Annotated in this window: 20 protein-coding genes and 2 pseudogenes; 13 read left to right on the top strand and 9 right to left on the bottom strand. The window is 72.7% G+C overall.

Going from position 1 to position 48288, the window contains the following annotated elements; translation table 11 throughout:
• The 4 genes from OO70_RS57255 to mpaM all read left to right on the top strand — a co-directional run.
• Positions 1 to 4846, top strand: a 4846-nt coding sequence (locus OO70_RS57255; protein ID WP_158711663.1) for a type I polyketide synthase, incomplete at its 5' end; no start/stop codon positions are given.
• Positions 4843 to 8082, top strand: a complete 3240-nt coding sequence (locus OO70_RS51645; protein ID WP_051742464.1) for an acyltransferase domain-containing protein — start codon at positions 4843 to 4845, stop codon at positions 8080 to 8082. The genes OO70_RS57255 and OO70_RS51645, both read left to right, overlap by 4 nt.
• Entirely contained in the window at positions 8079 to 9551 is a 1473-nt protein-coding gene (locus OO70_RS49260; RefSeq protein ID WP_043687812.1) for an FAD-dependent monooxygenase, read from the top strand. Before OO70_RS51645 ends, OO70_RS49260 begins: the two co-directional genes overlap by 4 nt.
• 111 nt (positions 9552 to 9662) lie before the next feature.
• On the top strand, positions 9663 to 10517 hold the full coding sequence (mpaM, locus tag OO70_RS51640; RefSeq protein WP_051742460.1) for a daptide-type RiPP biosynthesis methyltransferase: 855 nt from the start codon (positions 9663 to 9665) through the stop codon (positions 10515 to 10517).
• A 21-nt stretch (positions 10518 to 10538) separates the two neighbouring features.
• Here the strand turns inward: mpaM and OO70_RS49250 are convergent, their stop codons facing one another.
• Positions 10539 to 11015 (bottom strand): nuclear transport factor 2 family protein, encoded by a 477-nt coding sequence (locus tag OO70_RS49250; protein ID WP_158711662.1) that lies wholly within the window; start codon positions 11013 to 11015, stop codon positions 10539 to 10541.
• A gap of 128 nt (positions 11016 to 11143) precedes the next feature.
• On the opposite strand from OO70_RS49250, the gene OO70_RS56505 reads away from it, so the two are divergent.
• Positions 11144 to 30181 (top strand): type I polyketide synthase, encoded by a 19038-nt coding sequence (locus tag OO70_RS56505; protein ID WP_051742457.1) that lies wholly within the window; start codon positions 11144 to 11146, stop codon positions 30179 to 30181.
• A 99-nt stretch (positions 30182 to 30280) separates the two neighbouring features.
• Here OO70_RS56505 and OO70_RS49240 read toward each other — a convergent pair whose 3' ends face one another.
• From OO70_RS49240 to OO70_RS49230, 3 genes are read right to left on the bottom strand one after another with little or no spacing between them, the layout of a single operon-like run.
• Complete coding sequence (locus OO70_RS49240) at positions 30281 to 31048, bottom strand: AfsR/SARP family transcriptional regulator (RefSeq protein WP_043687810.1); 768 nt, start codon at positions 31046 to 31048, stop codon at positions 30281 to 30283.
• A complete protein-coding gene (locus OO70_RS49235; RefSeq protein WP_043687808.1) occupies positions 31045 to 34122 on the bottom strand; it encodes a non-ribosomal peptide synthetase in 3078 nt (1025 codons plus the stop codon). Before OO70_RS49235 ends, OO70_RS49240 begins: the two co-directional genes overlap by 4 nt.
• A complete protein-coding gene (locus tag OO70_RS49230; RefSeq protein WP_043687806.1) occupies positions 34119 to 34937 on the bottom strand; it encodes a hypothetical protein in 819 nt (272 codons plus the stop codon). Before OO70_RS49230 ends, OO70_RS49235 begins: the two co-directional genes overlap by 4 nt.
• 201 nt (positions 34938 to 35138) lie before the next feature.
• Between OO70_RS49230 and OO70_RS49225 the strand changes: the two genes are divergently transcribed.
• From OO70_RS49225 to OO70_RS49200, 6 genes are all read left to right on the top strand, one after another.
• The gene (locus OO70_RS49225; RefSeq protein WP_043687803.1) at positions 35139 to 35444 is read left to right on the top strand and encodes a hypothetical protein; all 306 of its coding nucleotides are present in this window, start codon (positions 35139 to 35141) and stop codon (positions 35442 to 35444) included.
• Positions 35441 to 36220, top strand: a complete 780-nt coding sequence (locus tag OO70_RS49220; RefSeq protein ID WP_051742455.1) for an SDR family NAD(P)-dependent oxidoreductase — start codon at positions 35441 to 35443, stop codon at positions 36218 to 36220. Before OO70_RS49225 ends, OO70_RS49220 begins: the two co-directional genes overlap by 4 nt.
• 48 nt (positions 36221 to 36268) lie before the next feature.
• Complete coding sequence (locus OO70_RS51635) at positions 36269 to 36874, top strand: TetR/AcrR family transcriptional regulator (protein WP_051742453.1); 606 nt, start codon at positions 36269 to 36271, stop codon at positions 36872 to 36874.
• Positions 36875 to 36906: 32 nt separating this feature from the next.
• Positions 36907 to 38472: an MFS transporter gene (locus tag OO70_RS49210; RefSeq protein WP_043687798.1), complete on the top strand. Its 1566-nt coding sequence runs from the start codon at positions 36907 to 36909 to the stop codon at positions 38470 to 38472.
• A 172-nt stretch (positions 38473 to 38644) separates the two neighbouring features.
• Entirely contained in the window at positions 38645 to 39706 is a 1062-nt protein-coding gene (locus tag OO70_RS49205; RefSeq protein WP_324604921.1) for a MupA/Atu3671 family FMN-dependent luciferase-like monooxygenase, read from the top strand.
• Between the two features lie 71 nt (positions 39707 to 39777).
• Positions 39778 to 42408, top strand: a complete 2631-nt coding sequence (locus OO70_RS49200; protein ID WP_158711660.1) for a helix-turn-helix transcriptional regulator — start codon at positions 39778 to 39780, stop codon at positions 42406 to 42408.
• Position 42409: 1 nt separating this feature from the next.
• Here OO70_RS49200 and OO70_RS49195 read toward each other — a convergent pair whose 3' ends face one another.
• From OO70_RS49195 to OO70_RS49185, 4 genes and pseudogenes are all read right to left on the bottom strand, one after another.
• Entirely contained in the window at positions 42410 to 42913 is a 504-nt protein-coding gene (locus OO70_RS49195) for a flavin reductase family protein (RefSeq protein WP_051742452.1), read from the bottom strand.
• Positions 42880 to 43149, bottom strand: coding sequence for a hypothetical protein (locus OO70_RS49190; protein WP_043687793.1), 270 nt, complete (start codon positions 43147 to 43149; stop codon positions 42880 to 42882). Before OO70_RS49190 ends, OO70_RS49195 begins: the two co-directional genes overlap by 34 nt.
• Positions 43150 to 43374: 225 nt before the next feature.
• Positions 43375 to 43512 (bottom strand): annotated as a pseudogene (locus OO70_RS56490) (4'-phosphopantetheinyl transferase superfamily protein); the annotation flags it as partial.
• 94 nt (positions 43513 to 43606) lie between these two features.
• Positions 43607 to 44377 carry a thioesterase II family protein gene (locus OO70_RS49185; protein WP_043687792.1) on the bottom strand — a complete coding sequence of 257 codons (771 nt, stop codon included), beginning with the start codon at positions 44375 to 44377 and terminating at the stop codon, positions 43607 to 43609.
• A gap of 364 nt (positions 44378 to 44741) precedes the next feature.
• Here OO70_RS49185 and OO70_RS49180 point away from each other — a divergent pair, with 364 nt between their 5' ends.
• A complete protein-coding gene (locus OO70_RS49180) occupies positions 44742 to 47453 on the top strand; it encodes a helix-turn-helix transcriptional regulator (protein WP_078651901.1) in 2712 nt (903 codons plus the stop codon).
• Between the two features lie 80 nt (positions 47454 to 47533).
• Here the strand turns inward: OO70_RS49180 and OO70_RS56485 are convergent.
• Positions 47534 to 47767, bottom strand: a pseudogene (locus tag OO70_RS56485) (integrase core domain-containing protein); the annotation flags it as partial.
• Positions 47768 to 47825: 58 nt separating this feature from the next.
• Here OO70_RS56485 and OO70_RS53400 point away from each other — a divergent pair.
• On the top strand, positions 47826 to 48288 hold a 463-nt coding region (locus tag OO70_RS53400; protein ID WP_234337139.1), incomplete at its 3' end, for a hypothetical protein.

Genomic DNA, 48288 nt, shown 5'->3' with positions numbered 1-48288 from the left:
CGCAGGCGTCATCAAAAGCGTCTACGCCCTCCAGAACGCACTCCTGCCACGAAGCCTCCACATCGACAACCCCACCCCACACGTCGACTGGACAACCGGAAACCTCACCCTCCTCAACCACGCCCGACCCTGGCCCGACACCGGACAACCACGCCGCGCCGCGGTGTCGTCATTCGGCATCAGCGGCACCAACGCCCACCTCATCCTCGAACAAGCACCCGAATCCACCCCGGCGGCAGGCGGTGCGGACGTGCCGCCGTCGGTGGCCGTGCCGCTGTCGGCCAAGACCCCTGAGGCGCTGCGCGCCGCCGCGCTGCGGCTGTCCGACCGGCTGGCGAACGACCCCGGGCTCCGGCCGGACGATCTCGCGGCTCCGCTGTCGGCACGGACGGTCTTCGACCATCGCGCGGTCGCCGTCACCGGACCCGACGACCGGGCCGGGCTCGCCTCGGCGCTCGCCGCCCTCGCCTCGGGCGACCCGCACGGCGGCCTCGTCACCTCCGAAGGACCGCCCACGGCGGGCGGAACCGTGTTCGTCTTCCCCGGCCAGGGCTCCCAGTGGGCGGGCATGGGCACCTTGCTCGCCGCCGAGTCGTCCGCGTTCGCCGCCGCCCTCGACGACTGCGCGCAGGCCCTCGAATCGCACACCGGCTGGAACCTCCTGGATGTCCTGTCCCGGCCGGAGCTGCCCGCCGGAACCGACGTGGTGCAGCCCGCGCTGTTCGCGATGATGGTCTCTCTCGCCCGGCTCTGGCAGCACCACGGCGTCGAGCCCGACGCGGTCATCGGCCACAGCCAGGGCGAGATCGCCGCCGCCCACATCGCGGGCGCACTCAGCCTCGACGACGCCGCACGGATCGTCGCCACCCGCGCCAAGGCGCTCCTCGGTCTCGCCGACACCGGCCGGATGGTGTCGCTGCCCCTCGACGCGATCTCCGCGGAGGCGCTCATCGGCGACCTCGGCCTCACCGGTGAGCTGCACGTCGCGGCGTTGAACGGCCCCGCCCACACCGTCGTGGCAGGCGCGACGGCGGCCGCCGAGGCGATCGTCGCGCACGGCCGGGCCGCCGGGCTCAACGCCCGCATGGTCCCGGTGGACTACGCCTCGCACACGCCGCACATGCACACCCTGCGCGGCACCCTCCTGGCCGAGCTGGCCGGGATCTCGCCCCGCAAGGCCCCGATTCCGTTCCACTCCACGCTCACCGGTGCCGTCGTCGAGGACACCACCGTCCTGGACGCCGCCTACTGGTACGACAACCTCGCCAATCCCGTCCTGTTCCATCCGGTACTGGCCGCGCTGAGCCCGCGGCACACCGCATTCGTCGAGGCCAGCCCGCATCCGGTGCTCGTCCCGGCGATCGACGCCGTGCTGCACGCGTCAGGAGCACCCGGCGCGGCCCATCCGACGCTCCGCCGCGACGACGGCGGCCTCGGCAGGTTCCACGTCTCGCTCGCCGGCCGCCACGTGCGGGCCGCCGAGCCCGGCACCCTCTGGCGGCCGCCGGCGACGGGCAGGGCCGGGCATCCGCCGACCTACCCGTTCCAGCACAGCAGGTTCTGGCTGGGCTCGACCGGCGCGGGCAACGCGTCGGGGCTCGGCCTGGACGCGGCCGGCCACCCGCTGCTCGCCACCGTCATCCCGCTCCCGGACGGCCGCTGGCAGGCGACGTCCCGGCTGTCGGCCGACACCCTGCCGTGGCTCGCCGACCACGCCGTCCACGCGACCCCGCTGCTGCCCGGCACCGCGTTCCTCGACCTCGCGCTCCACGCCGGGCAGGCGTCAGGCTGCCCCACCGTCGCGGAGCTGACCCTCCAGGCGCCGCTCGTCCTCACCTCGGACACGCCCCGCGACCTGCATGTGGCGGTCTCCGCGCCCGACGACGACGGCCACCGGCAGATCACCTTCCACTCCCGGACCGGGGCCGACTCTCCGTGGGTCGAGCACGCGACGGGCCGCCTCTCCCCCGACGAGGCCGAGGGGCCGCAGAACGCGCCCGACGCCCCCGCCGGCGGCCCCGTCGCGATCGACGGGCTGTACGACCGGCTCGCCGAGCACGGCTACCACTACGGTCCCGCGTTCCGGAACGTCCGGGAACTCCACCGGGACGGCGCCGTCCTGGACGTCCGGGTCGCCCTCGACCGTGACTTGGCGGCGGGCGCGCACGGCATCCACCCGGCGCTGCTGGACGCGGCGCTCCACCCGCTCGCCCTGACCGGCGACGACGGGGCCGGCCTGGCGCTGCCGTTCTCGTGGCGGGACGTCCGGCTGACCGCGACCGGCGCGACCGAGCTGCGGGTCAGGCTGACCGAGATCGGGGAGAAGACCCTCCGTGTCGAGGCGTGGGACGTGTCCGGGACTCACGTTCTGACGGTCGGTGCGCTGACCCTGCGGACGGTGAGCGGCGAGGAGTTCCTGCGGTCCTTCGCGGCCGCCGCCGACCGCTCCCTTTTCGAGGTTGTCTGGAACCCGGTCGCGGTCGGCGAGGCGGGCGAGCCTCCCGTGCCGTTCGCCGACGCGTCGGCCCTCGAGACGCCGCCCGCCGCCGTCCTGCTCGACGTCTCCGGAGAGCCCGACGGCCCGGACGCGGTCCGCGGCCTGGCCGCGGAGGTCCTGGAGGCCGTACGCGAATGGGCCGCCGACGCGCGGTCCGCCGGATCGCGACTGATCGTCCGGACCACGAACGCCTTGCCCGTCCTCGGGACGGACGCCGTCCCCGAACTCGCGCCAGTGTGGGGTCTGGTACGCGCCGCCCAGTCGGAGAACCCCGGCCAGTTCGTGCTCGTCGACACCGACGGCCTTCCCGCGTCGGACGCGCTGCTCCCTGCGGCGATCGCGTCCGGGCAGCCGCAGCTGGCGCTGCGCGACGGCCGGGTCCTCGCCCCCGCGCTCGCCAAGGTCGCGCTCCCGGGCCCGGCCCCGTCGGCGCTGTCGGGGACGGGGACCGTTCTGGTCACCGGCGGCACCGGGACGCTCGGCGCGCTCGTCGCCGGGCATCTCGTCTCGGCGCACGGGGTGCGGCGGCTGCTGCTCGTCAGCCGCAGCGGCCCGGACGCCCCCGGCGCGGACGACCTGACGGCCCGTCTGGAAGCGCTCGGCGCGCAGGTGACGATCACCGCCTGCGACACCGCCGACCCCGACGCGCTCGCCGCACTCCTCGCCGCCGTCCCGGCCGAGCATCCGCTGACGGCCGTGGTCCACGCGGCGGGCGCGCTCCAGGACGTGCCGCTGCTCGGCCAGACCGCCGCCCATCTGGAGACCGTGTTCCGGCCGAAGGTCGACGCCGCCTGGAACCTGCACCGGCAGACCAGGGACCTGGACCTGGAGGCGTTCGTCCTGTTCTCGTCGGCGGCCGGCACCCTCGGCAACCCCGGGCAGGCCAACTACGCCGCCGCCAACACCTACCTCGACGCCCTCGCCCACCATCGGCACGCCCAAGGCCTCCCGGCCGTCTCGATCGCGTGGGGGCTCTGGGAGCAGACCAGCGGCATGACCGGGACCCTCAGCGACACCGACCTCGCCAGGCTCCGCCGATCCGGGCTCGTCCCACTCACCGACGACCACGGGCTCGCCCTGTTCGACGCCGCCCTCGGCCTCGACCGGGCGTCGCTGCTGGCCGCGACGCTCGACACGTCCGCCGCGGCGGCGCATCCGTCGCCGCTGATGCGCGGCCTCGCACCGCGGTCCCGCCCGGCGGCGGCCGGCGGGAGCGGCGCGCTGGCCGGACGGCTCGCCGAACTGGAGCCCGAGCAGCGGCTCAAGCACCTCCTGGGCGTCGTCCGGGCGCACTCTGCCGCCGTACTCGGGCACCAGGACCCGGACGGGATCGCCGACGACCGGCCGTTCAAGGACCTCGGCTTCGACTCCCTCACCGCCGTCGAACTCCGCAACCGGCTCGCCAACGCGACCGGGCTGCGGCTGCCGCCGACCCTGGTCTTCGACCATCCGAGTCCCCGGGCGGTCACCGAGCATCTGCTGGCCACGCTCACCGAGGCGCCGTCCAGGAGCGGCCCGGCCCGGCGGACGGCCGCCGCGGCCGACGAGCCGATCGCGATCGTCGGGATGGGCTGCCGCTACCCGGGCGACGTCAAGACCCCGCACGACCTGTGGAACCTCGTCGCGCGCGGCGTCGACGCCGTGTCCGCGTTCCCCGCCGACCGCGGCTGGCCCGCCGGGCTCTACCACCCCGACCCCGACCATCCCGGCACCACCTCGACCGACCGGGGCGGATTCCTGCACGACGCCGGGGACTTCGACCCGGCGTTCTTCGGGATCAGTCCGCGCGAGGCGCTCGCCATGGACCCGCAGCAACGGCTCCTCCTCGAAACCGCGTGGGAAACCCTGGAGAACGCGGGACTCGACCCGTCCGGGCTGCGGCTGCGGCAGATCGGCGTCTACGCGGGCGTCATCAGCGCCGACTACGGGCTGCGGATGCTGAACGATCTACCTGAGGAGTACGAGGGGTACCTGCTGACCTCCAACGGCGGCAGCGTCGCGTCCGGCCGGATCTCCTACACCTTCGGATTCGAAGGCCCGGCCGTCACCATCGACACCGCCTGCTCGTCCTCGCTCGTCGCGATGCATCTGGCGGCGCAGGCCCTGCGGTCCGGCGAGTGCGAACTGGCCCTCGCGGGCGGCGCGACCGTCATGGCGACGCCATCCCTGCTCGTCGAGTTCAGCCGCCAGCGCGGCCTCGCCCCGGACGGCCGATGCAAGGCCTTCTCCGCAACCGCCGACGCGCAGGCGTCATCAAAAGCGTCTACGCCCTCCAGAACGCACTCCTGCCACGAAGCCTCCACATCGACAACCCCACCCCACACGTCGACTGGACAACCGGGCATGTGACGCTGCTGACCGAGACCACGCCGTGGCCCGAGACGGGACGGCCGCGCCGCGCGGCGGTGTCGTCATTCGGCATCAGCGGCACCAACGCCCACCTCATCCTCGAACAAGCACCCGAGCCCACCCCGGCGGAGGTCCCGGACGAAGAGGCGCCGGCCGTCGCGGTCACGCTGTCGGCCAAGGACCCGGCCGCGCTCCGCGCCGCGGCGTCCCGGCTCCGCGACCACCTCGACGCGCAGCCCGCCGCCGTCCCGGCCGGACTCGCCGGGAGGCTCGCCGCCCGGACCCTGTTCGACCACCGGGCGGTGATCGTCACGGCGGGCGGAGACCGCGCCGGGCTCGGCGCGGCGCTCACCGCCCTCGCATCCGAACGGGAGCATCCCGCGCTGGTCACGGGATCGCCCACCGGACGCGGCGAGGGCGTGGTCTTCCTGCTCAGCGGCCAGGGCAGCCAGCATCCCGGCATGGGACGGGAACTGCACGCGGCGTCCCCCACGTTCGCCGAGGCCTTCGACACCGTGTGCGCCGCGTTCGACCCGCACCTCGAACGGCCGCTCAAGGACGTCATGTTCGACGGCGGCGACCTCGTCAACGACACCGCCTACGCCCAGCCGGCGATCTTCACGCTCCAGGTCGCGCTGCACGCCCTGCTCGGCCACCACGGCATCACGCCCGACCGGCTGCTCGGCCACTCGATCGGCGAGCTCACCGCCGCCCACCTGGCCGGAGTATGGACCCTCGACGACGCCGCCCGGCTCGTCGCGGCGCGCGGACGGCTGATGAGCGCGCTGCCGTCCGGGGGCGGGATGCTGAGCGTCCAGGCGTCCGAGGCCGAGCTGCGGCCGCTGGCGGACGCCGAGGACGGCGTCGCCGTCGCGGCGCTCAACGGGCCCGCATCGACAGTCCTGTCCGGCGAGCTCACGGCGCTCGACCGGATCGCCGAGCGGCTCGACGGGCTGCGGCTGCGGCACCGGCGGCTGGTCGTCAGCCACGCCTTCCACTCGCCGCTGATGGAGCCGATGCTCCACGAGTTCCGGGAGGTCGCCGCGGGCGTCACCGCGCGCCCGGCACGGATCCCGCTGATCTCGAACGTCACCGGGCTGCCCGCGACGGACGAGCAGCTCGCCGACCCCGCCTACTGGGCCGGTCAGATCCGCGGTGCCGTACGGTTCCACGACGGCCTCGCCCGGCTGCACGCCGAGCAGGCTCCCGCCTGCTATCTGGAGCTCGGCGCGCGTCCCGCGCTCGCGACCCTCGCCCGCCAGTCCCTGGACGGCGTCACCGCACGGTCCGTCCTCGACACGGCCCTCCCGGAACCGGCCGCGGTGCTGACCGCGCTCGCCCACGTGCACACCGCCACCCGGATCCCCGTCGGCTGGCGGGCCGGAACCGCGACGGCGTCCGCTCCGCCGCCCACCTACCCGTTCCAGCACCGCGCCTACTGGTACGAGCCGGTCGCGGCCCCCGCCCCCGCGGCGGAGTCCGAGACGGCCCTGTGGGAGGCGATCGACCGCCAGGACCTGAGCGCCCTGTCCACCACCCTGGACCTGGACCTGGACGACCCCGCCAAGCGGCTCCTCCTCGCCGAGCTCCTCCCGGCCCTCTCGGCCAGCAGGCGCAGCATCGGATGGTGGCACGAGCAGACCTGGCAGCGCGTCCCCGTCGCCGCCGACATGCCCCTTCCCGGCACCTGGCTCCTCCTCACCGACGACCCCTCCTCCACCCTCCCCACCGCCTTGATCCCCCTCCTCACCGAACGCGGCGCCCAGCCCCTCCACCTCGACCTCTCCACGACCGCCGACGGCGCGGTCGCCTCCGGCACGGGCTCCGGTCCGGTCGGCGGCGCGGGGAGCGGTCTCGATCGGCTCGCCCGGGTGCTGGGTGAGGCCGTGGAGGGGGCAGCGGTCGAAGGGGTGCTGTACCTCGCGGCGGACGTGGACCGGGAGGCGCTGCGGTGGACGGCCGAGCTGCCCGAGGCGCTGGCGCGAGCCGGGATCGACGCGCCGTTGTGGTTCGTCACGCGGGGAGCCGTCGGCGACGGGGCGGCCGCACCGGTCGGCGATGTCTCGCAGGGCCTGCTGTGGGGAGTCGTGGAGACGGCGGGGCGGAGCGGGTCGCCTCGGCGGCTGCGGGCCGTCGATCTGCCACTCGAACTGCCACTCGAAGCCTCTGGACGGGTAGGGCGGGCGTTCGCGGCCGCGTTGACCGGCGGGGACGAGCTCGTGGCCGTCCGGGACGGGGCGCTGCTGGTGCCGCGGCTGACCCGGGCGCCGGGCGGCGACCGCGGCTGGACGCCCGCCGGGACGGTCCTGGTCACCGGCGGCGGACTCGGGGTCGAGACGGCGAAATGGCTGGCGGGCGCGGGAGCATCCAGCGTCCTCCTGGCCGTCGGCCCGGCCGAGCCCGCACCCGACGGGCTGGACGGCGCGATCACCTCGGTCGTGTTCGACCCCGCCGATCCGGCGGCGATTCCCGCTCTCCTCGAACTCCTCCCGGACGGCGAGCCGCTCGCCGCGGTCTTCCACACCGCGGCGATGGCCGGCGGCGCGGCAGCCATGGACGCCGCCCGGCAGCTGCACGAATCCACCAAGGATCTGGAACTGTCCGCCTTCGTCCTCTTCGCTCCGCTGACGGTGTCGGCCGGAGCCCGCTCCGCCCGTCCCGAAGATCTGGCGGTCGGGGCCTTCCACGACGCCCTCGCACGCCGGCGCCGCGCCGCCGGGCTCCCGGCGACGTCGCTGCTGTGGGGGACGGTCGAAGGCGGCGGCGACGAGCAGCCCGGCCTGCGCCCGATGCGCGCGTCGGCCGCCCTGCGGGACCTGCCGCGGATCCTCGCCGGGCCGCCCTGCGTGGTCGTCGCCGACGTCACCGCGGCGTTCCCCGGCGCGGCCCCGCGCACGTCCAGGGACGATGCCCCTGCCGCCGCCGACCCCGGCGGCCTCCTGCTCCGGCTCGAAGGCCGCTCCCCCGCGGAGCGCGACCGGTTGCTGCTGGAGTTCGTGCTCGCGACGACCGCCGACGCCCTCGGCCACGAGGGCGGCCACGCCGTCGCGCCCGAGGCCGACTTCCTCGACCTCGGCATCACCTCGCTCGGCGCCCTCACCATGCGCGACCGGCTCGCCCGGGCGACCGGCCTGTCCCTGCCGCCCAGCGCGGTCTACGACCTGCCGACCCCGTCCGCGCTGGCCGAGTACCTCGGCGCGGAGCTGGACGGCACTAGCCAACGGAGCACATCTTGAACGAACCTGTCGTGATCGTCGGAGCCGGCCCTGGCGGCCTCATGCTCGCCTGCGAGCTGGCCCTCGCCGGAGTTCCCGTCACCGTGTTGGACCGCCGGACGGAGCGCTCGCACGAGTCGGGCGGCGCGCTGCTGCACGCCCGCTGCGTCGAGACGCTCAAGCAGCGCGGCATCGCCGACCGGTTCGGCGACGCGTCCACCCCGCGCTGGAACCGGACCCATTTCGGCCTGCTGTACATCGAGTTCGACGAGGAGCTGGGCGAGACCGAGTTCGACTGGCTCATCCCGCAGGTCCGCACCGAGGAGATCCTGGAGGAGCGGGCCCTCGAACTCGGCGTCCAGGTGCTGCACGGCCAGGAGGTGACCGGGGTCGAGCAGGACGCCGGCGGCGTCACCGTGACGGTGGCGGCACAGGACGGCGAGCGGACCGTCCGCGGCGCCTACCTGGTCGGCGCGGACGGCGTGCACAGCACCGTCGCCAGGCTCTGCGGATTCGACTACGAGGAGTTCGCGCCGGCCTACTACGGCGTGACGGCCGACGTCGGCGACTTCGCCGGCAACCGCGACAAGTTCGTCAACGGCCTGTACCCGGGCGGCCAGCTCGGCATACTGCCGCTCCAGCCGGGCCGCATCAGGATCATGACGGTCGAGTGGGAGGACCGTGACGTCCCGCCGGGCACCCCGGTGACCAGGGACGAGGTCCTCGGCAGCGTCCGCAGGCTGGTCGGCACGGCGCCCGACATCGAGGAACCGACCTGGATGGAGCGGAACGGCCACGCGACCCGGCTGGTCCGCTCCTACCGGGACGGCCGCGTACTGCTCGTCGGCGACGCCGCTCACTCGCACCCGCCGTCCTCCGGCAACGGCATGGTCACCACCCTGCACGACGCCGTGAACCTCGGCTGGAAGCTCGCCGCCGAGGTGCTGGGACGGGCACCGGAGGGCCTGCTCGACAGCTACGACGCCGAGCGCCGTCCGGTGGGCCGCCGGGCCTGCGTGCGGGCGGCGGCGCAGATCGCGATCCAGCATCCGCTGGAGAAGGTCGGGCCGCTGCGGGAGTTCCTGGCGGGGCTCGTCGAGATGAAGGCGGTGCAGCGGTACCTCGTCCAGTACGTCACCGAGGTGTCCTACGCCTTCGACCTGACCGGCGTGCCCGGCGAGCCGCACGAGCTGATCGGCCGGCGCTTCCCTGACGTGCGGACGACCCGTCCGGACGGTACCGAGCTCACGACCTACGAGCCGCTGGCGGGCGGCCGGGGCCTCGTCCTCAACCTGACGGGCAAGCCGGAGGCCCTGCCCGCCGTCCCCGAGCACCTCGCCGGCCTCGTCGAGGTGGTGACGGTCGAGCCGGTCGCCGATCTCGACGCGCGGGTCGTGGTCGTCCGCCCCGACGGCTTCATCGCCTGGGCCGACCGCGGCGAGGACGGCGACGCCGGGTTCGCCCGGACGCTCCGCACCTGGTTCGGCTGAGCCCGCTTAAGCGGGCTTTGAGGGGTCTTTTACGGGCTTTCGAGAGAATGGCCGTGGCAATTCCAGAATTGCCACGGCCAAATCCTGCCCATGCGAAAAAGGGGTACCCACATGTCCGACGGCCTCCGCATTCTCGGAACAGCCTCGCACGTCGCCAACCTTCTCGGCGGCGACTCCAGCGTCCACAGCCTGTACGGCCCCGAGGGATCGCCGGTCTACCACTTCCTCACCCGCTACGACGAGGCCGACGCCGAGGCGATGCTGGCGGTCGCCCAGGGCCGCAAGGGGACGCTGCTCGAGCTGGCGTGCGGCTCGGGACGGCTCACCTTCCCGTTCCTGGAGCAGGGGTTCGACGCAGTCGGCCTCGACATGTCGCCGTACATGCTGAGCCTGTTCGCCGAGCGCCTCGAAGAGGAGAAGGAGGACGGCTCCGACTACACCGGTCAAGTCGCCACCATCGAGGGCGACATGACGTCGTTCTCCCTCGACCGGACCTTCGACTTCATCACCCTCGGCGCGAACGCGATCAGCTACCTGGAGAAGGAACAGCGCGCTTCGCTGTTCGCCTCCGTGCGCGCCCACCTCGCCGAGGACGGCCGCTTCCTGATGACGCTCATCGAGTTCCCCGGCATCGAGGAACGCTCGGAGCCGTTCGAGACCCAGGCGATCGTCGCGACCGGCGCCGACGCCGACATCCCGATGTTGCTGACCCTGCTCGACTACGTGGACCCGGTGGAGATGGTCCGGTCCAGCAACTTCCTCGCCCACCGCGTCGAGGACGGCAGGGTCATAGACTCCAAGATCTTCACTGCGCTGTCCGGCGTGCTGCCGGCCGCCCCGCTCCGTGCGGAGATCGAGGAGGCCGGCCTGCGAGTGCTGAAGCAGCACGAGGTGGTCAGCCAGTTCCAGATCCAGGCGTCCTTCGCGATAACGCCGCAGATCTACCTGCTCGAAGTGGCCCTGTAGTCCGTGCCCTTCCCCGGGGCCTCAGGCCTCGGGGAAGGTCTGCCCGAGCTCGGCGAAGGACTCCCCGCCGTGCTCGCCCCACAGATGCGTGATGGCCTCCAGCGTGCAGTAGTCGCGGAACAGCACGATCTGGCCGTCGCGGATCCGGAGGACCTGGATGTAGGGCGCGTGGAAGTGCTCGCCGGTGACGGTGTCCTCGGTCGTGGACGTGAACTCCGCGATGACGACCTCGGGGTCGTCGGTCTCGTAGACGGTCTCGTCGAGATGGCCGAGCAGGCGCCGGGTCCCGCGGGTGGCGTTCTGCAGGGCCGCCGAGATGACGGCCCGGATCGTCTCCCTTCCTTCGAACCGGCGCGGCAGGCCGTTCGGCGAGAACGGCACCTCCAACACGCCGTCCTCGGCGAACAGGTCGGCCTGCCCGTCGGCATCGAGCCGGGAAATGCGTTCCTGCTTGAGCTTGAAGATCTCACGGGGCGTCAGGTCTCGGTCATGATTCATGGACACATCGAACAACAAGCCACTAAACACACCCTTTGAGCGCCCTAAAACGATCTTGCCGGTGCCTGGTCGGTTTGATATCGAGAAAGGCACCGGATATCACGTCGTCCGACTCTAGGGACCAAGAGATGAATGAGCCCATCGCCATTGTTGGAATTTCTTGCCGATTTCCCGGGGGTGACGGCCCCGAGCAATTCTGGCGGCTGCTGCGCGACGGCCGCTGCGCGATAGGGCAGGCTCCGGAGGGCCGCTGGGACGACGTCGAGCTCCCGATGCGCACGGGCGGGTTTCTCGACCGGATCGACGGCATGGATCTGGGCTTCTTCGGCATCTCGCCGCGCGAGGCCTCGGTCATGGACCCGCGGCAGCGGCTCATGCTGGAGCTCGGCTGGGAGGCCCTGGAGGACGCGCGGGTCCTCCCCGACGAGCTGCGCGGCTCCCGGACGGGCGTCTACGTCGGGGCCATCTGGGACGACTACGCCGCCCTGCTGCGTGATCTGGGCGGGCCGACCCCGCACTCGCTGACCGGCACCAACCGCGGGATCATCGCCAACCGGCTGTCGTACGTGCTCGGCCTGCACGGACCGAGCATGACCGTCGACACCGGGCAGAGCTCGTCGCTGGTCGCGGTCCGGCTGGCCTGCGAGAGCCTGCTGCGCGGCGAGTCGGAGTTCGCACTGGCGGGCGGCGTCAACCTGAACATCCTCGGCGAGGGGACGCTGGCCGCGCTCCGCTTCGGCGCCCTGTCCCCCGACGGCCGGAGCCGCGCGTTCGACGCGGACGCCAACGGCTACGTGCGCGGCGAGGGCGGCGCGGTGGTCGTGCTGAAGCCCCTCGCGCGGGCGATCGCGGACGGCGACCGGATCTACTGCACGGTCCTGGGCGGCGCGGTCAACAACGACGGCGCCACCGACGGGCTGACCACTCCGAGCGCCGAGGGCCAGGCACAGGTCCTGCACGACGCCTACCGGGACGCCGGGGTCGCGCCCGCCGACGTCCAGTACGTCGAGCTGCACGGCACCGGCACGAAGGCCGGCGACCCGATCGAGGCCGCCGCGCTCGGCGCCGTCCTCGGCCCGGACAGGGAGGGCCGGCTGCTCGTCGGCTCCGCCAAGACGAACATCGGCCACCTGGAGGGCGCCGCGGGCATCGCCGGCCTGGTCAAGACCGCCCTGAGCCTCCTGCACCGCGAAATCCCCGCGAGCCTCGGCTACGAGACCCCGAACCCCGCCATCCCGCTGGACGAACTGCGCCTGACCGTCCAGACCGAGCGGTCGGCGTGGCCCGGCGCGCACGGCGACGCCCTCGCCGGCGTGTCCTCCTTCGGCATGGGCGGCACCAACTGCCATCTCGTCCTCGGCGCACCCCCCGTACCCGCCCTGCCCGTGGAGCGGCCCGGCCCCGCGACCGTCCCCTGGCTGCTGTCAGGACGGACGCCCGCGGCCGTCCGCTCACAGGCCGCAAAGCTCGCCGCCTACCTGGACGAACAGCCCACCCCGACCGCCCGGACGCAGACCGAGGAACCCGCCGGCCTCCTGGATGAGCGGCCAAGGCCGTCCGTCGTCGCGGTCGCCGCCGCTCTGGCGACCACCCGCACCGCTTTCGAGCACCGGGCCGCGGTGCTCGGATCCGACCGCGACACCCTCACCGCGGGCCTCCGTGCCCTCGCCGTCTCTGACGAGGGGCTGACGGGACGGGTCGACGGCGGGGCGACGGCGTTCCTGTTCACCGGGCAGGGGGCGCAGCGCGTCGGCATGGGGCGTGAGCTGGCCGCGGCGTTTCCCGCGTTCGCCGAGGCACTGGACGCCGCCGCCGGTGAGCTCGACCGGCATCTGCCGCGCGGGCTGCGGGAGATCATGTGGGCGGAGCCGGGCGGAGCCGACGCGGCGCTGCTGGACCACACGCTGTACACGCAGGCCGCGCTGTTCGCCGTCGAGGTCGCGCTGTATCGGCTGGTGGAGTCGTTCGGGGTGCGTCCCGAGTACGTCGCGGGGCACTCGATCGGCGAGTTCGCCGCCGCGCACGTCGCGGGCGTGCTGAGCCTGGCGGATGCGGCGCGGCTGGTGGCGGCGCGCGGGGCGCTCATGGAGGAGCTGTCCGAGGGCGGCGCCATGATCGCGGTCCGTGCCTCGGCCGAGGAGGCCGCCGGGGTGCTGACGGGCGGGGTGGGGCTGGCAGCCGTCAACGGGCCGCGCTCGGTGGTGCTGTCGGGGCCCGAGGACGAGACCGTCCGGGCGGCGGCCGCGCTGGAGGAGCGCGGCCACCGGACCCGGCGGCTGCGGGTCGGCCGCGCCTTCCATTCGGCACTCATGGAGCCGATGCTGGAGCGGTTCGCCGAGGTCGCGGCGTCGGTGGAGTTCCGGCCGTCCCAGCTGCCGGTGGTGTCGATGCTCACCGGACGGCCCGTGGACGACGAGCTGCGGGACCCCGCGTACTGGGTGCGGCAGATCCGGGAGCCGGTGCGGTTCGCCGACTGCGTGTCCTGGCTGCGGGAGGCCGGGGCCCGGACGTTCCTCGAGCTCGGGCCCGGACGGGTGCTGACCGTCCTCGCCGAGGAGAACCTCGACGACGGCGCGTCGGTGTTCCTGCCCACGCTCCGCGACGGGGCGGAGGAGCACGCGTTCGTGACGGCACTCGCGGGCCTGCACGTCCACGGCGCCGAGATCGACTGGCGGTCCCTGCTCGGCTCCGAGACGACCGATCTTCCCACGTACGCCTTCCAGCGCAGGCAGGTCTGGCCCGACCAGGCGAACCTGCGGACGAACAGCCATGCACCGGTCGTATCGCAGGAAGCGTCCGAGGATGCCGGGGAGGAGCCGTCCGAGGACGGGCCGTACGGGCGGGACGCTCTGGGGGCGCTCAGCGGGGCCGAGGCCCGGCGGAGGCTCGCCGACCTGGTCAGGGTCTGCGTGGAGACGGCGCTCGGATACGGGCCTGAGGACGCCCTCGACACCGGGCTGACCTTCAAGGAGCTGGGGTTCGACTCCGCGACCGGGGTCGATCTGCGCGGCAGGCTCCAGGCGATGAGCGGCCTGCGGCTGCCCGCCACCATGATCTTCGACTGGCCGACTCCGGAGACCCTCGTCGACCATCTCGTCGAGGAGCTGCTCGCGGCGCCCAACGACGACGCCCCGACCCTGCCGGCGGCGCGCGCCGACGAGCCGATCGCGATCGTCGGGATCGGCTGTCGTTACCCGGGCGGCGTCCGGTCCGCCGACGACCTGTGGCGGCTCGTCGACGAGGGCCGGGACGCGATCACCGAGTTCCCCGGCAACCGCAGCTGGGACCTGCGATCCCTGCTCGGCGACGCCGCCGCGCCCGGTGGCTCCACCACCCGGCACGGCGGGTTCCTGCACGATGCTGCCGCCTTCGATGCGGCGTTCTTCGGGCTCAGCCCGCGCGAGGCCACCGCGATGGACCCGCAGCAGCGGCTGCTGCTGGAGACCGCGTGGGAGACCTTCGAGCACGCCGGAATCGACCCGACGGGCCTCGCCCGCCGTCCGGTCGGCGTGTTCGTCGGCGCGACGGCGCACGGCTACGGCCCCGAGCTGCGCGAACCCGTCGACGGCTACGACGGGTTCCGGCTGACGGGCAGCACCGTCAGCGTCGCGTCCGGGCGGATCGCCTACACCTTCGGCTTCGAGGGCCCCGCCGTCACGATCGACACGGCCTGTTCGTCCTCGCTGGTGGCGTTGCATCTCGCGGGGCGCGCGCTGCTGGCGGGCGACTGCACGATGGCGCTGGCCGGCGGGGTGACGGTGATGAGTTCGCCCGGCATGTTCCTGGAGTTCAGCCGCCAGAACGGCCTCGCCCCCGACGGCCGCTGCAAGCCGTTCGCGGCCGCCGCCGACGGCACCGGCTGGGCCGAGGGTGTCGGCCTGGTCCTGCTGGAGCGCCTGTCGGACGCGGAGCGCCTCGGCCACACGGTCCTCGCGGTCATCAAGGGTTCGGCGATCAACCAGGACGGTGCGAGCAACGGGCTGTCCGCGCCGAACGGTCCGTCCCAGCAGCGGGTGATCGAGCGTGCGCTGGCCGGCGCTGGCCTGACCGCCGACGAGGTCGACGCGGTCGAGGCCCACGGCACCGGCACGACCCTCGGCGACCCCGTCGAGGCGCAGGCGCTCCTCGCCACCTACGGCCGCGACCGCGCCGGCGGGCACCCCGCCCGCCTCGGCTCGATCAAGTCGAACATCGGCCACACCCAGGCCGCCGCCGGCGTCGCGGGCGTCATCAAAATGGTCCAGGCGATGCGCCACGGCACCCTCCCGAAGACCCTCCACCTGGACGAGCCCACGCCGCACGTCGACTGGACCACCGGCGCCGTCACCCTCCTCGCCGAACCGGCCACCTGGCCCGACACCGGCCGCCCGCGCCGCGCCGCCGTCTCCTCCTTCGGCATCAGCGGCACCAACGCCCACCTCATCCTCGAACAGTCCCCCACCGGGTCGGCCGCCTCCAGTGGGGAGGCCGCTTCCGGGCAGGGGACGGACGTCGTATTGCCGGTGTCGGCGAAGGAGACGACGGCGCTGCGGGCTTCGGCCGGGTTGCTGGCCGGTCATCTTGGTGGGCGGGACGGGCTGGTGCCCGGGGATCTGGTGGGGGGGCTCGCCGGGAGGGCGCAGTTGGCGCGGAGGGCAGCGGTCGTCGTCGGGAGAGACGACAGGGAAGGTGCGATCGAGGCGTTCGAGGCGTTGGCGGCCGGGCGGCCGCATCCGGCGGTGGTGCTCGGGCCCGAGACGCAGCCTGCGGGGAGCGGGACCGTGTTCGTGTTTCCCGGGCAGGGGTCGCAGTGGGCCGGGATGGGGTTGCGGCTGCGGGAGGAGTCGGCGGCGTTCGCGGCCGCGCTCGACGACTGTGCGCAGGCGCTCGAACCGCATACCGGGTGGCGGCTGCCCGATGTCCTGGCGCTGCCCGAACTGCCGGGGGGAACCGACGTGGTGCAGCCCGCGCTGTTCGCCATGATGGTGGCGCTCGCCCGGCTCTGGCAGCATCACGGGGTCGAGCCCGACGCCGTGATCGGGCACAGCCAGGGAGAGATCGCCGCCGCGCACATCGCCGGCGCGCTCAGTCTGGACGACGCAGCGCGGGTCGTCGCCGTCCGGGCGCGTGCGCTGCTCGACCTCGCCGACACCGGACGGATGGTCTCCGTCCCGCTCGACGCCGGCTCCGCCGAGGCCCTCATCGGCCGGCTCGGCCTCACCGGGGAGCTGCACGTCGCGGCCGTCAACGGGCCCGCCCTGACCGTGGTGGCCGGGACGACCGCCGCCGCCGGGACGCTGCTCGCCCACTGCGCCGCCGAGCACGTCGACGCCCGCATGATCCCCGTCGACTACGCCTCGCACACCCCGCTCATGCGCCCGCTGCGCGCCGATCTCCTGGCCGAGCTGGGCGACGTGACCGCGATGCCCGCGCGGATCCCGTTCCACTCGACCCTCACCGGCGGCCTCCTGCCCGACACGACCGTCCTGGACGCGGCCTACTGGTACGACAACCTCGCCAACCCCGTCCTGTTCCTGCCGACGCTCACCGCACTCGCCGAAGACCACACGCTGTTCGTCGAAGCGAGCCCGCATCCGGTGCTGGCGCCCGCGATCCGGGAGACCGCCGACGCGCCGGTCTCGGCGCATCCGACGCTCCGCCGCGACGACGGCGGCCACCGCAGGTTCCTCGCCTCGCTCGCCGGTTTCCGCCTGCACTCGGCCAAGCCCGGCTGGCCCGCGCCGCGCCGCCCGGAGATCCCGCTGCCGTCCTACCCGTTCCAGCCGGTCCGCTACTGGCTGGACCCGGCCGGCGACGGCAACGCCGCGGGCACCGGCCTCGACCCGTCCGACCATCCGCTGCTCGCGACGGCCGCCGTGCTCCCCGACGGCCGCTGGCAGGCGACCGGCGTGCTGTCGCCCGAAACGCCCGCGTGGACGCCCGACCACGCCGTGCACGGCGTCCCGCTGCTGCCCGCGACCGCGTTCCTCGACCTGGCGCTGCACGCGGGCGACGTCACCGGCTGCCCTGTCGTGGAGGAGCTGACCCTCCAGGCACCGCTCACCCTGACCGACCCGTGCGACCTGCACGTCTCGGTCACCGCCCCGGACGACCGGGAGCGCCGCAGGATCACCGTTCACTCCCGTCCGCGTTCGGGCGGCGGCTGGACCGAGCACGCGTCCGGGACCCTCGTGCCCACCCCTCCGCGGGCTCTGCCCGCCCACACGTCCTGGCCGCCGGACGGCTCAGCCGCCGCCGACGTCACCAGCCTCTATCCGGCGCTCGCCGACCGTGGCTACGGTTACGGCCCCGCCTTCCAGAACCTGCGCGAGTTCCGCACGCGCGGCGCTGAGCTGCACGCCCTGGTGCGGCTCCCGTCCGACCTGCCCGCCGGACGGCACGGGCTCCACCCGGCACTGCTGGACGCCGCGCTCCACGCCCTGCTGCGGGCGACCGTCCTCGACGGCGACGGCCCCGTCAGCCTGCCGTTCTCCTGGTCCGGAGTCCGGCTGTGGGCGACCGGCGCGGAGACCCTGCACGTCGTGCTGACACCGCTGCGGCCCGGCGCGGTCTCCCTGCACGCCGCCGACCCGTCGGGACGGCCGGTGCTGACCGTCGCCGAGCTGACGCTGCGCGAGCAGGCCGGCGGCCCGGCCCCCGCCCGGACCGCGGACGACCTGTTCGACCTCGGCTGGCTGCCCGCCGGGCTCCCCGGCGCGGACCGTCCGGCGCCGCTCCGGCTCGACGGGCCGCTCGCCGATCTGGCGGCGGCCGTCGAAAGCGGGACGGTCGAAGCCCCCCTGGACGTCGTCGTGCCGCCCGCGATGATCACCGCGACCTGTGGCCGCGAGCTGGACGACTGCGACTGCCCCGACTCGGTCGCCACCGCCACCACGGCCGCGCTGGCCCTCCTCCAGGAGTGGCTGGCCTCGCCCGCCCTGCACGGCGGCACCCTCACCTTCTGCACCGTCCGCGCGCACCGGCTGCCCGGCGACGACCATCCGATCCACCTGCCGCACAGCGCGGTGTGGGGTCTGGTCCGGTCCGCGCAGAACGAGAACCCCGGCCACTTCCAGCTGCTGGACGTCGTCGCCGACGTGCCCGGGGAGATCGCGGCCGCCGTCTCGGCCGCCCACGCCCTCGACGAGAACCAGCTGGCGCTGCGCGGCGGGGTCGTCCACGTGCCCCGCCTCGCCAAGGCCGCCGCCGGACGGCTCCTGCCGCCCGCCGGGCCGTCGTGGCGGCTGGACATCACCGGCCTGACCGGAACGTTCGATGATCTCGAAGTGGTCCCGTCCGACGCGCCGGACGTCCCGCTCGGCCCCGGCGAGGTTCGGGTCGCGGTGCGGGCGGCGGGCGTCAACTTCCGTGATGTGTTCGTGTCGCTCGCCATGCGCGAGGGCGAGACCGGGCTCGGCCTGGAGGGTGCGGGCGTCGTCCTGGAGACGGGGTCGGAGGTGACCGGCCTGGCGCCCGGCGACCGGGTGTTCGGGCTGTTCTCCCACGCGTTCGCGCCGTTCGCGGTCGCCGACGCCCGGCATCTGGCGCCGCTGCCGGAGGACTGGACGTTCGAGCAGGGCGCGTCGGTCCCGATCGTGTTCCTCACCGCCTACCACGGCCTCGTGGATCTCGCGCAGATCAGGCGCGGGCAGCGGGTGCTGGTGCACGCGGCGGCGGGCGGCGTCGGGATGGCGGCCGTCCAGCTGGCCCGGCATCTCGGCGCCGAGGTGTTCGGGACGTCGAGCGCCGGCAAGCGGGACGCCCTCGACGCCCTCGGCCTGGACGAGGCGCACCGGGCGGACTCGCGGAGCCTGACGTTCGAGGACACGGTCCGCGAGTCGACCGGCGGCCGCGGCGTCGACATCGTGCTGAACTCGCTGGCCGGGGAATACGTCGACGCCTCGCTGCGGCTCCTCCCCCGGGGCGGCGCGTTCGTCGAAATCGGCAAGACCGACATCCGGGACGCCGGGGCCGTCGCCGCCGACCATCCGGGCGTCGCCTACACCGCGTTCGACCTGCTCGTGGTGGATCCGGACCGGGTCCAGGCGATGATGGGTGAGCTGTCGCGGCTGTTCGCCTCCGGGACGCTGCGGCCGCTGCCGGTCCGCGCCTGGGAACTGGCGGAGGCGCGGGCAGCGCTCCGCCACCTGCAGGAGGGCGCGAACGTCGGCAAGGTCGTGCTGACCCCGCCGCGGGCCCTCGACCCGGACGGCACCGTCCTCATCACCGGCGGCACGGGCACGCTCGGCGGCCTCGTGGCCCGGCATCTGGTGACCGTCCACCGCGCCCGGCGGCTGCTGCTCGTCGGCAGGCGCGGCCCGGACGCTCCCGGCGCGGCCGAGCTGGTCGAGGAGCTGGAGGGCCTGGGGGCGCGGGTGACCGTCGCGGCCTGTGACGTGGCCGACGCCGTCGCCCTGGACACGCTCCTGTCGGGGCTCTCCGCCGAACATCCACTGACGGCGGTCGTCCACGCGGCGGGCCTGCTCAGAGACGCGCCGATCACCGGCCTGACCGAGGAGGCCCTGGAGGAGGTGATGCGGCCGAAGATCCACGCCGCCTGGAACCTGCACCAGCAGACCTGGGACCTCGATCTGGCCGCGTTCGTGCTGTTCTCGTCCGCGACCGGGGTGCTGGGCAACCCCGGGCAGGGCAACTACGCCGCCGCCAACACCTATCTCGACGCGCTCGCCCATCTGCGCCGCGGGCACCGGCTGGCGGCCCTGTCGGTGTCGTGGGGCCTGTGGGAGCGCGGCAGCGGGATGACCGGCGAGCTGACCGACGCCGACCGTGCCCGGCTGCGCCGGGCGGGCCTGACCCCGCTGGCCGACGATCATGCCCTCGCGCTGCTGGACACGGCGCTGCGGCTCGGCAGCCCACACGTGGTGGCGACGCCGCTGCCGCCAGGGACCGCGGCCGCGCATCCGTCGCCGCTGGTGCGCGGCCTGGCGCCCGCGGCCCGGCGGGTCGCGGCGGCGGGCAGCGCCCCCGACGCGACGGGCTGGGCGGGCCTGATCGCCTCCCTGCCGGAGGACGAACGGTACACACGGGTGCTCGGCGAGGTCCGCGACCAGGTCGGGATCGTGCTGGGGCATCCGTCGCCGGAGAGTCTCGACACCGGGCAGGCATTCCGGGAGATCGGATTCGACTCGCTGACAGCGGTGGAGCTCCGCAACCGGCTCAACGCGCTGACCGGGCTGCGACTGCCGACGACGGTCGTGTTCGACCGGCCCACCATCGACTCCCTCACGCGGTTCGTGCTGGAGGAGCTGTCCGGGAGCGTCCCGGCCGCGCCCACGGCCGCCGTCGCGGTGGCGGCCGACGACGATCCGATCGCGATCGTCTCGATGAGCTGCCGTTATCCCGGCGGGGCGGACACCCCCGAAGCCCTGTGGCGGCTCGCCCTGGACGGCATCGACGCCATCGGGGCGTTCCCCGCCGACCGGGGCTGGAGCGCCGAGCTGTTCGACCCCGACCCCGACCGTCCGGGGACGTCGTACGTCCGGGACGGCGGATTCCTCTACGACGCGGGCGGGTTCGACGCCGAGTTCTTCGGGATCAGTCCGCGTGAGGCGCTCACCATGGACCCGCAGCAGCGGCTCTTCCTGGAAACCGCGTGGGAGGCGCTCGAGAACGCCGGGATCGACCCGGCGGAGCTGCGCGGCCGTCCGGTCGGCGTGTTCGCGGGCGCCATCGCCCAGGACTACGGGCCGCCCATGCACCACGGCCCGCGCGACGTCGGCGGCTACCTGCTGACCGGTTCGATCACCAGCGCGATCTCGGGCCGGGTCTCCTACACGTTCGGGTTCGAGGGTCCCGCCGTGACGGTCGACACCGCCTGCTCGTCGTCGCTGGTGGCGCTGCACCTGGCGGCACGTTCGCTGCGGTCGGGCGAGTGCGAGATGGCGCTGGCGGGCGGCGTCACGGTGATGAGCTCGCCGGGCATATTCCTGGAGTTCAGCCGCCAGCGGGGCCTCGCCCCCGACGGCCGGTGCAAGCCGTTCTCGTCCGCCGCCGACGGGACGAGTTTCGCGGAGGGCGCGGGACTGGTCGTCCTGGAGCGGCTGTCGGACGCCGAACGCCACGGGCACACCGTCCTCGCGGTCCTGAAGGGATCGGCGATGAACCAGGACGGCGCGAGCAACGGGCTGTCGGCGCCGAACGGGCCGTCGCAGGAGCGGGTGATCGAGCAGGCGCTGCGCGACGCCGGGCTGACCGCCGGGCAGGTGGACGCCGTCGAGGCGCACGGCACCGGCACCACGCTCGGCGACCCGATCGAGGCGCAGGCGCTGCTCAACACCTATGGCCGCGGCCGTGACGACGCTCCGCTGCGGCTGGGGTCGATCAAGTCGAACATCGGGCACAGCCAGGCCGCCGCCGGCGTCGCGGGCGTGATCAAGATGGTGCAGGCGATGCGGCACGGCACGCTGCCGAAGTCGCTGCACGTGGACGCGCCCTCCCACCACGTCGACTGGGAGTCCGGCGCGGTGGAGCTGCTGACCGAGACGACTCCGTGGCCCGACACGGGACGTCCGCGCCGGGCGGCGGTGTCGTCGTTCGGGATCAGCGGCACCAACGCGCATCTCGTGCTGGAGCAGGCTCCGGAGCCCGTGCCGGTGGACGCCGGTGGCACCGAGGTCGTGACGGTCCCGCTGTCGGCGCGGACTCCGCAGGCGCTGCGGGACGCGGCCGGGAGGCTCGCGGCCCATCTCGCCGTACGGCCCGAGGCGGCGCCCGGCGGGCTGGCGGCGGCGCTGGCGCGGCGGCGGCCGCTCCAGCACCGCGCCGTGGTGATCGCCGGGCGCGACGACCGGGCTGGGCTCGGCGAGGCCCTCGCGGCGCTCGCCGCCGGTGAGGAGCATCCGGCCGTCGTCACCGGGGTTCCGGGGGCGGGCGGGCTCGTGTTCCTGTTCAGCGGGCAGGGCAGTCAGTTCTCCGGCATGGGACGTGACCTGCATGCCGCGTTCCCGGTGTTCGCGGCCGCCTTCGACGAGGTCTGTGCGGCGTTCGGGCCGCATCTCGAACGGCCGCTCAAGGACGTCGTGTTCGGCGACGACGACGCGATCAACGACACCGCCTACGCACAGCCCGCGCTGTTCGCCCTCCAGGTCGGCCTCTTCCGGCTGCTCGAAGGGGACGGCGTCGCGCCCGACCAGTTGCTCGGGCATTCCATCGGCGAGCTCACGGCCGCCCACCTCGCCGGGCTCTGGACGCTCGACGACGCAGCCCGGCTGGTCGCGGCACGGGGACGGCTCATGAGCGCGCTCCCCGCCGGCGGAGGCATGCTGACCGTCCAGGCGGGCGAGGCGGAGCTGGCACGTTACCTGGACGGCGTCGAGGTCGCGGGAGTGAACTCGCCGCGTTCGACGGTGCTGTCCGGGCCGCTCGACGCCCTCGACCGGGTGGCGGCGCGGCTGGCCGAGGACGGCATCGACGCGCGCGGCCTGGTGGTCAGCCACGCCTTCCACTCGGCCCTCATGGAACCCATGCTCGCCGACTTCCAGGCGATCGCCGAGACCGTCACCTGCCACCCGACCCGGCTGCCGGTGATCTCGAACGTCACCGGTTTGACCGCCACCGAAGAGCAGCTCACCGACCCCGCCTACTGGGCCTCCCAGATCCGCAGTGCCGTCCGCTTCCACGACGGCCTCACCCACCTCCACACCCAACACACCCCCACCCTCTACCTCGAACTCGGACCACGCCCCACACTCACGACGCTCACCGAACAGTCCCTGGACGGCACGGCCGCCGTGTTGCCGGTGCTGCATCACCGGAAGCCGGACGTCACCGCATATCTGACGGCCTTGGCGGGCCTGTACGTTCGGGGCAGGGCCGTGCTGCCCGTGGGCGGCCCGGTGCTCGACGTGCCGCCGCCCGCTTACCCGTTCCAGCGGACCCGGTACTGGCTGACCGCGGCGAACGATGCCGGAGACGTCACCGGGCTCGGGCTCGGCGCGGCGGGGCATCCGCTGCTCGCCACCGAGACGACGCTGCCCGACGGCCGCTGGCAGGCGACCGGCAGGCTCTCCCCGGAAGGCCTGCCGTGGCTCGCCGACCACGCCGTCCACGGTGCGCCGCTGCTGCCCGGCACGGCCTTCCTCGACCTGGCGCTGTACGCCGGGCGGGCCACGGGCTGCCCCGCCGTCGAGGAGCTCACCCTGCGCAGCCCGCTGTTCCTCGAACCCGGCCGTCCCCGCGACGTGCACGTCACCGTCGCGGCCCCCGACGAGCTGGGCCACCGCGCGCTGACCCTGCACTCCCGGACGGGCGCCGACGAGGAGTGGACCGAGCACGCCTCAGGCCTCCTCGCCCCCTCCGGAGACCTTCCCGAAGCGGCGGACCCGCCGTCCGGCCATGCCGAGGCCGTCGACCTGACGGACCTGTACGAGCGGCTCGCCGACCACGGCTACGACTACGGCCCGGCGTTCCAGAACCTCCACGAACTGGAGCGCGACGGCGCGGTGTTCCACGGGACGGTCAGGCTCGGGCCCGACCACGACACCGCCGGGTTCACGGTGCATCCGGCATTGCTGGACGCCGCGCTGCACCCCCTGGCCGTCCAGGGCGTGGCGGACGGCGCGCACCCGCTGCCGTTCACCTGGCGTGACGTGCGCGCCGTCCCTTCGGACGCGGCCGAGCTGCGGGTGCGGATCGCCCCGGCAGGGCCGGGCGCCGTCGAGGTCACGGTGACCGATCCTGTCGGCCTGCCGATCCTGTCCGTCGGGGAGTTGTCGACCCGCCCCGTCTCGGCGGAGGAACTGCAGCGGGTCTTCTCCGGCCGGAACCCGGTGCCGCTGACGACGGTCGTGTGGGAGCCGGTCGGCTCCGGCGACGCCGGCGGGACGGTCGGCGGGGTGCTGGAGGTCCCGTCCGGGCTGGAGCCCCTCGCCACGGCCGGGCACGTCCTGGACGCGGTCAGGTCCTGGCTCGGCGCGGACCACGACGGGCCGCTGCTGGTCGTCACCCGACCGGCGGACGGCGCCGATCTGGGGCAGGCGGGCGTCCCCGGGCTGATCAGGTCCGCGCAGTCGGAGCATCCCGGTCGGATCGTGCTGCTGGACGCCGACACGGACGTCACCGCCGAGCTCGCGGCGGCCGCGATCGGGACCGGCCGTCCCGAGCTGCGGCTCCGCGACGGCGGGTTCCGCGCGCCCCGGCAGGCCGCCGCCGCGCCCGGGACCGGGCGGTTCCGCACCGACGGAACCGTGCTGATCACCGGCGGGATCGGGGCGCTCGGCGGGCTCGTCGCCGAGCACCTGGCCGTCCGGCACGGCGTCCGGCGCCTCCTGCTCACCGGGCGTCGCGGCCCCGCGACGCCGGGCGCGGCCGACCTCAAGGCCCGCCTGGAAGGCCACGGCGCCGAAGTCGTGATCGCCGCCTGCGACGCCGCCGACCCCGGCGACCTCGCCGCGCTCCTCGCATCGATCCCGGCCGAGCACCCGCTCATCGCCGTGATCCACGCGGCGGGGACGCTGCGTGACGCGCCCCTGGACCGGCAGACACCGGAGCATCTCGCCGACGCGTTCCGGCCCAAGATCGACGCCGCCTGGAACCTGCACCGGCAGACCCGCGACCTCGACCACTTCGTCCTGTTCTCGTCCGCGGCCGGGTTCCTCGGCACGCCGGGGCAGGCCAACTACGCGGCGGCCAACACCTGCCTCGACGCCCTCGCCCACCACCGCCACGCCGAAGGCCTTCCCGCCACCTCGATCGCGTGGGGGCTGTGGCAGGAGGCGGGCGGCATGACGTCGCGGCTCACCGACTCCGACCTGGCCAGGCTGCGGCGGGCGGGGATCGTCCCGCTGACGGCCGAGCAGGGTCTCGCCCTGTTCGACGCCGCCCTGGCCGCCGCCGAACCGTATGTGATCGCCGCACCGCCGCCGAAGAAGGCCGCGCCGCCGCGCACGCGGGGCGGCGGCCTCGCCGCACGGCTCGCCGGATGCGCCGAGGCCGAGCAGGCCGAGATCCTCGCCGAGGTGCTCCGCACCGAGGTCGGCACCGTCCTCGGGCTCGGCCGCGACGCCGTCCTCGACCCGGACCTGCCCTTCCGCGACCTGGGATTCGACTCCCTGGCCGCCGTCGAGCTCCGCAACCTGCTGGCCAAGGCGACAGGCCTCAAGCTGCCGTCCACGCTGGTGTTCGACCATCCGACGGCGGGCGCCCTCGCCCGACATCTGCGGGCTGAGCTCACGGGGGCCGCCGGAGCGGGCGCCGTGGTCAGGTCCCGGACGGCCGATCCCGGCGAGCCGATCGCGATCGTCGGGATGGGCTGCCGCTACCCCGGCGGGGTCAGGTCGCCGCTTGACCTGTGGCGTCTGGTGGAGTCCGGCGGCGACGCCATCGGCCCGTTCCCCGCCGACCGCGGCTGGGACGACGACCTGTTCGACCCCGACCCGGAGCGGACCGGAAAGTCCTACGTCAGGCACGGCGGCTTCCTGTACGGGGCGGGCGACTTCGACGCGGCGTTCTTCGGGATCAGCCCGCGTGAGGCGCTCGCCATGGACCCGCAGCACCGGCTGCTGCTGGAGATCTCCTGGGAGTCCCTCGAAAGCGCCGGGATCGACCCCGGCACGCTGCGGGGACGTTCCGTCGGGGTGTTCACCGGCGTCATGTACGACGACTACGGCCAGCGGGTCGCACGGTCGTCGGGGTCGTTGGAGGGCTATCTCGTCAGCGGTAGCGCCGGGAGCATCGCGTCCGGCCGGGTCGCCTACACCTTCGGGTTCGAAGGACCCGCCGTCACCATCGACACCGCCTGTTCCTCCTCGCTGGTCGCGACCCATCTCGCTGCGCAGTCCCTGCGGTCCGGCGAATGCGAACTGGCGCTCGCGGGCGGTGTGACGGTCATGGCGACCCCGTCGGTCTTCCTGGAGTTCAGCCGCCAGCGGGGCCTGGCGCCCGACGGCCGCTGCAAGCCGTTCTCGGCGTCCGCGGACGGGACCGGCTGGGGCGAGGGCGCGGGCGTGCTCCTGCTGGAGCGGCTCAGCGACGCCCGCCGTAACGGCCACGAGATCCTTGGCGTGATCCGCGGCACCGCCGTCAACCAGGACGGCGCGAGCAACGGGCTCACCGCCCCGAACGGCCCGTCGCAGGAGCGGGTGATCGGCCAGGCGCTGGCCGGCGCGCGGCTCACAGCCGGCGAGGTCGACGCGGTCGAGGCGCACGGCACCGGCACCGCGCTCGGCGACCCGATCGAGGCGGGGGCTCTGCTCAACACCTACGGGCGCGCGCACTCCGCCGACCTGCCGGTCTACCTGGGCGCGATCAAGTCGAACCTCGGGCACACGCAGGCCGCCGCCGGAGTCGCCGGAATGATCAAGATGGTGCAGGCGATGCGGCACGGCAGCCTGCCGAAGACCCTGCATCTGGACGGGCCCTCGCCGCACGTCGACTGGTCCGCCGGGCACGTGGCCCTGCTGCCGGAGACGACGCCGTGGCCGGAGACCGGACGGCCGCGCCGCGCGGCGGTGTCGTCGTTCGGGATCAGCGGCACCAACGCGCACGTGATCCTCGAACAGGCTCCCGGGGCCCCGGCCGCCGTCGAGCCGGAGGCCGGGCCGGTGCTGGTGCGCCTGTCGGCCAAGGATCCGGCGGCGCTGCGGGAGGCAGGGGCGCGGTTCGCCGGGCATCTCGCGGAGCATCCCGAGGTGACGGCGCGCGAGCTGGCGGCGGGGCTCGCGGCCCGGCCGCTGTTCCCCCACCGGGCGTCGGTGGTCACCGGCGATCCTTCGACGAGGCTTGCGAGGCGTTCGGGCCGCATCTCGAACGGCCGCTCAAGGACGTCGTGTTCGGCGACGACGACGCGATCAACGACACCGCCTACGCACAGCCCGCACTGCGTCCGCCCCGACCAACTGCTCGGACACTCCATCGGCGAACTCACCGCCGCCCACCTCGCCGGACTCTGGACCCTCAACGACGCCGCCCGGCTCATCGCCGCACGCGGACGGCTCATGAGCGCACTCCCCCCCGGCGGAGGCATGCTCACCCTCCAGACGAGCGAGGCCCAGCTGCTCCCCCACCTCGACGGCACCGGCATCGATGTCGCGGGCATCAACTCGCCCCACGCGACGTCCATCAGCGGCCCCCTCGACGCCCTCGACACGCTCACGGACCAGCTCACCGCCCAGGGCATCACCGCACGCCGCCTGATGGTCAGCCACGCCTTCCACTCGACCCTCATGGAACCGATACTCGCCGACTTCCAGAAGATCGCCGAAACCGTCACCTACCACCCGACCCGACTTCCCGTCATCTCCAACATCACCGGTTTGACCGCCACCGAAGACCAGCTCACCGACCCCGCCTACTGGACGTCCCAGATCCGCAGCACCGTCCGCTTCCACGACGGCCTCACCCACCTCCACACCGAACACTCTCCCGCCCTCTACCTCGAACTCGGACCGCGCCCGACGCTCACCACCCTGGCCAAGCAGAGCCTGGACGGTGCGGTGACCCAGGCCGTCCTCGATCACCGCAAGGACGACGCCACCGCGTTCCTGACGGCGCTCGCGCACACCGGGGCGGCGTGGAAGGCTCCGGCTGTCCGGCCCACGGTGCCGCTGCCGACCTACCCGTTCCAGCACCGCCGCTACTGGCTGACCGGCGACACCGCCCCCGCGACCGCGACCGGTCTCGGACTGGCCGCCGCCGGGCATCCGTTGCTCGGCGCGGCCGTCGAACTGCCCGACGAGACCGTCGTTCTCACCGGGCGGCTCTCGACGGGAACCCATCCTTGGCTGCTCGACCACGCCGTCCACGGGACGCCGCTGCTGCCCGCCGCCGCCCTCCTCGACCTGGCGCTGCACGCCGGGCGGGCCGTCGGATGCCCGGTCGTCGACGAGCTGACGCTCCTCGAAGCCGTGTTCGTCGCCCCGGAGACACCGCTCGACCTGCACCTGATCGCCGGACCGCCGGACCCGGCCGGGACGCGCCCGCTCACCGTGCGCTGCCGTCCCAGCGGCTCGGACACCCCCTGGACGGCGCACGCCACCGGCACGCTCACCTCGGTCGAGCCCGCCCCCGTGCCCGTCCCGGACGTCCCGGACGACGCGCGCCCCGTGGACGTCAGCGGGCTGTACGAGACGCTCGCCGCCCACGGCTACGACTACGGGCCCGCCTTCCAGAACCTGGCCGGGCTGAGCGAGTCCGGCGACGCACTGCACGCGACCGTCCGGCTCGGCGAGGACACCCCCACCGCCGGATTCGGCGTCCATCCGGCGCTGTTCGACGCGGCGCTGCATCCACTGGCGCTGCGCGAGGCGTCGAACGGGGGACGGCTGCTGCTGCCGTACTCCTGGTCGGGGGTCGTCCTGCACGCGGCGGACGCGACCGAGGCGCGGGCCGTCATCGAACCGGCCGGCGGCGACGCCCACCGGATCGTCCTCGCGGGCGCCGACGGCCGGCCCGTCCTGACCGTCGGATCCCTGTCCGTTCGCGCCCTGCCCGACGGGGCCCTCGCCGGACGGCACCGCGACCCCCTCTACGAGACCGCCTGGATCCCGGCGTCGGCCTCGGCCGACCCGCAGGAATCCCCGTACGTCCTCCTGCCCGTCCCCGACGAGCCGCGCGAGCCGCTCGCCGTGGCGTCGGCCGCGCTCCCGGGGCTGCGTGACCTGCTCGACGGAGACGCCCGCATCGTCGTGGTCACCTCGGGGGCCGTCGTGGCCGGGCCGGGTGAGGACCCGCGCCTGGACCACGCGGTGCTCTGGGGCCTGGTCAGGACGGCCCAGTCCGAGCATCCCGGACGGATCGTGCTGATCGACTCCGACGGAACCGCGGCGTCCGCCGCCGCCCTCGCCCCGGCGATCGCGTCGGGCGAGCCGCAGCTCGCACTGCGGGACGGCCGTGCCCTGGTCCCCCGGCTGACGCCCCTGACCGCCGCCCCGGACGCCCCGCCGCCGTTCACCCGGCCGGGCACCGTCCTGATCACCGGCGGCACCGGGGCGCTCGGCGGGCTCATCGCCGAGCACCTGGCCGTCCGGTACGGCGTCCGGCGCCTCCTGCTCACCGGGCGGCGCGGCCCCGACGCCCCCGGCGCGGCGGACCTCGCCGCCCGCCTGGAGGAGCACGGCGCGCACGTGACGATCGCCGCCTGCGACGCCGCCGATCCCGGCGACCTCGCCGCGCTCCTCGCGTCGGTCCCGGCCGAGCACCCGCTCACCGCCGTGATCCACGCGGCCGGAGTGCTCCGCGACGCCCCGCTGCACGCCCAGACCGGCGACCACCTCGCCGACGTGTTCCGGCCCAAGATCGACGCCGCCCGGAACCTCCACCGGCAGACCCGCGACCTCGACGCCTTCATCCTGTTCTCGTCTGCCGCGGGACACCTCGGCACGCCGGGGCAGGCCAACTACGCGGCGGCCAACACCTACCTCGACGCCCTCGCCCACCACCGCCACGCCCAGGGCCTCCCCGCCACCTCCATCGCGTGGGGGCTCTGGGACCAGGGCGGCATGGGCGGCGCTCTGTCGGCGGCGGCGCTGGCGCGGCTCGCCCGCTCCGGCATCGTCCCGCTCCCGCCCGAGCAGGGCCTCGCCCTGTTCGACGCCGCCCTCGCGGCGGGCTGTCCCGTACCGGTGCCGATCGGCCTCGACACGGCGGCGCTGCGGGGCTCCGACACCGAAACCCTCCCCGCCGTGCTACGGGGCCTGGTGCGGAGCCGCGCCGTCCGGCGAGCGCCCGCGGCACTCTGGACCGACCGGCTCACCGGCCGCCCCGCCGACGAGCAGGAGGGCCTGCTGGTCGGCCTCATCGGCGGGGAGGTCGCCGCGGTCCTCGGCCTCGACGGCACCGCGTCGGTCTCCCCCGACCGTGGCCTGTTCGACCTGGGCCTGGACTCGCTGACGGCGATGGACCTGCACGGCCGGCTGTCCCGGGCGACCGGGCTGAAGCTCCCGTCCACGCTGGTCTTCGACTATCCGACCCTGCTCCAGCTGGCGGGCCATCTCCGGGGCGGCCTGGACTCCGGACGTCCGGACGGGGCCTCGCCGCTGACGGCGCTCGCCGAGCTGGAGGCCGCTTTCGCCGACCTGCCCGACGACCCCGAGCTGCGGTCCGCCGCGGCCCGGCGGCTGCGGGATCTGGTGGACCGGCTCGGCGAACGTCCCGGGACCGGCCCGGCCGACCGGTTCAGCGGGGCCGACGACGAGGAGCTGTTCGCCTTCCTCGACGGCCCGGCCGACTGACCGCCCGTCCGGGCCCGGCGACCGCCGGGCCGGGACGGACATGCGGAAAGGCCGCGGGCCCGGGGATCACTCCCCGGGCCCGCGGCCTTTCGAGAAAGTTCAGCCGGCGAGGCGGACCCGCCCCGAGTCACGGGCCAGGATCGTCCGCTGCGCCTCGCGGAGCCCCGACCCCGGTTCGAGGCCGAGCTCCCGGTCGAGGGTGTCCCACGCGCTCCGGTAGACGCGCAGCGCGTCGGCGCGCCGCCCAGAGCTGAACAGCGCCCGCATCAGCTGCTCGTAGAAGACCTCGTTCAGCGGATACTCGTTGATCAGGCCGTAGAGGAAGCTGACCAGCTCCCGATGGCCGCCCAGGATCAGCTTGGCCTCGACGAGCCGCTCCAGGCACTCCAGCCGGATCTCCTCGACCCGGGTCACGAGGCCGCGGCCCATCGGCCCGAGCGGCAGCCCGCTGAGCATCGGGCCGCGCCACAGCGCGAGGGCCTGCTCGAACACCACGAGCGCTTCCTCGCAGTGGTCCCGCCGCAGCTCGCCGCGGCCCACCCGGACGAGGTCCTGGAACAGCAGGTAGTCGATGTCCTCAGGGGCGGCCCGCAGCACGTAGCCGGGCGCCTGCGTGACGATCGGGCTCTCCCCGTCGCCGGGCCTGGACAGGAGCTTGCGCAGCTGCGAGATGTAGACGTGCAAGGCGGGGACGGCACGCAGCGGCGGGTCCCCGTCCCATATCTCCTCGATGAGCTGCTTGGTCGAGACGACCTGGTTCGCCTGCGCCAGCAGCGCCGCGAGCGCCGTCCCCATCTTCTGGGCCTGGACCAGGTGCACGGTGTCGGCGTCGACCAGCTTGATGGGACCAAGGACCTGGTATTTCACAGGCTGCCTCCTCCACGGATCCTGGCGGCGAGCGCCAGCGGCGTCGGATGTTCGAAGATCTCCGCGAGCGGCAGCGTCACAGCGGTCAGCTCCTCGACCCGCTGTCCCAGCAGCGCGCCCTGCAGCGAGTTCCCGCCGCTGAGGAAGAAGTTGGTGTGGCCGTCGGGGTCGGGGAGGTCGAGCAGCTCACGCCAGATGCCCAGCAGGGCTGTCACGAGTTCGTCGCCGTCGGCGGGCTCGCCGCCCGAGCCGGCGGCGGGCACGGCGCGGCCGGCCAGGAGGCGGGTCAGCGCCGGATAGTCGATCTTGTCGTTGGCGGTCTTGGGAAACTCCGCCAGCTCCGCGAACTCGGCCGGGACCATCGAGCGGGGCAGCCGCTCACCGGCCCAGCGCCACAGCTCGTCGGGGGACGGGGCCGTCCCGGCGGCGGTCACGAACGCGACCAGCCGGCCGTCGCCGGTCGGATCGCCGTCGAGGACGACGGCCACCGACCGCAGATCGGGATGCTCGGCCAGGATCGACTCGATCTCACCCAGCTCGATCCGGTTGCCGCGCAGCTTGATCTGCCGGTCGCCGCGGCCCAGCAGGACGAGGCTCCCGTCGGCCTGCCAGCAGGCGGTGTCCCCGGTCCGGTAGAGGCGCCCGAGCCCGGGAACGTCGGGGAACCGCTCGGCGGTCAGGTCGGGGCGGCCGTGGTAGCCGTCGGCGAGACCGCCTCCGGCGATGCACAGCTCGCCGCGCACGCCGATCGGCAGTGGCCTGCCGTGCGGGTCGAGGACCAGCACGCGGGTGTCGCGGATCGGCCGCCCGACGTCCATCCTGGCGTCGATCGGCCCCGGCACGACCGCCGACGTCGACCAGATCGTCGTCTCGGTCGGGCCGTAGACGTGGTGCAGCTCGCAGCCGGTCTCCAGCAGGCGCCTGGCCAGCTCGGGCGCCAGCGGCTCGCCGCCGCTCAGCACCTGCCTGCCGCCCAGTGATGGGCCCGCCTCGTCCAGGACCGCCCGCCAGGTCGTGGGGGTCGCCTGGACGGCGTGGGCGCCGTGCCGCTCGATCACCCCGGCGAGGACTACGCCGTCGACCCTGGCCCGGTCGGGGGCGACGATGACGCGGCCGCCCGAGGCCAGCGGGACGAACAGCTCCAGGCCCGAGATGTCGAACGCGAACGTGGTCAGCCACACCATCGCGTGCCCGGAGTCCGCGCCGAGCTCCTCGGCGAAGTGGGCGACGAGGTTCGCCAGCGCGGCCCGTCCGACCAAGGTGCCCTTCGGCCTGCCGGTGGAGCCCGAGGTGTACATGAGGTAGGCGAGCGCGGCCTGGTCGTCGTCCGGAGCCGGGCCCACGGGGACGCCGCCCTCGCCGGGCACCTCGGGGATCTCCCGGACGTCCGGGGCCTCGACAGCGGGCTTGCGCCCGTGCCACAGGAGCGTTCCCGCTCCGGAGTCGGCCAGCTGGTGGGTGATCCGGGCCGTCGGATGGTCGGGGTCGATCGGAAGGTACGCGGCGCCGGTCAGCCAGACGCCGAGGACGGCGGCGGCCAGTTCCGGCCCGCGGGGAGCGGCGACCGCGACGACGTCGCCGGGGCCCGTCCCTTCCAGGAGGTCGCGGACGACCAGCGCCCCCGCCCAGAGGCCGCCCCTGGTGACGGTGCGGTCGCCGTCCAGGACGGCGGGGGCGGCGGAATCCTGGACGGCGCGGCCGTGGATCGCGCCCAGCACGCCGTCCGCGGGGGCAGCCTCGGTGGCGTTCGCGGCGCCGATCACGGTGTGGTCGCGGTCGCTCCACGCCCTCAGCGAGCCGATGGTCGCGCCGGGATCGGCGTCGAGGGCCGTCAGGAGCCGTTCGTAGCGGTCCAGCATCAGGTCGACGTCGTCCCGGTCGAACAGCTCCGTCCGGTAGACCGCCCGGATCCGGACGGCGTCGGGCGCCGACATCACGAACATCTCGAGGTCGAACTTGGCGGAGCCGTTCTCCAAGTGCAGCGGCTCGGCCTTGAGCCCGTCGAGGGCGAACGCCGGGATGCCGAGGCCCTCCACGTGGTTGAAGGCGTGCTGGAACAGCATGGTCCGCCAGGAGTCGCCGGAGCGCCCGGCACGGCGGGTCAGCTCGTCCACCGGGACGTCGGCGTGCACGAGGGCGTCGAAGTAGAGGTCGCGGACACGGCGGACGAAGTCCCGTACGGTCTCGTCGCGGTCGACACGGGTCCGCAGCGGCAGCACGTTGACGTGGTAGCCGATCGCCTGGGGGTCGGTCCTCGGTCGGGTGCTCGCCGGGACGCCGACCACCAGGTCGGGACCGGCGCCGTGTGCGTCGAGCAGCAGCAGGTAGGCGGCGAGGAGGACGGCCGTCTGCGGGGCGCGGACCGTGCGCTGGATCCGCCGGACGGCCGCGACGACCGGTTCCGGCAGGGCGCGCAGGAGATGGTCGCCCGCCAGGGTCGGCGCCGACACGTCCGAGCGGCCGCACCACAGGTCGGCGGGGCCGGCCACCAGCCCGGCGAGGCGCTCGTCCCAGTACCGCTCGCTCTCCGCGGTGACGGGCGGGTCCTGCAGTGCGGGGACCACCGCGGCCAGGTCGGACGGGACCGGCCTGCCCGCGGCGAGCGCGGTGTAGGCGGCGGCGAACTCCTCGACGAACACCGGGATCGACGTGGCGTCGAAGACGAGGTGGTGGACGACGAAGCACAGGACGTCGGCGTCCTCGCCGGAGAGGACGGCGGCGCGGATCAGCGGCTCGCCCGCGAACGCGAACGGCTCGGCGACGAATGGCGCCAGCTCCTCCTCGGGGACGCCGCCCGCCGAGGCGATCCGGGTGACCTCCGGGGCCCGCACCGCGCCGGACAGGACCGTCCGGACGAGGGCCGCCCCCTCCGCCCGGTACACGGTCCGCAGGGACTCGTGCCGCTGGATCAGGGCGGTCAGCGCGTCGCCGACGGCGGCGGACAGCAGCCGGCCATCGGTGCGGAACGCGAACGCGAGATTGTTCGGCACTCCGTCCGGGACCATGCGGTCCAGCAGCCAGAGCGCCTCTTCCTTGACCGAGGCCGTGGCCTCGGCCTGCGCGGTGCCGGTCATCGCTCCCTTTCGGTCAGCAGGCCCTCGACGGCGGCGGCGACATCGGGGTCGCGCAGCAGTTCGGGGTGCGGCAGGTCGAACAGGATCTCCCGGGCGACGGCGCCCTCGCGCCGGTCGGCGGGCAGGGTGTTCAGGCCGTTGTGCTCGGTGGCCGAGGTGATCGCGGTCGCCGCGGCCCAGCCGCGGCTCGGGTCGAGTTCGGCCGCCGACACCAGGTAGGACAGGAAGGCGCGGAACCCGCCGAGCAGTTCGGCCGACCGGTCGGCGGCCAGGCCGATCCCGGTGAGGGCCGGCTCTCCGTGCGCCACGACGAGATCGCTGAGCACTTTGGCCAGTTCCGTCATCGCGAGCTTCTCCGCGAGCGCGACGTCGCCCTCGCGGCGGGCCGCCTCGACCTGCGCGGCGGTCATGAACCCTGCGAGCGCGGTGACGGCGTCCAGGTAGTGGCGGTGCAGCAGCGCGGGGTGCGGTACCTCAGGGTCGAAAACGATCAGCATCGGCGGCTCCTGCCAGGCCGACACCCGCTCGACCAGCCCGGCGCCGAACACGCTGCCGACGCAGTACCCCAGGACCGCCCGGACCGTCAGACCGGACGCGCGGACGTCCGCGGCCCACCGGTCCAGATGGTCGTCGGCGGACCTGTCACCGGGCGCGGGCGGCCGGGTCTCCCAGACCGCGTAGCCCGTCTTGAGCCTCGGGATGAGGTCGCTGAAAGAGCCCACGGTCCGCCCCGTCGTGGCGGCGAAATCCGAAGCGAGAATCAGATCCGCGGTCGAGGAACCGCGAAGAACGTTGAACGCTGCCGGCTGTTCCATTTCGCCTCTTGATCTTCATAGACACCAAGGTTCGAACGCGGACCACGCTCGCATCCCGCTGCAGGGGTAGAAACCCCTACCAACCCCATTTCCGCAGGGTGGCCGGCCCGGCTAGGGGGCGGTAGGGGCTTCTGGGACGTCAATTCGCCGATCTACGCTCCTGGCCGGAGCGCAGTAATTCACACGGAACAGGGAGCGAATATGGGCGTCGACGGAACGTGGCATCTGACTCTCGACAGCGCGATGGGACAGCAGGAGTTCGACTTCGATCTGAAAGCCGCGGGATCGGAGCTGACCGGCACCGGGACCGCGGAAGGCCGTGAGATCGACCCCGAGATCATCGGGGGCGCGATGGACGGCGCGACCGCCTCGTGGAAGGTCAAGGTCCGCAAGCCGATGAAGATCACCCTCACGTTCACCGTCGAGGTCGAGGGCGACGAGATGAACGGCAAGACCAAGGCGGGGATATTCGGCAGCTTCCCGGTGAAGGGCCGGCGGACCTCATGACGGCGACGAGGCCGGTGGACCCCGTCGCACCGTTCACCGGCCTGTCCGCCGTGGTGACCGGCGGGGGCTCGGGGATCGGCCTGGCGACGGCCCGGATGCTCGCCGCCCGCGGCGCGTCCGTGGTCTGCGTCGACCTGGACCCGTCCGCCGTCGACGGCCCGCTGACCGGCCTGCGGGGCGACATCTCCGATGACGGGATCGCCGAGGTGGTCACGGCGGCGGCCGAGCGGCTCGGCGGCATCGACGTACTGGTCAACCATGCCGGGCTGCTGGCTCGCGGCTCGTTCGAGGCCAACGGGCTGGACGAGTGGCGGCGGGTGTTCGAGGTGAACGTCCTCGGAACGGTCCGGGTCAGCAGGGCGGCCATGCCGTGGCTGCGCGAATCGGCGAGGGCCGGGCGGAATCCGGCGATCGTCAACACCTGCTCGATCACGGCGCTGGTGGGGATGCCGGGCGGGGCGGTCTACGGCTCGTCCAAGGGCGCGCTGTACTCGCTGACCCTGTCGATGGCGGCCGACCTGCTCGGCGAGGGCGTGCGCGTCAACTGCGTCGCGCCGGGCCCGGTCGACACCCCGTGGGTGCGGCGGGAACTCGCCGTCGCGCCCGACCCGGAGGCCGCGCTGAAAGCCGTCCACGCGCGGCAGCCCAACGGTCGGCTCATCACCGCGGACGAGGTCGCCGAGGCGATCTGCCACCTGGCGGGACCGCTCTCAGCGGCCACGACGGGGACCGCCCACGTCATCGACGGCGGGCTGCGGAGCCTCCGGGTGCCGTAGCCCATCCAGATGGTTGACACTCTGACACCCTGACGTCATAGTGTCAGCATGACACCGAGGAAGACGCCTGAGGATCGGCGTGACGAGATCCTCACCGCCGCCTTGAAGGTCTTCGGCCATTACGGCTACCGCAGGGCCTCCATGGAACTGATCGCGCAGGCCGCGGGCATCTCGCGACCGGCGCTCTATCAGCACTTCAGCGGGCGGGAGGACATTTTCCGCGCGATGGGGGACCGCATGCTCGACGGCGTGCTGGACACCGCCCGGGACGCCGCGGCCAGGCAGACCACCCTGGTCGACAGGGTGTACGCGGCCCTGTCGGTCAAGCTCGAACTCGTCGTGGGCTCGGTCGACGCCGAGTTCCGGACCGAGCTGCTCACCGAGGCCGGGCTCGTCGCGGCCGACCTGATGGTCTCCTTCAAGATCCGCTTTGCCGACCTGATCGAGGAGCAGCTCGCGGCGTCGTCCGCCGAGCTCGCTCAACTCGGCACGGTCATTTCGGCGCGCGACTGCGCCGACCTCCTTCTCGACGCCGTCGTCGGCATCAGCCAGGCCGACGCCCCGGCCGAATCACTGCACCGCAGGCTCCACCAGATGGTGGAGCTGACCGTGCTCGGGCTCGGGCTGCCCCCGGTGGCAACGCCGGTCCACTGACCGACGCTTCCTCTCTCAAGGAGACACCCCTCATGGATGCCGCTACCGTTCACAAACGGCGCTGGGCGATCCTCGCCGTACTGAGCCTCTGCTTAGTGATCAGTGGACTCGACGCCCTGGTCATCGCGATGGCGGTGCCGAAGATCCAAGAGGATCTCGGGGCCACCGTCGGCGAGATGCAGTGGTCGGTCGACGCCTACACCCTGACCTTCGGCGGGCTGCTGCTGCTCGCGGGAACCCTCGGGGACCGCTTCGGCCACAAGATCATGCTGCTGGGGGGGCTCGTCCTCATCCTCGGCTTCTCCGTCGCCGCCGCCTTCGCGAGCGGCCCCGGCACCCTCATCACGTTCCGGGCCGGCATGGGCCTCGGCTCGGCGATGGTCATGCCCGCCACCCTCGCCATCATCAAGCAGGTCTTCCCGCCCGAGGAGCAGGCCAAGGCGATCGGCGTGTGGTCCGGCGCCGCCGGGATCGGCATCCCGCTCGGCCCCGTCATCGGCGGCCTGCTGCTCAACCACTACTGGTGGGGCTCGATCTTCCTGATCAACGTCCCGGTCGTCGGGCTCGCCCTGATCGGCGGCTTCGTGCTCATCCCGTCCTGGCGTGCGCCGAAGGCCATCACGCTCGACCTCATCGGCGCGTTCCTGGCGGTCGGCGGCCTGGTGCTGCTCGTCTACGGGCTCATCGAGGCTCCGGCGGACGGCTGGGGCAGCGGCACCACCCTCGCCTCGCTGATCGGCGGGGCGGTGCTCCTGTGCGGGTTCATCGCCTGGGAGGCCCGCACGGCCCACCCGATGCTGCCGCTGTCGCTCTTCGCCAACCGGCGGTTCAGCGGCTCCGCCGCCGCCCTGTTCTGCCAGGCGTTCGCGCTGTTCGGCAGCCTCTTCGTGCTCACCCAGTACTTCCAGATCGCCCGGGCCCACGACCCGCTCGCCTCCGGCGTTCGCATGCTGGCGATCATCACGCTGGTCATCTCGTCGCCGCTGGCTCCGAACGTCGTGAAGATGATCGGTGACAAGGCCACCATCATCCTGGGGATGCTGCTCATCGGGGCGGGCGCGTTCGCCCTGGCGACCGCCGACGTCGACGCCGAGACGACCGTCCTCATCAGCCTCGGCGTCATGGGCTTCGGCATCGGCCTGTCCATCCCGCCGTCGGTCGACGGCATCCTCGCCAACGCCCCCGAGAACCAGGCCGGGACCGCCTCGGCCGTCAACGACACCGCGCTCCAGGTCGGCGGCGCGGTCGGTGTCGCGATCCTCGGCACGGCGATGACCTCGGCCTACCAGGGAGCGCTGCCGTCCCTCGACGCACTGAGCCCGGCCGACCGGTCGAACGTCCACGACTCGCTCGGCAGCGCACTGGCCACCACCGCCAGGATCGGCGACACCGGCCTCGCGGCCAAGGCCGTCGACGCCTTCGGTTCCGGCCTCCACGCCGCGGCGATCACCAGCGGGATCGTCGCGTTGGTGGGCGCCGCCGTCACGGCATTCCTCATGCCGCGCGGACTCAAGCAGCCCGCCAAGCCGCACGCCGTCCAGGCCGGACAAGCCGAACAGACGGAACAGACGGAACAAACCGCCGGCCTCGCCGACTGACCGGACCATCCCCCCATCGGCTTCGGCCGGACCGCTCCCCCGTGCGGTCCGGCCGAAGCTTTTTAGCCAGAGAGTCACCGCCCGAAAACCCCTACGCGCCCGACCCTCCGGAGGATAGGGGGAGGTTTAGGGGTCAGCATCCACGCTCCCCTGATTATCGTGCCATTGGCCGATGGTCCGGATGGGAACGGAGTTCACCGTGGATTTCAGTCTGTTCTACTTCGCCGACACAGGAAACGCTACGCAGAACAGATATGAGCTCCTTCTCGAAGGTGCGCGATTCGCCGATGTCCACGGATTCTCTGCCGTGTGGACACCTGAGCGTCATTTCCATTCCTTCGGCGGTCTCTATCCCAATCCAGCGGTGACCTCGGCCGCCGTAGCGGCGATCACCGAGCGCGTCTCCATTCGCGCCGGCAGCGTGGTCGCCCCCTTGCACCACCCCGTCCGGATCGCCGAGGAATGGTCGGTCGTGGACAACCTCTCCGGGGGCCGCGCCGGGGTCTCGTTCGCGTCCGGATGGAACGCCGTGGACTTCGCCCTGCGGCCGGAGAACTTCGCCGACAGCAAGCGCGTCCTCGTCGAGACCGTCGAGACCGTGCGGCGCCTGTGGCGGCAGGAGGAGCTGGAGTTCACCGACGGCACAGGGGCCGCCTCCTCCGTGCGGATCTTCCCGCCACCGATCCAGCCCGAACTCCCGATCTGGCTCACCAGCGCAGGGTCGATCGAGACCTTCCGGCAGGCCGGCGAGCTGGGCGTCGGGGTGCTCACCCACCTGCTCGGGCAGGACCTCGACGGCCTCGCAGGGAAGATCCGCGCCTACCGGGACACCCACGCCGAGCACCACGGCACCCGCGGCCATGTGGCCCTCATGCTGCACACCTACATCGGAACCGACCGCGACGAGGTCAGGAAGCTGGTGCACGACCCTTTCAGCGCCTACCTCCGCAGCTCCATCGGCCTGTTCGCGCGAGCCATCAGCGCCGACATGCCGGGCGTCGACCTGAACCGGCTGACGCCCGCCGACGTCGACTTCATCATCTCCCGCTCCTTCGACCGCTACTTCGACACCGGCGGCCTGTTCGGCACGGTGCAGGACGCGGTGAAGACGGTGAAGGCGCTGAAGGACATCGACGTCGACGATCTCGCCTGCCTCATCGACTTCGGTCTCGACACCGGCGTCGCGCTGGAGGGCCTGAGCCGCCTCGACGAGGTCCGCCGGCAGCAGAACTGATCGCGTTCAGGTCCCGGGAAACATCGCATATCTCATCCTGTGCCCGGCGCCATCGGGGGGTGCGTGTCACGTTGAAACGCCAAGCTGAGTTCGAAATCCTCTCTTCGCTTCTGTCCGACGTCCTGCACGGCAAGGGCGGCGCCGCTCTGATCACGGGGCTCGGCGGCTACGGCAGGACCAGTCTGCTCCGCACCTTCGGCGAGGAGGCGACGGCACGGGGCGCCGTTTTCCTCGGCGCCTCCGCGACGCGCGCCGATGACGATCCCGCCGAACTCTTCGGTCAGCTCCTGCTGCATCCACGTATCCCGTCATCGGCAGCCGAGTACCTGTCCGAAATATGGGTGGAGGGGGGCCGCCCGCCCTCGGCGGCGCAGCTGCACCGGCTCTGGCGGCCCGTCCAGGAGCTCGCCGACCGCACCCCGGTGGTGATCGGCATCGACGACACCCACCACGCGGGCGCCGAGGTGCTGCGGAGCCTGCTCTACCTCACCCGGCGACTGGAGACCGCGCCGATCCTCATCGCGATGACGCTGTCATCCTGCCCGCTCGACGAGCGTCCCCAGTTCTCCGCCGAGATGAGCAGCCAGCCGCACTGCAGCCACATACGGCTGGAACCGCTGCCGCCGCCGGCCGCCGCCGACGCCGTTCGGCGCGCGCTGCGGCCGATCACGCAGGACGTCAAGCCGTCCGGGTTCGTCCGGCTCAGCGCCGGCAACCCGCTGTTGCTGTCGGCGCTCGTCGCCGACGCCCGCGCCTACCGGCCCCCGGCGGGGACCGCGGTGCCGGGAGGCCACTTCGCGACGGCCGTGTGGCGGCTCCTCCACCGGGGGCATCCGACCGTCGCCGAGCTCGCGCGAGCCGTCGCCGTCCTCGGCGACGTGGCCACCCCCGGACTGCTCGCCGAGATCCTCACCATCGACCCGACCGTCGCCGTCCAGGGGCTCCAGTCCCTCGAGGCGTCGGGACTGCTGCTCGGCGGCGGGTTCCGCGCCGACGCCGCCCGCGACGCCGTCCTGTCCAAGATCCCGGCCAAGCGGCAGGCCGAGCTGCTGCTGCGCGCGGCGGCCGTACTGCGGGACGACGGCGCGCCGCCGACCCGCCTGGCCGCGCTGCTGTCGAAGGCCGGCGACATCGACGAGCCGTGGATGGTGGACGTCCTCCGGGACGCCGCCGGCCAGGAGGAGCGCGGCGACTTTTCCCGCGCCGTCCGCTACCTGCGGCTGGCCCGGCAGGCCTCCGCGCGGGGCGGGCCGGAGCACGCCCAGATCACCTCCGATCTGGCCGCCGCCGAATGGCAGATCGACCCGCTCTCGGTCGTCCGGCTGCTGCCCGACCTCGACGAGGCGGCGAGAGGCGGCAGGCTCACCTCCTCGCAGACCGAGAACCTCGTCACCTGTCTGCTCTGGCACGGTCAGCGCGAGAACGCCCTCGCGCTGCTGGCCAGCGGAGTCGACCTCGGCGCCCCGCCGGACTGGGCGGAGGTGTTCCGCTCCTGGCTGTACCCGTCCCTCGTCCCCGAGCAGGCCGGCCCGCCCGACGACGTCCGGACGGCCGGGACCGCGGCCATCCCCGGCATGGAGATCGACGACGACATGCTCATCGCGGCCGAGCAGTCGCTGCTGAACACCCGGCTCGACGACTCGGCGCTGGTCCCCGCACTGTCGGCCCTCTCGATGCTCGTCTACACCGATCGCCTGGACCGTGCCGGAACCTGGATCGACATCCTGTTACAGGCGGCCGAACGCCGCGGCTCGGTGACGTGGCGGGCGCTGCTGTCGACCGCGCTCTCGATCATCGATCTGCGCCGCGGCGACCTCACCGCCGCGGACGCGCACGCCCAGCGCGCGCTGTCGCTGCTGTCGAATCGCAGCTGGGGGATGGCGATCGGCCTGCCGCTGTCGAGCGCGGTGAACGCCTCGACCGACCGGGGCCGCCATGACGAGGCCGCGGCGCTGCTCGCGGTACCGCTCCCCGACGGCATGTTCGAGACCCTCCCCGGCCTCTACTACATGTACGCGCGGGCCCGGCACCACGCCGCCATCGGCCACCATCTGACGGCGCTGGCCGACTACGACTCGTGCGGCGAGCTCATGCGCTCCTGGGAGATCGACCAGCCCGCGCTGATCCCGTGGCGGAACGGCGCGGCCCTGGCCGGTCTGCGGCTCGGCCGCACCACCTACGCCCGCGCCCTGCTGGCCGAGCAGCTGGCGTTGACCGAACCGTGGGATCTGCGCACGCGCGGCGCGACCCTGCGGATCCATGCCATGCTGTCGCACGGAGCCGATCGGGTGGCCATGCTGTACCAGGCGGTCGCGGCTGCCGAGCAGACCTCCGACCTCGTCGGCCTGGCGACCGTCCTCATCGACCTGGGCCGGGCCCAGCGGGCGCAGAACGACCTGGCCGGCGCCGAGGCCACCTGGGGCCGGGCGGGCGCGCTGATCGCCCGTACGGGGATGAAGACTCCGTCCGATGCTCCGGCGCAGGCGCGGTCCACCGGTGACGACCGGGCGGGCACGATGGAGCTGAGCGACGCCGAGCAGCGGGTCGCCTCGCTGGCGGCGGCAGGCTACTCCAACCGGGAGATCGCGACCGAGCTCTGCATCACCGTCAGCACCATCGAGCAGCACCTCACCCGGGTCTACCGCAAGCTGAAGGTGAGCCGGCGCCCGCACCTGGCCAAGGCTCTGGACGGCCTCACCTGACCTATCCGGCGAGCGCCCGGAACCTGCTGCGGTGGAAGACCAGCGGGCGCTCGCCCTGGTAGTCGGCGACGGCCCGAACCCCCAGCAGGACGACGAGGTGATCCCCGGCGAGGATCTCGTCCGCGACCACGCACTCCAGCCACGCGACCCCGCCCGGCAGCAGCACCGCGCCGCTGTCGACCGGGGCCCACTCGACCCGCCCGAACCGCTCGGCGGCGGGCCCCGCGAGGTCGCGGCAGATCCCGCCGTCTCCCTCGGCCAGGACACTGATCCCGACCGCCGGGCTCTCCCGCAGCTCCGGCCACGTCCGTGAGGTGACCGATACGCACACCGACACCAGGGCGGGCTCCAGCGACACCGACGTGAACGAGCTCACCGCCATTCCGGCCGGTGCGCCGTCGCGGAGCGCGCACACGGCGACGACGCCGCTCGGGAAGCCGCCCAGTACCGTCCGCAGATCCCGCTCGTTGGTCACCGCACGCAGTCGTGGCCGTCGCTCTGCCATCCCGCCCCCTCGTCATCGCGCCCGGACAGGCCGTCAACGAACTTCCGCCAGGCGTCCCGCTCCGCCGGGGTCAGGGCTCCGGCCCCGCTGGCATCGGGATGCGACGGAGGCGGCCCGGCACGTTCCGGCTGAGGGACGAGGAAAGGGACATTGGCCACGGCGAACACCCAGCCCTGGCATTGCCCGGCGGAGTCCAGCACCATTCCGCGCAGCATCCGGACAATCGATCCCACCATGCCTCCCCGCCACCTGGACAATACTGCAACCCTAACCACCCACCCTTAAGAACCCCCAAATCACCGCAGCGAATACAGGAATCGTCATAGGCCATGCGATCTCGGAACCATGAATGCCGAGCAGAGCGGCCGCCGGGTGCCATCAAGGCCACGCGGCGTGACACCTTGCCCCACCAGCGGCTTCTTCGTCTACTGACGCTCCCCGCCCCCACCCGTCAGCCGCGTCAACAACCGGGCCTCGAATTGTCCCGTTGGGTCAAGGGCGACTTTTACATCAAGGAAGTCGAGCCAACGGTGCGCGAGGGGGAACCATGCCTTGTAAAGGGATTCCTTCGCGCAGAACAGGAGCCGGTCCCAGTCGACGCGATATGCGGCGCGAATTCACGACGCCGACCGGGAACCGCGCGTGCGACCACCGCTTCTTCGGCAGCCGCCTGCGCCGGCAGGATGGCTTCGATCATGGATGTGACGGAGTGGACAGGATGAGCTGGGACACCTCGGCGACGACCTTGTCTGCGCGCGCCGTCAGATAGAAGTGGTCACCCTTGAAGACGCGCATCGAGAAAGTGCCGCTGGTGTGCTCGCGCCAGGCCTTGGCCTCCTCCAACGTGGTCAGCGGGTCGGCGTCTCCGACGAAGGCGTGGATCGGACAGGTGACGCGAGGGATGCCGACGGGTCGGTAGGTCTCGATGGCGGTGTAGTCGGCACGCAGAGCCGGCAGGAAAAGGCGGCGAGTTTCCGGATCGGCGAATGTGGCGGGGTCTGTGCCGCCGAGCGCGGCGACGGTGGCGATGAGCCCGGCGTCGTCCTGACGGTGCACGGCCTCCTCCCGGATGCGGGAGGGTGCGCGCCTGCCGGAGACGATGAGCCCGGTGGGCGTCTCGTTCAGCTCCGCTTCCATCAGCCTCGCCACCTCGAACGCGAGCGCGGCTCCCATGCTGTGACCGAAGAACCAGGTGCGGCCCACCTTGGCCTTGGGCAGGGCGCGGAACACTTGGGCGGCCAGGGTGTGGATGTTGCTGATCGCGGGTTCCCTGTGCCTGTCCTGACGCCCCGGGTACTGCACGGCCAGGACCTCCACTTTTCCTGCCAGCGCACGAGAAACCGGGAAGTAGTAGCTGGCTGCCCCGCCCGCGTGAGGGAAACAGACCATCCTCGGCGCCGGCTCGTCCGCAGGTTGAAAGCTGCGTGCCCATGCCGACACGTGGTTTGGGGGGATTACCGACATCAGCCAAGGTCCTTGGATTCGGTGTTCGGCGAAGAGCGACAGCCTCCAGCCCTGCCTTCAGCCTTCAGCCGGGTCCCGCTGGACGACAACCCCTACGGCCTCCTACCTCACCCCTCTCCTTCCGGACCCGACCCGCCAGAGCAGTCACGCTTCGTTCATGACGAATCACGCAGAGTGATACATCTCTACTCTTTGCCATGCCTTGATGTTTTGTTCCGTTCTGTTCTACGTGAGTTGCTAAACTGCAAGTAGTGAGGTACACGGGACACGTATGTGTCCTTTGTGTTAATCGGGGGTTCTGTGCGGCGAGTCTCACTTGGCCTCGATCGGGCATGGCAACTACTTCACACGGGGGTTTGCTGTTATGTTCTTCGTCGAATACGGTGAGGCGTTCCGTATTCTGCGGGATTTAATGCCGCTGTCTGCCGCCGGAAATGGTCAGTTCGTTCTTGTGAGCGGCGCATTAGGAGGCGGCAAAACGCGCCTTCTTCATGAATTCTGGAAATCGGCATCAGAACATGACGCACTCGTGCTCTGGGCTGCTGGCTCACGCGCCGAGCAGGGACTGCCGATGGGGGTGGTCGATCAGCTGATTCATCACGCGGATCTTCCGAATGACCTCACCGACGGTATATCCCGGCTCATCGGCCGGTCCTTTCAGGAGTTCAGCGCTCCTGCGTTCGACTCACCGGCCGAGTTACCGGCGCTGCGGGAAATCTGCCAGATGCTGTTAGAGCTGTGCACCGAGAGGCACGTCGTTATTTGCGTCGACGATCTGCAGTTCGTGGACCCTGCCTCTCTGCAGGTTCTGCTCTACCTGCAGCACAGGATGAGGTCTCGGCGCCTGTTGGTGATCCTCAGCGAATGGGAGTATCCGTGGGTTGCCCAGCCGCCGTGCCGGGCCGAGGTCACCCGGCAGCCACACCTGCGGATCCAGCTGAAACTGATGACCGAGGAAAAGATCCGCTCGTTGCTCGCAACGATCACTGATCCGTCCACCACCGCCTGGCTCGCGCGCAGGCTCCACCACCTCAGCGGCGGCAACCCGACCCTCGTCAACGCCCTGGTCGAGGACTTACAGCTCGCAACGGAACACGAGGGGGCGCCTGGTCCCGGTGGGGGTAAACGGTTCGGCCGGGCCGTCGTGACCTGTCTGCACCGCTGGGAACCCCAGATGTTCGACGTGGCCTGCGGCATTGCGGTGCTCGGCGAGCACGCCTCCCCTTCTCGGCTCAGTCGGCTGCTGGATCTCGATGTGGCACAGGTCGGGCATTCGATCGAGGTCCTCACCCGGGCCGGTCTCGTCCGCGCCGACCGCCTGGGCTCCTGCGAGGTCGCTTCCGTAATCCTGGCCGGCATGTCGGCCGAGGAACGGTCGGCGATGCACTTGGGCGCTGCCGGCCTGTTGTACGACGCCGGAGAAGACGCTGCCGATGTTGCCGCGCATCTGCTCGCCGCAGCCCGCGCGGACGGCGACTGGGCTCCGCGAGTGCTGTCCGAAGCGGCCGAACGGGCCCTGGGCAAGGGGGACTCCACGACCGCGCTCAGCTGTCTGGGCCTGGCGCTGGACGCGGCCGACGACACCGACCAGCGTCGCGTGGTCCTGCGGCAGCTGTTCAAACTCACACTGCAGACCAATCCCACCGCCGCGCTCTCGTTCCTGTCGCTGCTCCGGGAGGCGCTGCGCGCGGGCAGGCTCGTCGACCGGGACGTAGTTTCCCTCGTACGACTCCTGGTGTCCCGCGGGGACGCCGACGGCGCGGTGAGTGTCATGGAAGACGCCATGACGAGCGGCATCGCCCTCGGTCAAGAGGCCCGCTTGGAACTCGAGTTGACGTTCCGGCGCTGGTACGGCGCCGCGTGCCCGCCGTTCCTCACCTCGGACAGTCTGCGAGCCTGGTACACCAAGGCCTCCGATATCGGGGCACCGCGCCTTGACACGGGCCAGATCTTCGCCCGGGTGTGGGTCAGGGGTGGCGACGAGGAGAGCGCGGAGGCGGCCGAGCAGGTGCTCCGGCAGAGCAGACTGGGCGTCAGGCCGCTGGAGACGATGAGCGCGGCAATTCTTGCCTTGGCCTACGGAGGCCGGTGCGACAGGGCGCTGTCCTGGTGCGACGAACTGATCGAGCATTTCGGCGACCGGGGTGCCACGGCCTGCCTGGCTGAAATGCAGGCTGTACGGGCCGATGTGTGCTTGCGCAGTGGCGATTCCGACGCCGCGATCGAGCTGGCGCAGAACGCGGTCACGCTGCTTCGGAACGAGGGCTGGGGCCTGCTCGTCGGGTACCCGCTGTCGGTTCTCATCGAGGCCAACCTCGAACTGGGCCGAGTGCGGGAGGCTGTGGACAACGCCGCGCGACCCATACCGGAGGCGATGCTGGAGACGGCCGTCGGTGTCCGCTATGCGCACGCCCTCGGACGACTGGCGATGGCCAGTGGCAGGATCACCGAGGCTCTGGACTACTTCCACGCCTGCCGCCACCGGCTGGATGTGTGGAACGTGCAGATGGGCGGGCCCGTCCCGCTGCCCGCCAGCACGGCCGAGGCCCTACTGATCAGGGGCGACAGGACCGGCGCGCGCGAGGTGCTCCAGGACTGGCTGGAGCAGCCTGCGTGCCGGGACGGCAGGACAGCGGGCATGGCACTGCGGCTACTGGCCGCCACCGCGGAGCAGGACGAGCGGGTGCGGCTGCTGCTGCGCGCGGTGGACCGGCTCAGGGCCGCCGGCGATTCCGTCGAACTACTCCGGGCGGAAAGGGAACTGCAGCACACCTACGACGGCGTCGGCCAGCGCTTTGAACCAGGGGATGACATGCGTCCGGGCCGGCCCGAAAGGGTGCCCGATCCGGCCGGCAGCAATTCTGTCGGCGATCTTGAGGAGCTCAGCGAGGCTGAACTGCGGGTGGCGAGGCTTGCCGCGATGGGACGCTCGAACCGCGACATCAGCCGCGAACTGTGGATCACCGTGTCCACCGTGGAACAGCATCTCACCCGGGTCTACCGCAAGTTGAGGATAAGCGGCCGGTCCAAGCTGTCGAAGCTGTTCGCTCCTATGGCGATGTGCGGACCGCAGTGAGGGTTTTCCAACATCACGGTGATGCGGATGGTGCTGCAGCGGAGTGGGCTTCGCCCCGCCATGTGGACATCTGCGAACTGTGCAGCCAAGTTCAAGCTGTCCGAGTTGATCGAGCGTCGTTCGAATTCGACCGAACTGATATGACCGAGTGCGGAGTGACGGCGCCGGATGTTGTACCGGGCCAGCCACGTGAACACGGCCATGCGAGCCTCGGAATTCCTCAACCATCGCTCTCCATAAAGCAGTTCCCGCTTGATGCCGGCGAAGAATGACTCGGCAAGTGCATTGTCGTAGCTCGATCCGACCCTGCGCCTGCCGAAAAACTCATCCGTCCTGGTGGGGGCTGGTGTACGGGGGGCGAACGTGTTCGCCCTGCTGCGGCTGCTGCCGGTGAGCAACCAGGACAAGGACGCGGAGATCCTCGCGCTGCGTCATCAGATCACGGTGCCGGAACGCCAACTCGGCCGGGATCGGGTGCGGTTCGCCCCGAGTGACCGGGTGTTCCTGGCCGCGCTGCTGCACCGGCTCCCGCGCGGTGTGCCGCGCCGGGCACGGCTGCTGGTGCGCCCGGACACTGTGCTGCGCCGGCACCGTGACCTCGTCTCGCGCCGCCACGCGGCCCGTTCCCGGCCCAAGCGTGCGGGTCGGCCGCGTACGGTGCGCTCGATCCGCGTTCTCGTGCTGCGTCTGGCGCGGGAGAATCCCGGGTGGCGCATCCACGGCGAACTGCTGGTCCTGCGTGTACTGCTTCGCCCGCAAGTCGCACAGCTATCTGGACCTCGACACCGGCCTCGGCTTCGACTCGCAGATCGTCGTCAAGGTGAACGCGCCGGAC

The sequence above is a fragment of the Streptomyces xylophagus genome, from assembly GCF_000716435.1.
Taxonomy (GTDB): domain Bacteria; phylum Actinomycetota; class Actinomycetes; order Streptomycetales; family Streptomycetaceae; genus Streptomyces; species Streptomyces xylophagus.
Note: the sequence above shows the minus strand (reverse complement) of the source record. Positions and strands in the feature narration are given on the sequence as shown.

What these genes read in the sequence shown, in the direction of transcription:
- mpaM (WP_051742460.1), top strand. Translation starts at nt 9,663, where the DNA reads ATGTCCGACGGCCTCCGCATTCTCGGAACAGCCTCGCACGTCGCCAAC.
- OO70_RS49250 (WP_158711662.1), bottom strand. Translation starts at nt 11,015, where the DNA reads ATGAATCATGACCGAGACCTGACGCCCCGTGAGATCTTCAAGCTCAAG.
- OO70_RS56505 (WP_051742457.1), top strand. Translation starts at nt 11,144, where the DNA reads ATGAATGAGCCCATCGCCATTGTTGGAATTTCTTGCCGATTTCCCGGG.
- OO70_RS49235 (WP_043687808.1), bottom strand. Translation starts at nt 34,122, where the DNA reads ATGACCGGCACCGCGCAGGCCGAGGCCACGGCCTCGGTCAAGGAAGAG.
- OO70_RS49230 (WP_043687806.1), bottom strand. Translation starts at nt 34,937, where the DNA reads ATGGAACAGCCGGCAGCGTTCAACGTTCTTCGCGGTTCCTCGACCGCG.
- OO70_RS49225 (WP_043687803.1), top strand. Translation starts at nt 35,139, where the DNA reads ATGGGCGTCGACGGAACGTGGCATCTGACTCTCGACAGCGCGATGGGA.
- OO70_RS49220 (WP_051742455.1), top strand. Translation starts at nt 35,441, where the DNA reads ATGACGGCGACGAGGCCGGTGGACCCCGTCGCACCGTTCACCGGCCTG.
- OO70_RS51635 (WP_051742453.1), top strand. Translation starts at nt 36,269, where the DNA reads ATGACACCGAGGAAGACGCCTGAGGATCGGCGTGACGAGATCCTCACC.
- OO70_RS49210 (WP_043687798.1), top strand. Translation starts at nt 36,907, where the DNA reads ATGGATGCCGCTACCGTTCACAAACGGCGCTGGGCGATCCTCGCCGTA.
- OO70_RS49205 (WP_324604921.1), top strand. Translation starts at nt 38,645, where the DNA reads ATGGTCCGGATGGGAACGGAGTTCACCGTGGATTTCAGTCTGTTCTAC.
- OO70_RS49195 (WP_051742452.1), bottom strand. Translation starts at nt 42,913, where the DNA reads ATGGCAGAGCGACGGCCACGACTGCGTGCGGTGACCAACGAGCGGGAT.
- OO70_RS49190 (WP_043687793.1), bottom strand. Translation starts at nt 43,149, where the DNA reads ATGGTGGGATCGATTGTCCGGATGCTGCGCGGAATGGTGCTGGACTCC.
- OO70_RS49185 (WP_043687792.1), bottom strand. Translation starts at nt 44,377, where the DNA reads ATGTCGGTAATCCCCCCAAACCACGTGTCGGCATGGGCACGCAGCTTT.
- OO70_RS49180 (WP_078651901.1), top strand. Translation starts at nt 44,742, where the DNA reads ATGTTCTTCGTCGAATACGGTGAGGCGTTCCGTATTCTGCGGGATTTA.